The organism is Georgenia sp. AZ-5 (genome assembly GCF_043952095.1).
Lineage (GTDB): Bacteria > Actinomycetota > Actinomycetes > Actinomycetales > Actinomycetaceae > Georgenia.
In genome coordinates, this window is sequence record NZ_JBINOU010000001.1 from 1,630,244 (window position 1) to 1,686,923 (window position 56,680).

Below are 56,680 nucleotides of genomic sequence, written 5' to 3' on the forward strand. Positions count from 1 at the left end.
GCGGTGTTCCAGGCGGAGTCGACCAGCACGATGACGTCGGGGTCGCGCTCGGCCACGGCCTCCCACGCCAGGGACGTCCAGGTGTCGGCGACGTCCGCGGCGATGTTCTCCAGCCCCGCGGCCTCCAGGATCATCTGCGGCGCGCCGATGCCGGCCCCTACGTACGGGGTGTCGGAGCCGGAGGAGTACCACACCGCCGTCAGGCCGGCGCCCGAGGGCGTGACCGCGTCCAGCTCCGCCCGCTGCCGCGCCACGAGCTCGGCGGCCGCCTCCGGCTCGCCGAGCACCTCGCCCATCTCGGTGATCTCCTCGAAGACCAGGTCGAAGGTCAGCCGGTCGGGCTGGTGCTCGGGCGCCTTGCACGCCGACGGGGAGACGTAGGTGGCGATGCCCAGGTCCTCGTAGGTGCTCCGCTCGCCGGCGCCGTCGGGGGAGAGGTTCGACTCCCAGCCGGCGTAGACCAGGTCCGGCTCGAGCTCCAGCACGGCCTCGGCCGAGGGGTTCTTCTCGGCGAGGACGGGGACGTCCGCGACGGCGTCGGCCAGCTCCGCGGGGACCTCGCCGTCGGGGTAGGCGGTGCCCACCAGGCGGTCGCCGGCGCCCAGGGCGAGCACCATCTCGGTGGCCGAGGACTTGATGGTCACGATCCGCTCCGGGGGCGCCTCCAGCGTGGTCTCCACGCCGCAGGTGGCCACGGTGACGGGAAACCCGGGCTCCGCCGTCGTGCTGCTCGGGCTCGCGGGCGCGTCGTCGGCGGGGGCCCCGGCGGCGCCGCAGGCGGCGAGCGTGAGCGCGGCGCCGAGCACGGCGGCGAGGGACGGGTGGACGTGACGGGGCACGGGGCTCTCCAGGGGCCGGGAACGGGTGACCGGTGACGCAGTCACCGCGCTGCGCCCGGAACGGGGAAGGACCGCGGGCCCACGTCCAGGCCCGCCCTCCGGACCACTCCCGGCCCGGCGTCCGGGCCCCATGCTAGCCCCGCACCGGGCCGGCCCCGGCAACGGGAGTGCGCCGACGTCAGCGCCGCCCGTGGATCTCCAGGTCGACCCACACCAGCCGGTGGTCGGAGGTGGGGAACGGGTGGATGCCGGTCAGCTCGGAGCCCGGCTGGTCCGCCTCGGGCCAGAACACGCCGGCGTCCTCGACGTCGAGGCGCTTGGAGGGCAGGACGTAGTCCACGCGCAGGTTGCCGGGCTCCGTGTCGGCGAAGTCGGCGGTGTCCAGGCTGGGGTCACCGAGGTGCTGGAGGTTGGCGCCGCGCTGGGTGGCGTCCGCCTCGACGGCGCCCTCGGACGACGGCTCCGGGTCGCGCACGCGCCGGTGGGAGAGCAGCTGGTCGATCGCCCCGGGGACGGAGTCCCCGTCCACCGGGTCGGCGTTGTAGTCGCCCACGATGACGAACCGGGTGCCCGGGCGCAGCCCGCCGCGGCGGCCGGCGTCGTCGTAGATGTAGTCGTCGGCCCGCCGGTCCGCGACGTAGTTCGCCCAGAACCTTGTCTCGTCGTGGTTGCGGCGCCCGTTGCGGTCCTCGGGCCCGTCGAAGGTCGGCGGGGTGGGGTGCGCGGCGAGGATGTGCAGCGTGGTGCGGCCGACCCGGACCGGGACGTCCCAGTGCGACTTGCTGGACAGGCGGACCCGCTCGAGCTCCTCGGGCGAGTACCAGTCCGCGGGCTCCGGGGTGGCCGGGTCGTCGGGCAGGAGGGCGCCGGGCATGTCCTTCCACAGGAAGTTCTGGAAGGTCCGCACGTTCTCGGTGTCGATCGGGTACCGGGACAGCACCACCATGCCGTACTGGCCGGGGAACGCCCCGAAGCCCAGGGCGTCGTCGGGGCCGCCGACGGTGCCGTCGTTGTTGAGGTCCAGGCCCGAGGGGACGCCCGTGTTGACCGGGGCCGTGTACGCGTAGGGGTAGTCGACGGCGTCCCGGCCCTGCTGGGGGACCGCGAGGTAGTTCTCCCGGAAGAGGTCCACGGCGCGGCCCTCGGCGTCGTGGTCGAACTCGTTGAGCAGCACCACGTCGGGCGCGGCGATCTGGATGACCTCGGCGACGGCACGGGCCTGCGGGTCGTCCGGGGTGGACAGGTCGGCGACGAGCTCGCCCTCCGTGGCGCGGTTGAGCGACGCGTTGTAGGTGGCCACACGCAGCTCCGTGCGCTTGGGGGCGGTCTCCGTGCGCTCCGAGGCGGCCGACGACGGCGCCGCACCGGCAACGGCCGGTGCGGCCGTGCCCGCCGCCACGACGGCGGTCACCGCCAGGGCGCCGAGTGCCCGAGTCCGCCCACGCATGTGGCCAAGGTAACAACGCGCCCCCCGATAGGGAAGGGCCGCGGACAATATCGCACGTGGGGGCGCGCGGGCGCGTGGGCCCCGGGGCGCGGGGCGCGCCGCGCCGGGCCGTCACATCCCGGGGCACGCGCCGCCCTCGGCCTCCGCCGGCTGCGCCGTAGGCGTGCCCGTCCCGCTGCCGCGGTCGGCGCCGGCCGGCTGCGCGGCTGACGTGTCCCGACGCCCCGGCGGAGGCCCGCGGATCAGCCCTCGGCCAGGGCGCGGTCCCGGTCGATCGTCGCCTGGACGCCGCGGACGACGGCGGGGGTGAAGCCCGCCTCCTCCATCGCGACGACGCCGGCGATGGTAGTCCCGCCCGGGGACGTCACGGTGTCCACGAGGTCGGCGGGGGTGACGCCGTCGGCCGCGCGCTCGAGGACCATCCGGGCGCTGCCGAGGACCGTCTGCGCCGCGATGCGCACCGCCTTCGCCTTGGGCAGGCCGTTCTTCAGCCCGCCGCGGGCGAGAGCGTCGATGAAGGTGAACACGAACGCCGGGGCCGCCCCGGCGACGGCGGAGAAGGCCGCGAAGTCCCGCTCCGGCAGCACGATGGCCGCGCCGACCGCCTCGAAGAGGCCCACGACGGCGTCGACCTCCTCGTCGGTGGCCTCGGCGTTCCCGCACACCGCGGCCATGCCGGCGCGGATCTGGGAGTTGACGTTGGGCATCACCCGGACCACGGCCTGCCCCTCGGGGAGCATGCCCTCGAGCGTGGCCAGTGGCGTGCCCGCCGCCAGGGAGACCACCAGGGAGCCGTACTCGGCGAGCAGGTCCCGCAACGGCGCCAGGACCTCGGGGATGACGTGCGGCTTGACCGCGAGCACGACCACCCCGCCCGCGCCGACCTGCTCCACGAGCTCCTCGTTGGTCTCGAGCACGTCCACGCCGGCCTCGCGGGCCAGGGCCCGCGCCGAGTGGCCGTGCGCGCTCGTGACCACGATGTCCTCAGCGGCGACCGAGCCCGACGCCACGACGCCGCGCACGATCGCGCTCGCCATGTTGCCCGCCCCGATGAATCCGACCTTCATGGTGCTCCCCTCTGATGGCCCGGTCGTTCGTCAGTATGACGCCCGCGCGCAAGAATCGACGGCATGTCGACCCTTTCCAGCACGTCCGCCCCCCGCGCCCTCGTCACCGGTGCCTCCTCCGGCATCGGTGCGGCCACGGTCCGCCGTCTGCGAGCCGAGGGCTGGGCCGTCCTCGCCACCGCCCGGCGGGCCGACCGGCTCGAGGCGCTCGCCGCCGAGACCGGCTGCGAGACGTTCCCCGCCGACCTCACCGAGCCCGCGGACGTCGCCGCGCTCGCGGACCACGTCCGCGCCGGCGGCCCGCTGCGCTCCCTGGTGAACAACGCCGGCGGTGCGCTGGGGACCGACCCGGTCGAGCGCGGGAACGTCGACGAGTGGGCGCGGATGTACGAGGTCAACGTCCTCTCGACGCTGCGCCTGACGCAGGCCCTGCTGCCGCACCTGCGCGCCGACGGCGGCGGCGACGTCCTCGTCGTGACCTCCACCGCCGCGCACGGCACCTACCCCGGCGGGGGCGGCTACGTAGCCGCGAAGCACGCCGAGCGCATGATCCCGGCCACCCTGCGGCTGGAGCTCGTCGGCCAGCCCGTGCGGGTCATCGAGATCGCGCCGGGCATGGTGCGCACCGAGGAGTTCTCCCTGAACCGCTACCACGGCGACGCCGCGGCGGCCGCGCAGGTGTACGCGGGGGTGGCCGAGCCGCTGCTCGCCGAGGACGTCGCCGACGCGATCGTCTGGACGCTCACCCGGCCCGCGCACGTCAACGTCGACACCCTCGTGATCCGCCCACGGGCCCAGGCGTCGAACACGGTCGTGGCCCGGGAGGGCTGAACGCCGCCGGGTGGCGAAGCGCTGCCCCGCCACCCGGCGGCGGCCCGGGAGGGCTCAGTGGGCCGGGCGCCGTTTCCGGAGCCGAGGTAGGGGTTTCCGGCGAGGTAGGCGCCTACAGCCCACCACCTCGCCGGGAACCCCCTACCTCGCGGCCACCCACGCCGTCGAGCCCAGCACGCCGGCGGCGCTAGACTGCCCCGTACAGGCATCGACCCGGCCATCACCGGTGAGCCTCCGGAAGAACAGGACGCGCCAGCGCCCCCAGTAGAACCGGACGGGTAGGCCCGTCACAGCCGTCGCTCGAGAGGTCACGGCCGGCACGCGCCGGGCGGGGCAAGCGAGGTGGTACCGCGGCACCGCGCCGCGCGGGCCGGTGGCCCGCCGGTGGGCGTCGTCCTCGCGTGCAGCAGCCGTCACCGACCGAGGAGCACCATTGGCCGACCAGCCGCAGCGCTACCCCCTCCACCGCCCGGGCAGCGAGGTGGACGCCTCGCCGAGCTTCCCCGCGCTCGAGCGCGAGGTCCTGGCGTACTGGCAGGACGACGACACCTTCCAGGCGTCGATCGACAACCGGCCGGCCGGGGAGAACGGCGAGAACGAGTTCGTCTTCTACGACGGCCCACCCTTCGCCAACGGCCTGCCGCACTACGGCCACCTGCTCACCGGGTACGTCAAGGACGTCGTCGGCCGCTTCCAGACCCAGCTCGGCCGCCGCGTCGAGCGCCGCTTCGGGTGGGACACGCACGGCCTGCCCGCCGAGCTCGAGGCCGAGCGCATCCTCGGCATCAAGGACAAGTCCGAGATCGAGGAGATGGGCATCGAGGCCTTCAACAAGGCCTGCCGCGACTCGGTGCTGCGCTACACGGACGAGTGGCGCGACTACGTCACCCGCCAGGCCCGCTGGGTCGACTTCGACAACGACTACAAGACCCTCGACGTCACCTTCATGGAGTCGGTGATCTGGGCCTTCAAGCAGCTCTACGACAAGGGCCTGGCCTACGAGGGCTACCGCGTGCTGCCGTACTGCTGGCACGACCAGACGCCGCTGTCCAACCACGAGCTGCGCATGGACGACGACGTCTACCAGATGCGCCAGGACCCCTCGGTCACGGTCGGCGTGCGCCTGGAGACCGGCGAGCTGGCCCTGATCTGGACGACGACGCCCTGGACCCTGCCGTCCAACCTGGCCGTCGCCGTCGGGCCGGACATCGAGTACGTCACGGTGGCCCCCGCCGAGGGGCCGCTGGCGGGGGAGCGGGTCATCGTCGCCGCCGCGCGGCTGCACGCCTACGCTCGCGAGCTCGGCGAGGATCCTGAGGTGCTCGACCGCTTCGCCGGCGCCGCGCTGGCCGGGCGGCGCTACGCCCCGGTCTTCGACTACTTCGCCGGCCGCCCCGACGACGAGGCGCCGGGCCCCAACGCCTGGCAGCTCGTCGTCGCCGACTACGTCACGACCGAGGACGGCACCGGCCTGGTGCACCAGGCCCCGGCCTTCGGCGAGGACGACATGGCGGTGTGCCAGGCGAACGGCATCGGCACCGTGGTGCCCGTCGACGCCGGTGGCCGCTTCACCTCCGAGGTGCCCGACTACGCGGGGCAGCAGGTGTTCGAGGCGAACAAGGCGATCATCGCCGACCTCAAGCACGGCACCGGCCCGCTCGGCCGCCGCCCGGAGGGCGAGCGCGCCGTCCTGGTGCGCCAGGAGACCTACGACCACTCCTACCCGCACTGCTGGCGGTGCCGCACGCCGCTGATCTACAAGGCGGTGAGCAGCTGGTTCGTGCGGGTCACGGACTTCCGCGACCGCATGGTCGAGCTCAACCAGGACATCTCCTGGGTGCCCGACCACATCAAGGAGGGGCAGTTCGGGCACTGGCTCGCCGGGGCCCGGGACTGGTCCATCTCCCGCAACCGGTACTGGGGCACCCCCATCCCGGTGTGGGTCTCCGACGACCCGGCCTACCCGCGCACCGACGTCTACGGCTCCCTCGCCGAGCTCGAGGCCGACTTCGGCCGCCTGCCGCTGGGCCGCGACGGCGAGCCCAACCTGCACCGGCCGTTCATCGACGACCTCACCCGGCCCAACCCCGACGACCCCACCGGCAAGTCGACCATGCGCCGCATCCCCGACGTCCTGGACGTCTGGTTCGACTCCGGCTCGATGCCCTACGCCCAGGTGCACTACCCGTTCGAGAACCGCGACTGGTTCGAGCACCACTACCCGGGCGACTTCATCGTCGAGTACATCGGCCAGACCCGCGGCTGGTTCTACACCCTCCACGTGCTGGCCACCGCGCTGTTCGACCGGCCCGCCTTCCGCAGCTGCGTCTCGCACGGCATCGTGCTGGGCTCGGACGGGCGGAAGATGAGCAAGTCCCTGCGCAACTACCCGGACGTCAACGAGGTCTTCGAGCGCGACGGCTCCGACGCCATGCGGCTGTTCCTCATGGGCTCGCCCGTGGTGCGCGGCGGGAACCTCGTCGTCACCGAGGAGGGCATCCGCGAGAACGTCCGCCAGGTGCTGCTGCCGCTGTGGAACACCTGGTACTTCTTCGCCCTCTACGCCGGCACGCTCGACGGCGGGAAGGGCTACCTGGCCCGCCCGGTCGCCCTCGACGACGGCGACGAGGTCGCCTCCCTGCACGTGATGGACCGCTACCTGCTCGCCCGCACCCGCGACCTCGCCGCGACCGTGCGCGCGCAGCTGGAGGCCTACGACGTCCCCGGCGCCGTGCAGTCGCTGCGCGACCACCTGGACCTGCTGACCAACTGGTACGTGCGCACCTCCCGCGACCGGTTCTGGGCCGAGGACCACGGGGCGTTCAACACGCTGTACACCGCCCTGGAGGTGCTCGCCCGCGTGATGGCCCCGCTGGCGCCGCTGGTCGCCGAGGAGATCTGGCGCGGCCTGACCGGCGGGCGCAGCGTGCACCTGACCGACTGGCCGGAGCTGCCCGAGGCCGTGCGCGACGACGAGCTCGTCGCCGCCATGGACGCGGTGCGCGACGCCGTCTCCGCCACCCTGGGGCTGCGCAAGGCCAACGCCCGCCGGGTGCGCCAGCCCCTGCGCGCCCTCACCGTGGTGGTGGACGATCCCGCGGCGCTGGCGCCGTTCGCGGACCTGGTCGCCTCCGAGGTCAACGTCAAGTCCGTGGACCTGCGGGCCCTGGGCGACGGGGTGGCCGAGGAGTTCGGCGTCGTCACCAGGCTGACCGTCAACGCCCGCGCGGCGGGCCCGCGCCTGGGCAAGGACGTGCAGCGCGCCATCAGGGCCGCCCGTGAGGGCTTCTGGGAGCAGCGCGAGGGTGACGACGGCGTGAGCGTCGTCGTCGACGGCATCGAGCTGCTGCCCGAGGAGTTCACCCTGACCACCGAGGTCGCCGACCGCGAGGGCGGCTCCAGCGTGGCCGCGGTGCTGCCCGGCGGCGGGTTCGTGGTGCTCGACATCGCCGTGGACGACGAGCTGGCCGCCGAGGGCTACGCCCGCGACGTGGTGCGCGTGGTGCAGGACGAGCGCAAGGCGGCGGACCTGTACGTCGCCGACCGCATCCACCTCGACCTCGTGGTGCCCGCCGAGAAGGTGGCGTGGGTGGAGACCCACCGCGACCTCATCGCCCGCGAGACCCTGGCCCTCGAGCTGGAGGTCGTCGCGGGGGACGTGACCGACCCGCAGGCCACCGTGACGAAGCTGGAGAACGCATGAGCGAGCGCACCGACGGCGGCGAGCACGGCCGCCGCACCCCCGAGGAGGCCGAGCGCGAGGCCCAGCAGCGGATCGCCGACTTCATGGCCGCCGCCGACCTTGAAGACGCGGACGCACCCCAGGAGGCCGGCGGGGAGACGCCGGCCGAGGACGAGCACGACGCCGGGCTCCGCACGCTGCTGAGCTCGCCGCTCTTCGCCGGCCCGGACCCCGGGGTCGCCGACGAGGTGCTGCACGAGGAGGACGCCGGGCCGAGCGACGCCGACAAGCGGGCCGCCGCCGTCGCGCACGCCCAGGCCGAGGACGCGGTCGGCCGGATCTACCGCGACATCCTCACCCGTGCCCCCGAGCACGACGTCCAGCCGAGCCTGGACCGGGTGCGCGCGGTGCTGGAGCTGCTCGGCGACCCGCAGCGCTCCTACCCGGTGATCCACCTGACCGGCACCAACGGCAAGACCTCCACCGCCCGCATGATCGAGCGGCTCCTGCGCGAGAAGGGCCTGCGCACCGGCCGGTTCACCTCGCCGCACCTGCACTCCGTGCGGGAGCGCATCGCCCTGGACGGCGAGCCGATCAGCCCCGACGCCTTCGTCGCCACCTGGGAGGACGTCGCACCCTACGTCGCCATGGTCGACGAGCGGTCGCAGGCGGAGGGCGGGCCCCGGCTGAGCTTCTTCGAGGTGTTCACCGTCATGGCCTACGCCGCCTTCGCCGACGCGCCGGTGGACGTCGCCGTGGTGGAGGTCGGGATGGGCGGGCGCTGGGACGCGACCAACGTCGTCGACGGCACGGTCGCGGTGCTCACGCGCATCGACCGCGACCACGAGCGGTGGCTGGGCCACACGCTCGAGGAGATCGCCGGCGAGAAGGTCGGCATCATCAAGGACCGCGCCACCGTGGTCTCCGCCGACCAGGAGGAGGAGGTCGACGCGGTCGTGCTGTCGGCCGCCGCCCAGCGCGGCGCCCGGCTGCTGCGCGACGGGCAGGAGCTCGCCGTCGTCGAGCGCCAGCTCGGCGTGGGCGGGCAGATGCTCACCCTGTCCACCCCGGCGGGGGTCTACCAGGACGTGTTCGTGCCGCTGCACGGCGAGCACCAGGCGCACAACGCGCTGCTGGCGCTGGCGGCGGTGGAGACGTTCTTCGGCGGCGGCGCGCTCGACGGCGGCGTGGTGGAGCAGGCGTTCGCGAACGTGGACTCGCCCGCCCGCCTGGAGCTCGTCCGGCGCAGCCCCACCGTGCTGGTCGACGCCGCCCACAACCCCGCGGGCGTAGAGGCCCTGCGCGCCGCGGTGGAGGAGGTCTTCGCCTTCTCCCACCTCGTCGGCGTGGTCGGCGTGATGGCCGACAAGGACGCCGAGGGCATCCTGGCGGGGCTGGAGCCGATGCTGTCCGACGTGGTCGTCACCCGTGCCACCACGGACCGGGCCATGGACGTCGAGGAGCTCGCCGAGATCGCCGTCGACGTCTTCGGCGAGGAGCGCGTGCACGTCGCCGAGCGGCTCGACGACGCCCTCGACAAGGCGGCCACGCTCGCCGAGGCGGACCCGGAGGAGGTCGTGACGACCACCGGCGTGCTGGTCGCCGGCTCGGTGCTGCTGGCGGCTGAGGCGCGGTCGCTGCTGGGGAAGACCACCGCCTGAGCCTTCCGGGGCGACGGGCGCCCGCCCCTCCCGCGGGTGGTGTTGCCTGGTCGGTTCCCGGCTGGAAACGTGGCTCCGGACAGGACGAGGCGAGAGGATGTGGCCGTGGTCCGTGCGACGGACCTTCCCGGCTACCGAAGGAGCACGTCGGTGAAGAAGCTCATCAACAATCCCCAGAACGTCGTCCTCGAGTCGCTGCGGGGCTTCGGCCGCGCCCACCCCTCGCTCGTGCGGATCAACGAGGACCCGCTGTTCGTCTGCCGTGCCGAGGGCGCCGTGCGCGGCAAGGTCGGCCTGGTGTCCGGCGGCGGGTCCGGGCACGAGCCCCTGCACGCCGGCTACGTCGGCCTCGGCATGCTGGACGCCGCCGTGCCCGGCGCCGTGTTCACCTCGCCCACGCCCGAGCCGATCCTCGAGGCGACCAAGGCCGCCGACGGCGGCGCCGGCGTGCTGCACATCGTGAAGAACTACACCGGCGACGTGCTGAACTTCGAGACCGCGGCGGAGCTGGCCGAGGCCGAGGACATCACCGTGCGCGCCGTCGTCGTCAACGACGACGTCGCCGTGGAGGACTCCCTGTACACCGCCGGGCGCCGCGGGGTGGGCGGGACGGTGCTGGTGGAGAAGATCGCCGGCGCCGCGGCCGAGCGCGGGGACGACCTCGACGCCGTCGCCGGCGTGGCCGAGAGGGTCATCGGCAACGTGCGGTCCATGGGGGTGGCGCTGACGGCGTGCACCGTCCCGCACGCCGGCAAGCCCTCGTTCGACCTCGCCGAGGACGAGATCGAGATCGGCATCGGCATCCACGGCGAGCCCGGCCGGCACCGCATCCCCATGGCGGGCGCGGACGAGATCACCGAGCGGCTGCTCACCCCCGTGCTGGAGGACCTCGAGGTCGACCGCGGGGAGAATGTGCTGCTGTTCGTCAACGGCATGGGAGGGACGCCGCTGTCCGAGCTGTACCTGGTGTTCAACCACGCCTGGGACGTGCTCGACCAGCGGGGGCTGAACGTGACCCGCTCGCTGGTGGGCAGCTACATCACCTCCCTGGAGATGCAGGGCGCGTCCATCACCGTGCTCCGGCTGGACGACGAGCTCGCCGGGCTCTGGGACGCCCCGGTCGACACGCCCGCGCTGCGGCGCGGCATCTGAGAAGGAGGACGCATGAACGCTGCCACCCTGGGGACCGACTGGGCCCTGGACTGGGTCGCACGGGCCGCGAAGGTCGTCTCCGACCACCGCATCGACCTCATCGAGCTCGACCGCGCGATCGGGGACGGGGACCACGGCGAGAACATGGACCGTGGGTTCACCGCGGTGACCGGCAGGCTCTCCGGCGCCACGCCGGAGAACCCCGGCGACGTGCTCAAGCTCGTGGCCACCACGCTGATGTCGACGGTCGGCGGCGCCGCCGGCCCGCTGTACGGCACGGCGTTCCTGCGCGGGGCCAAGGCGGCCGACGGCGAGGTCGACGCCGCCGGGGTGGCGGACGTCCTGGAGGCGGCGCTGGAGGGCATCAAGGCCCGCGGCAAGGCCGAGCCGGGGGAGAAGACCATGGTGGACGCGTGGACGCCGGCGGCCGAGGCCGCCCGTGCCGCGGCCGAGCAGGGCCGCAGCCCCGCCGAGGCCCTGCGCGCGGCGGCCGACGCCGCGGCCGCCGGGTCCGACGCGACCATCCCCATGGTGGCCACCAAGGGCCGGGCGAGCTACCTCGGCGAGCGGTCGGCGGGGCACCGGGACCCGGGCGCCGAGTCCTCCGCGCTGCTCATCGCGGCGGCGGCCGACGCAGCCGAGTCCCGGTGAGCGAGGGGAGCGGGCGGCCCGGAGGCCCACGGGTCGGGCTCGTCCTCGTCTCCCACTCGGCCCGCCTGGCCGAGGGGCTCGTCGAGGTGGCGGCGCAGATGGCCCCGGATGTCGCCCTCCGCGCGGCGGGGGGCACCGACGACGGGCGGGTGGGCACCAGCTTCGAGAAGGTGGAGGCGGCCGTCACCGGCCTGCTCGAGGGGCCGGACGTCTCGGGCGTGGTCGTGCTCACCGACCTGGGCTCGGCCACCATGACCGCGGAGTCCGTGCTGGAGATGCTCGACGACGACGCGCGCGGGCGGGTGCTGCTCGCTGACGGCCCGCTCGTCGAGGGCGGCGTCGCCGCGGCCGTCGCCGCGCAGGGCGGCGCCGCCGTCGCCGACGTCGCGCGGTCGGTCGAGGAGGCGGTGCGCAGCTTCGCCGCCGCGCGGGCCGGGGGCGGCACGCCGCCGTCCCCGGCCGCCGGGGAGGCGGGGGAGGCCGGCGGCGCCGGCGCGGAACACGAGCTGACCACGACGCTCACGCTGCGCAACAAGGTCGGGCTGCACGCCCGGCCCGCGGCCCTGCTGGCGCGGCTCATCGCCGGCCTCGACGCCGAGGTGACCGTCAACGACGTCGACGGCGACAGCGTGCTGGCGCTGATGGGGCTCGGCCTGGAGCAGGGCGACCAGATGCACGTGCGGGCCCGCGGGCCGCAGGCCGCGCACGCCCTGGACGAGGTGACGCGCGCGGTCGAGGAGGGCTTCGGCGAGGAGCTGGGGGACCCCGCCGGGCAGCGGGCGTAGCGCCGGCGCGGCGCCCGCCGCGGTCCCCCGGGCGGGCGGCCCGGCCGGCCGCCCTGGCGCCCCGCGGGCATGGGGCCGGGCCGGCGCCCGGTAGCCTGGGGCCCGTGAGCAACCCGTCCCCGGCCGTGCCAGGCCCGCCCCGGCCGCCCGGCTCGGCGCGCCGCCAGTTCGCCGCGACGGTTCTCGTCAGCGAGGTGCTCATCGTCCTGTTCGCCTCGCTCGCCGCCTTCGCGCTCGACCTCGCAGCACCGGCCCAGGTGTGGGGCGTCGGGGCCGTCGTCATGGTGGCCTGCGCCGTGGCGGCCGGGCTGCTGCGCACCCGGGCGGGCTACGTCATCGGGTCGGCCGTCCAGCTGCTGCTGCTCGCCGCCGGGTTCGTGCTGGCGATGATGTTCGTCGTCGGCCTGATCTTCACCGTGCTGTGGGTCGTCTCGCTGCAGGTGGGCGGGCGGATCGACGCCGAGCGCCGGGAGCGGCACGCCGCAGAGGTGGAGCACTACCGCACGCACGGCGCGTCCTGACGGCACCGACGGTCTGAGAGCCGGCCTCGGGCGGCCCGGCCACGCGGGACGCGCGGCCGGGACGCCGGGCGGCGCGGCAGCGAGCCGGTAACGTGCCTGCACGTGACTACTACCCCGGACACCCCCGCAGCCGAGCGCACCCTCGTCCTCGTCAAGCCCGACGGCGTCGCGCGCAACCTCACCGGCGAGGTGCTCCGCCGGATCGAGGCCAAGGGCTACCGCCTCGTGGCCCTGGAGCTGCGCACCGCCGACCGCGAGCTCCTCGCCCAGCACTACGCCGAGCACGAGGGCAAGCCGTTCTTCGAGCCCCTCGTCGAGTTCATGAGGTCCGGCCCGCTCGTGGCCGCCGTCGTCCAGGGGGAGCGGGTCATCGAGGGCTTCCGCACCCTGGCCGGCGCCACCGACCCCACGAACGCGGCGCCCGGCACCGTCCGCGGAGACCTCGGCCGGGACTGGGGCACCACGGTCGTGATGAACCTCGTGCACGGCTCGGACTCGGCCGAGTCGGCCGCGCGCGAGATCGCGCTCTGGTTCCCCGCCCTCTGACGGGGCGCACGCGCCACCCGGCGCACGCGCCACCGGCGCACGCCCCCCAAGGGCGCGTCCGCCGGCGTCGTGGGTCCTTCCCGCCCGCCTCGCCCTCCGCCGGACGTGACGGGAACCACCCGCGCGGGGCGCCATACCGGCATCCGCCAGCGAGCGCAATAGGCTTCGCCCCGTGCATCTGAAGACGCTGACGCTGCGGGGGTTCAAGTCCTTCGCCTCGGCGACGACCCTGCACCTCGAGCCGGGCATCACCTGCGTGGTCGGCCCCAACGGCTCCGGCAAGTCCAACGTCGTCGACGCGCTCGCCTGGGTCATGGGCGAGCAGGGCGCCAAGACGCTGCGCGGCGGCTCGATGGCGGACGTCATCTTCGCCGGCACGTCCTCGCGCGCCCCGCTCGGCCGCGCCGAGGTCTCCCTCACCATCGACAACAGCGACGGCCTGCTGCCGATCGAGTACACCGAGGTGACGATCTCCCGCACGCTGTTCCGCTCCGGGGGCTCGGAGTACGCCATCAACGGCAGCCCGTGCCGCCTGCTGGACATCCAGGAGCTGCTCTCCGACACCGGCATGGGCAAGGAGATGCACGTCATCGTCGGGCAGGGCCGGCTCGACTCCGTCCTCCAGGCCAGCGCGGAGGACCGGCGCGGGTTCATCGAGGAGGCGGCCGGCGTCCTCAAGCACCGCCGCCGCAAGGAGAAGGCGCTGCGCAAGCTGGAGGCGATGCAGGCCAACCTCGCCCGCGTCACCGACCTCTCGGCCGAGATCCGGCGCCAGCTCGGCCCGCTCGCCAAGCAGGCCGACGTCGCGCGCCGCGCCCAGGTGGTGCGGGCGGACCTGCGCGACGCCCGCGCCCGGCTGCTCGCCGACGACCTGGTCCAGCTCACCGCCACCCTGGCCCAGGACGTTGCCGACGAGACCGCCCTGAGGGAACGGCACGCCGCGGTCGAGACCGCCCAGGACGCCGCCCGGGCCCGGCTCACGGCGCTGGAGCAGGCCGCGGCGGCCGCCGCCCCGCGCCTGGGCCAGGCCACCGACGTGTGGTACCAGCTCTCCGGGCTGCGCGAGCGGCTGCGCTCGCTCGCCAACGTGGCGGCCGAGCGGTGCCGCCTCCTCGGCACGCCCACGGCCGAGCCCGCCGGCGGCCGGGACCCGGACGAGCTCGACGCCCGCGCCGCCGCGGCCCGCGAGCAGGAGGAGGCCTTCGCGGCCCAGCTGGCCCAGGCCCGCGCCACGCTCGAGGCCGCCGTGGCCGCCCGCACCGAGGCCGAGGAGGCCGAGCGCGACGCCGAGCGCGCGCTGGCGGCCGTGCACCGCGGCGTCGCGGACCGCCGCGAGGGGCTCGCCCGGCTGACCGGCCAGGTCGGCGCGCGCCGCTCCCGCCTCGAGGCCGCGGAGGGCGAGCTCGGCCGGCTGCGCGAGAGCCTGGCGGCCGCCGAGCAGCGGGCCACCGCCGCCCAGAAGGAGTTCGACACCCTCGAGCAGCAGGTCGCCGGCGTCGAGGAGGGCGAGGAGGGCCTGGACGAGGCCCACGAGGCGGCCGTCGCGGAGCTGGAGGAGGCCGAGGGCGCCGTCGCCGCGCTGGTCGAGGAGGAGCGCGCCGCCGAGGCCGAGCGCACCACCTGGGCGGCCCGCCGCGACACCCTCCAGCTGTCGCTGCGCCGCAAGGACGGCACCGGCGCGCTGCTGGACTCCGGCCTGCCCGGGCTGCTCGGCCCGCTGCCCGAGCACCTCGCCGTCGAGGCCGGCTGGGAGAACGCCGTCGCCGCGGCCCTGGGCCCGTCGGCGGAGGCGGCCGTCGTGGAGTCCGTGGACGTCGCCGTCGACGCCGTGCGCAAGGTCCGCGACGACGACGCCGGGCAGGTGCGTCTCGTGCTCGCCGGCGCCACCGGTGCCCCGGGCGGCGAGGCGCCGCCCGGGGCCACCTGGGCGACCGACGTCGTCACCGCGGACGCGGCCCTGCGCGGCACGGTCGAGACGCTGCTGGCCGGCGTCGTGCTGGTGGAGGACCTCGCGGACGCCCGGCGCGCGGTCGCCGCCGCGCCGCACCTGACCGCCGTCACCCGCGCCGGCGACGTGCTCTCGGCGACCACCGCGCACGGCGGCGCGCCCGGCGCGCCCAGCGTGCTGGAGCTGCACGCCGCCCACGAGGAGGCGGCCTCGGGGGTCGCGGCCGCGACCGCCCGGGCCGAGCAGGCCCGCTTCGCGCTCGGCCCGGCGCGCGAGCGGGTCGCCGCCGCGCAGGAGCGGGCCCGGGCGACCCTGGAGGACCTCCACGCCTCCGACGCCCGCCTGGCCGCCGTCGCCGAGAAGCTCGGCCGCCTCGGCTCCACGCTGCGCGGGGCGGAGGCGGAGGCCGAACGGACCCGGCCCGCGATCGAGCGCGTCGAGGCCGAGATCGCGGAGCACACCTCCGAGCTCGCCGCGCTGGCGGAGCGGCTCGGGGTCGCCCAGCGCGAGCCGGCGCAGGCGGAGGAGGACCTCGCCGGGGCCACCGAGGCCCGGGACCGGGCCACCGAGGCCGCCCGCGCCGCCCGCACCGCCGAGACCGACGCGCGGCTGGCCCTGCGCACCGTCGAGGAGCAGGCCAAGGCCCTGGCCGGGCGCGCCGCGTCCCTCGCCGCCGCCGCCCGCGCCGAGCGGGAGGCCAGGCGCCGCGCCGCCGAGCGGGAGGCCCGCCGCGCCGCCCAGGCGGAGGTCGCCGCCGAGGTCCGCGACGGCGCCGCCCGTGCGCTCGCCGCGATCGACGGCTCCGTGGCCACGGCCGCCGCCGAGCGGGAGGCCGCGGAGAACGAGCGCGCCGAGCGGGAGGCCGCGCTGGCGGCCGTGCGCGGCGAGCTGGAGCAGGTCGGCCAGGAGCTGGCGAAGCTCACCGACGCCGCCCACCGCGACGAGGTCGCCCGCGCCGAGCAGCGCCTGCGCATCACCCAGCTCGAGGAGCGCGCCGTCGCCGAGCTGGGGCTGGACCCCCGGGTGCTCGTCGACGAGTTCGGCCCGGACCGCCCGGTGCCCTCCACTGCGCCCGTGCCAGACGCGCCCGACGGTGGGGTGTCGCCGTCACCGAAGCCCTACGTGCGCGAGGAGCAGGAGAAGCGGCTGCGCGCCGCCGAGCGCGACCTCGCCCGCCTGGGCAAGGTCAACCCGCTGGCGCTGGAGGAGCACGCGGCGCTGGCCGAGCGGCACAAGTTCCTGACCGACCAGCTCGCCGACCTGAAGAAGTCCCGCGCCGACCTCATGCAGATCGTGCGCGAGGTGGACGAGCGGGTCGAGCGGGTCTTCTCCGAGGCGTTCGCGGACACCGCCCGCCAGTTCCAGGACGTGTTCCCCCGGCTGTTCCCCGGCGGCGAGGGCCGGCTCGTGCTGACCGACCCCGACGACATGCTCAGCACCGGCATCGAGATCGAGGCCCGGCCCGCCGGCAAGAAGGTCAAGCGCCTGTCGCTGCTCTCCGGCGGGGAGCGGTCCCTGACCGCCGTCGCCCTCCTGGTGTCCATCTTCAAGGCGAGGCCGAGCCCGTTCTACGTGATGGACGAGGTCGAGGCGGCGCTCGACGACGTCAACCTGGGCCGGCTGCTGGAGATCTTCACCGAGCTGCGCGCCAGCTCCCAGCTCATCGTCATCACGCACCAGAAGCGGACCATGGAGATCGCCGACGCGCTCTACGGCGTCACGATGCGCGGCGACGGGGTGACCACGGTGATCTCCCAGCGGCTCGCCCGCGAGCCCGAGCCGGTCGCCTGACGGACCGCCCGTGGGCGTGAGCAACCTCACGGCCCCCGCGGCGCGCCCGGGTCCCGCCTCGGCGCGCGACGCACAGCCCCCCGGCGATACTGGTGCCATGACGGGGGCTGTGATGGGGATGCTCGTGGCCATGCTCTGCGCGCTCGCCGTGCTCGCGGTCCTGGCGGTCGAGCGGCGGCCGGAGGGCGGCTGGTCCGCCTGGCTGCGGGAGAGCCTGCGCGCGTGGCGCTCCGACGACGGCGACGCGCTCCGGGCCGGCTCGGGCAGGGCGCGCGACGTGCCCCTGGAGGACCTCTTCAGCCTCGGCGAGCCGGACGAGCCCGCCTACGCCCGTCCCGAGGAGCTGCGCCAGCGGTTCGAGCAGGCCCGGGAGCAGGCCCGCACCGCCGTCCGACGCTGACATCCGGAGCAGGCAGCCGACCGCCGGCTCAGCACACCCCGGCCGACCGGTCGCGGCCGACCGCCGCCGGGTCGCGGCGCGGCCGGTCAGCGGGTGTCAGCGCCGTGGGCCACACTGGGACGCGTGACCGACCTAGCCTGGATCATCGTCTCTGTCCTCGCCCTCGCCGCGGTGGTGGCCGTGGTGGGGGCGTTCGCGCTCGTCAGCGGCCGACGCCGGTCGCAGGGTCCGTCGGCGACCCTGCCGCCCGTCGAGGTCAGCCCCTACGAGGTCGACCAGCCGCCGGCGGCCGGCGCGACCGCGGTGGCCGAGGCCGAGCCGGCCCCCACGCCCGTCCCGACCCTCGAGCGGCCCGAGCCCGTCGAGGGGCGCCTGCAGCGGCTGCGTGCCCGTCTCGCCCGCTCCGGCGCCCTCGGGCAGACGCTGCTGTCGATCCTCTCGCGCGGCGACCTCTCCGAGAGCGACTGGGAGGAGATCGAGGACACCCTCCTGCTCGCCGACGTCGGCATGGGCCCGACGACCGAGCTGATGGACAAGCTGCGCACCGAGACCAAGGTGCTCGGAACCACCGACCCGCAGACCGTGCGTGAGGTGCTGCGCCGCGAGCTGCTCGAGCTCGTCGACCCCACCATGGACCGCCGGCTGCACGTGGAGCCGGTGGTCGGCGACGACGGCAACCCGCACCCGGCGACGGTGCTCGTCGTCGGGGTCAACGGGACCGGCAAGACCACCACGGTCGGCAAGCTGGCCCGCGTGCTGGTCGCCGAGGGGCACGACGTCGTCCTGGGCGCCGCCGACACCTTCCGCGCCGCGGCGGCCGACCAGCTCACCACCTGGGGCGAGCGCGTGGGTGTGCCCGTGGTGCGCGCCGACCGGGACGGCGCCGACCCCGCCGCCGTCGCGTTCGACGCGGTCAAGGAGGGCCACGAGGCCGGCGCCGACGTCGTCGTGGTCGACACCGCCGGGCGCCTGCAGAACAAGGCCGGCCTCATGGACGAGCTCGGCAAGATCAAGCGCGTGATGTCCCGGCAGGCCCCGGTCCGGGAGGTCCTGCTCGTCCTCGACGCCACCACCGGGCAGAACGGCATGCGCCAGGCCCAGGTGTTCGCCGAGGCCGTCGACGTCACCGGCATCGTCCTGACCAAGCTGGACGGGACCGCCAAGGGCGGCATCGTCGTCGCCGTGCAGCGCGAGCTCGGCGTGCCCGTGAAGTTCGTCGGTCTGGGGGAGGGGCCCGACGACCTGGCGCCGTTCGAGCCGGAGGAGTTCGTCGACGCCCTGCTCTCCTGACGGACTTCCGGACGCCTGCCGCGTCTCGCATCGTGAGCGGAACCGGGTGGCGCAACATGAACTTCACACGTGGCCGGCACCCGTCACCTGCACGAAACATTCGGGTGCAGCAGGTGAAACATCCGGCTAGGAATCTGGTTCCCGGTCAGCCGTCCGTGCTGGCAAGGGAGGAACCATGGAGGAGCTCAGCTACGGGGCAACGGCGTGGATGCTGATGTCGGCATCCCTCGTGCTCCTGATGACGCCCGCGCTGGCGTTGTTCTACGGCGGCATGTCGCGGTCGAAGTCCGTTCTCAACATGATGATGATGTCGTTCGGCGCGATGGCCCTCATCGCGGTCATCTACGTGCTGTGGGGCTGGTCGACGTCCTACGGCAGCGACATCGGCGGCATCGTCGGCAACCCGTTGGACCAGTTCGGGCTCTCCGGGACGCTGTACGACGCCGAGGGCGGGTTCGCCCTCGACGCCTACGGGGTGCCGGTGGTCGTGGGCGTCGCTTTCCAGATGACGTTCGCGATCATCACCACCGCCCTGATCTCCGGCGCGATCGCCGACCGCACGAAGTTCTCCACCTGGATGGTCTTCGTCGCCCTGTGGGTCACCCTCGCCTTCTTCCCCATGGCGCACATGGTGTGGAGCCCGGGCACCGGCCTGCTGAGCGTCGACGGGCCGTTCTCCGGGATCGCCAACCCGATCGACTTCGCCGGCGGCACCGTGGTCCACATCAACGCCGGTGTCGCGGGCCTGGTCCTCGCCCTGATCATCGGCAGGCGCAAGGGCTTCGGCTCGGTCCCGATGAAGCCGCACAACCTGCCGCTGACGATGCTCGGCGCCGCCCTGCTGTGGTTCGGCTGGTTCGGCTTCAACGCCGGGTCCGCCTTCACCGCGGACGGCCTGGCGGGGCTGGCCTGGGTGAACACCACCGCGGCCACGGGCGCGGCCGTGCTGGGCTGGCTCGTCACGGAGAAGATCCGCGACGGTCACGCCACCTCCCTCGGCGCCGCCTCGGGCGTCGTCGCCGGCCTGGTCGCGATCACCCCGGCCGCCGGTGCGCTGAACCCCGTCGGGTCGATCGTCCTCGGCCTCGTCGCCGGCGTGCTGTGCGCGCTCGCCGTCGGCCTGAAGTACCGCCTGGGCTACGACGACTCGCTCGACGTCGTCGGCGTCCACCTGGTCGGGGGTCTTGTCGGCACCGTCGGCATCGGCTTCCTGGCCACCGAGACCGGTCTCTTCTTCGGCGGCGGCGTCAGCCAGCTGGCCGTGCAGGTGATCATCGCCGTCATCGCGATGCTGTTCTCCGCCGTCGTCACGGCCGTCATCGGGCTGGCCCTGAAGGCCACCATGGGCTGGCGGGTCGCCGAGGACGTCGAGGTTGCCGGGATCGACCAGGCCGAGCACGGTGAGAGCGCGTACGAGGGGCTGACCACCGGTAGGTTCGCCACGGAAGCGAATGTCGGCGCGGCTCGCGCCACGACGGAGGCAAAGGCATGAAGCTCGTGACAGCAATCGTCCAGCCGCACCGGCTCGACGACGTCAAGAAGGCCCTGGAGGCGGCGGGCGTCCACGGCATGACCGTCTCGGAGGCCAACGGCTACGGCCGCCAGCACGGCCACACCGAGGTCTACCGCGGCGCGGAGTACACCATCGACCTGGTGCCGAAGGTCCGTGTGGAGGTCGTCGTGGCCGACGCCGACGCCGACGCCGTCGTGGACGCCGTGGTGGGCGCCGCCCACTCCGGCCGCATCGGCGACGGCAAGGTCTGGACGGTCCCGGTCGACGAGGTCATCCGGGTGCGGACCGGGGAGCGCGGGCCCGACGCCCTGTGACCCCGCCTCCCGGACGCACGACGGAGGAGCCATGACGGGCCTGGCGCACACCCCCACCACGGTGGCGGTGCTGCGCCAGGCCCGTCTCGCGCTCCCGGGCCCCGGCACCCGTGGCGGTCGCCGCTACCGCAGCGCCCTGGCGGACCTCACGGACGCCGCGCTGCGCGCCCTGTGGGACGACGCGGCCCGCCGCACCGGCCTGGATCTCTCCCGGGGCGTCGCCCTGACCGCGGTGGGCAGCCTCGGGCGCCGCGACGGCGGGCCGCTGTCGGACCTGGACCTGCTGCTGGTGCACGACGGCCACTCCCTGGCCCCCGCCCGCCTCGCCGCCCTGGCCGACGCGCTGTGGTACCCCGTCTGGGACGCCCGGCTCGACCTCGACCACTCCGTCCGCAGCCTGGACCAGTGCCGCCAGGTCGCCTCCGCCGACCTCCCGGCCGCCGTGGGCCTGCTCGACGTGCGGCCCCTGGCCGGGGACGAGGCGCTCGCCGCGGCGGCGTCCCAGGCGGTGCTCGCCGACTGGCGCGCCGCCGCACGCCGGCGCCTGCCCGAGCTGCTGGAGTCCGTGGCCGACCGAGCGGAGCGGGCCGGGGAGCTGGCCTACCTGATCGAGCCTGACCTGAAGGAGGCCCGCGGGGGCCTGCGCGACGCCGTCGTCGTCCGGGCCCTCACCGCCTCCTGGCTCACCGACCGCCCGCACGGCGACCTCGACCGGGCCTACGCCCACCTGCTCGACGTGCGCGACGCCCTGAGCCTGAGCACGGGCCGGCGCAGCAACAAGCTGCTGCTCGCCGACCAGGACGACGTCGCCCGCCGGCTCGGACTGGGCCGGGCGGGCAGCGGCGTCGTCGTCGCGACGACGTCGCGCGGCGCGCCCGTCTCCGACGCCGCCGACGACCTCCTCGCCTCCGTCGCGGGCGCGGCCCGGGTGATCTCCGCGGCGCTGGACGGCACCGTGCGCCGCGCCCGCCGCGCCGTCGCCAAGCCGCGGTTCTTCCGCCCCCGCGTGGTCCGCGGCCGCGCCCAGCCGCCGCACCTGACCTCGATGGGGGAGGGCCTGGCCGAGCACGACGGCGAGCTGGTCCTCGCCGGCGGCGCCGACCCCGGACGTGACCCGCTCCTGGCGTTGCGGGCCGCCGCGACGGCGGCCCGCGCGGACCTGCCCCTCTCCCCGGTGACGCTCACCAGCCTCGCCGCCGCCGCCGCGCCGCCGGACCCCTGGCCGGGCGAGGCCCTGGCGCTCCTCCTCGAGCTGCTCGCCCAGGGCCCCGCGCAGGTGCCCGTGTGGGAGGCGCTGGACCTGGCCGGCGTGGTGACCCGGTGGTTCCCGGAGTGGGAGCAGGTGCGCAACCGGCCCCAGCGCAACGCGATCCACCGGTTCACCGTGGACCGGCACATGGTGGAGACCGCGGCCCAGGTGGCCGCGACCGCAGCGCCTGTGCCGGCAGGGGCGGTGCCGGCCATGGCGGGGATCGCCGGCGGGTTCGGCACCAGCGCGGGCGGGGAGTCGGCCGGACGTGTGGCGGACGAGCCGGCCGGCGCCGGCCTGGCGGGACCGGTGCCGCCGGCGGCCGCGACGCGCGCGGCACCGTCGGCGGGGGAGGGGCGCGAGGACCTGCTGCTGCTCGCGGCGCTCTTCCACGACATCGGCAAGGTCCCCGGCGGCGGGCACCACGCGGACCTCGGCGCCCGGCTGGTCGCGCCGATCATGGACCGCCTCGGCCTGCCGCCCGCCGACCGGGACACCGTCGTGCTGCTCGTGCGCGAGCATCTGCTGCTGCCGGCGGTGGCCACGCGGGAGGACATCGCCGACCCGCGGGTGCTGGACCGGGTGGCGGACGCCGTCGGGCGCCGTGGGGACGTGCTCGCGATGCTGCGGCGCCTGACCGAGGCCGACGCCCGCGCCGCCGGACCCCAGGCGTGGACGGGGTGGCGGGCGCAGCTGGTGGAGACCCTTACCACTCGGGTCGCGGCCCGCCTGGCATTACCCTGATCCTCAGTCCTTTCCCTGACGACCTGAGGTAGTGCCTTGTTCGCCAACCTGTCCGACCGGCTCACCGCCTCCTTCAAGCAGCTCCGCGGCAAGGGGCGGCTCTCCGACGCCGACATCGACGCGACCGTCTCCGAGATCCGGCGCGCGCTGCTCGACGCCGACGTGGCCCTGCCGGTGGTGCGCGCGTTCGCCGCGAACGTGCGCGAGCGCGCCAAGTCCGCCGAGGTCTCCCAGGCGCTCAACCCGGCGCAGCAGGTCATCAAGATCGTCAACGCCGAGCTGGTCGAGATTCTCGGCGGCGAGGCCCGTGACCTGCACTTCGCCAAGCAGCCACCGATGGTGATCATGCTCGCCGGCCTCCAGGGCGCCGGCAAGACCACCCTGGCCGCCAAGCTCGGCCGGTGGCTGCGCGAGCAGGGCCACACCCCGCTGCTCGTGGCCGCCGACCTCCAGCGGCCCAACGCCGTCACCCAGCTGCAGGTCGTCGGCGAGCAGGCCGGCGTGCCGGTGTGGGCCCCGGAGCCGGGCAACGGCGTCGGCGACCCGGTCGCCGTCGCGCGCTCGGGCGTGCAGCACGCTCGCGACAAGCAGTACTCGGTCGTCGTCGTCGACACCGCGGGGCGCCTGGGCATCGACGCCGAGATGATGCAGCAGGCCGCGGACATCCGCGACGCCGTCGACCCCGACGAGATCCTGTTCGTGCTCGACGCGATGATCGGTCAGGACGCGGTGACCACGGCCAACGCGTTCGCCGAGGGCGTCGGCTTCACCGGCGTCGTCCTCACCAAGCTCGACGGCGACGCCCGCGGTGGCGCCGCGCTGTCCGTGCGCGGGGTGACCGGGAAGCCGGTGCTGTTCGCGTCCACCGGCGAGAAGCTGTCGGACTTCGAGCGCTTCCACGCCGACCGAATGGCCTCGCGCATCCTCGACATGGGCGACATCCTCACGCTCATCGAGCAGGCCGAGCGGGCGTTCGACGCCGAGCAGGCCGAGGAGATGGCCGCGAAGATCGCCGGCGACGGCGAGTTCACGCTCCAGGACTTCCTCGTCCAGCTCAACCAGATCAAGAAGATGGGCTCGATGAAGAAGATGCTCGGCATGCTGCCGGGCATGGGCCAGATGCGCGAGCAGCTGGAGAACTTCGACGAGCGCGAGGTGGACCGCGTCGAGGCGGTCGTGCACTCGATGACCCCGGCCGAGCGGGACAACCCCAAGATCCTCAACGGCTCGCGGCGCCAGCGCATCGCCCGCGGCTCGGGCACCACCGTCGCCGAGGTCAACTCGCTGGTGGAGCGCTTCGAGCAGGCCAAGACGATGATGCGGCAGATGACCCGCGGCGCCGGCCGCGGCGTGCCCGGTATGGGGATGCTGCCCGGCGGCGGGAAGAAGTCCAAGGGCCGCATGCAGGCCCCGCCCAAGAGTCAGCAGAAGGGCAAGAAGGGCAAGTCCGGCAACCCGGCCAAGCGTGCCCAGCAGGAGCGGGAGGCAGCGACGAAGGCGGCGCAGCAGCCCGCCGCCGGCTCCGCGTTCGGCCTCGGCAAGCCGCAGCAGCCCCAGCAGGTGCCCGACCTCGAGGAGCTGCAGAAGTACCTGCGCTGACCCCGCAGCCTCCCACGCCCGAGACGTCACGCTCTCCCGCGCCCGGGATGTCACGCTCTCCCGCGCCCGCCTGTCAACTTCTCCTCGAGACGTCAGCTTCTCGCCGACATGAACACCCCCGAAGGACCTCTCGTACCCGCGCGGGAGAACCACCATGGCCCACCTGACCCCGGAGCTCGTCGCCGCCGCACGCGCCCGGCGCGCGGCTGAGGCCTACCGAGACGCGGGGGACGACGACCTGCCTCGTGGCGTTCCCCTGCGGGCCGATCGAGCGGGTTCCCCGCCGGCAGGCCCGCCCTTGGCGGGTGAGGCGGAGGCCCGCGCCTGGGCGATCGAGCTGGCCAGCTGAGGCGGCTGAGAACGGAACGCCGTAGCGGGACCGCGTCCGCTCACCCTGGCGATTCCTACGGAGCAGCGCCGGTGTCAGGGCGCCCGGGCAGCTGACATTTCGACGAGGAGATGACAGGTCGAGGAGGAGATGACATCTCGCGCGCAACGGGGCGCGGGCGGGCGTGAGAACGTACCGCCATGGAGGAGCTGCTGCACCTGTGCGGGACCGTCGTGGTCGACGACGCCATCGAGCTGCCTGAGGTCTGGGTGGCCGACGGGCGTCTCACCCTCACCGCGCCGCCCAGGGCCGAGCGGGCCCGGCAGATCAGCGGCTGGGTCCTGCCCGGGCTGGTCGACGTCCACTGTCACATCGGCCTGGGCCCCGCGGGAGAGGTGGACGAGGAGGAGGCGCTGCTCCAGGCGAAGGCCGACCGGGACGCCGGCACGCTCCTGGTGCGCGACGCCGGCTCGCCCATGGACAACCGGTGGGTTCAGGCCCGCCCCGACCTCCCGCGGCTGATCCGCGCCGGCCACCACCTGGCGAGGCCCAGGCGTTACCTGCGCGACTACGGGCTCGAGCTCGACGACGTCGCCCAGCTCCCGGACGCCGTCGCCGAGCAGGCCCGCTTCGGCGACGGGTGGGTCAAGATCGTCGCCGACTGGATCGACCGCTCCGCGGGTGCCGACGCGGACCTGCGCCCGCTCTGGCCGGCTGACGTCCTGCGGGACGCGATCGCCGCGGCCCACGACAACGGTGCCCGCGTCACCGCCCACACCTTCGCCCGGGAGACGATCGACCCCCTGCTCGACGCCGGCATCGACGGCATCGAGCACGGCACCGGCATGGACGCCGACCACATGGCGGAGGCCGCCCGCCGGGGCATCCCCGTCACGCCCACGCTGCTGCAGGTCGGCTACTTCAGCGCCTTCGCCGAGCAGGCCGGCGCCAAGTACCCGGTGTACGCGACCCGGATGCGCCGGATGCACGAGCGGCGCTACGAGCAGGTCCGCGCGTTCCACGACGCCGGGGTCCCGCTGCTCATGGGCTCCGACGCCGGCGGCACCATCGCGCACGGCTCGCTGCCCGCCGAGGTGGCCGAGGTGGCCCGCGCCGGGGTCCCCGCGCGCGACGTCGTCGCCGCCGCCGGCTGGCGAGCCCGGGAGATCCTCGGCGTCCCCGGCATCGCCGAGGGCGCGAGCGCCGACGTCGTCGTCTACGACGCCGACCCGCGCCAGGACGTCGCCGTGCTCGCCCGCCCGGCGGCGGTCGTCCTGCGCGGGCGCCTCGTGCAGCGCGACGACGGCACTCGCGGCCTGGCTGTTCCGTTGGTCCTGACCCGGCCGGGCCGAGTGCCGCCACCAGGGCGCCGCCCGGGCCGGCGGGCGTGACGAGCCACACGCCGCCGCCGGGGCGCCGCCCGGTTTCGGCCCGGGCCACGGATCTGGCAGAATGACCCGCTGTACTCGGCCCGGCCGGCCCCTCTCACCGCCCGGCGCCGCGTCCTGCGACCAACCGAGACGCCGTAACCCACCGGGGTCCTGCGAGGTCCACCCCATCACGAAACCAGGAGTGACCACCTAGTGGCAGTCAAGATCCGTCTCAAGCGCATGGGCAAGATCCGCGCGCCGTACTACCGCGTCGTCGTCATGGACTCGCGCACCAAGCGCGACGGCCGTGCGATCGAGGAGATCGGCAAGTACCACCCCACCGAGGAGCCGTCGCTCATCGACATCGACTCGGAGCGGGCGCAGTACTGGCTCTCCGTGGGCGCGCAGCCGACCGAGCAGGTGGCGGTGCTCCTCAAGGTCACCGGCGACTGGCAGAAGTTCAAGGGCCTGCCCGGTGCCGAGGGCACCCTGCGCACCAAGGACTCCTCCGCCGAGGCGCAGGCCCAGGCCAAGGCCGCCGCCGTCAAGGCCGCCGAGGACGAGGCCGAGAAGCGCAAGGCCCGCGCCGCCGAGGCCAAGGCCGCCCCGGCCGAGGAGCCCGCCGGTGACACCGAGGCTCCCGCCGAGGAAGCCTGATCCGGCGTGCTGGCTGACGCTCTCGAGCACCTCGTGCGCGGCATCGTCGACCACCCGGACGACGTGCGGGTCTCGGCCCGCAGCCTGCGCCGCGGGGAGCTGCTGGAGGTCCGCGTCCACCCGGCCGACCTCGGCCGCGTGATCGGCCGCTCCGGCCGCACCGCCCGCGCGCTGCGCACGGTGATCGGCGCGCTCTCCACGTCCGGCCCCGTGCGGGTCGACGTGGTGGACACCGACCGCCGCTGAGCTCAGCACCCACAGGCCCGGCCCGCCACGCGGGCCGGGCCTGCTGCCACCCGGGCAACCCCGTCACCCTCACGTCCACGAGCACAAGGAGCCGGCGTGCTGCTCACCGTCGCCATCATCACCTCGCCCCACGGACTCAAGGGCGAGGTGCGCCTGGACCTGCGCACCGACGACCCGGCCCGCCGCCTCGCCGTCGGCAACGTGCTCGAGACGGAGCCGGCCGACGCGGGCCCGCTGACCGTGGTCCGCACCCGGCAGACGGGGGACTCGACGTTCGTCGTCTTCGAGGAGGCGCGCGACCGCAACGCGGCCGAGGCGCTGCGCGGCGTGCGGCTCGTCGTGGAGACCGACGAGGACGAGGACGGCGGCGACGCGGACGAGGGCTGGTACGCGCACCAGCTCGTCGGGCTGCGCGCCGTCCACGTCGACGGCCGGGAGCTCGGCACCGTCGCCGACCTCGAGCACCTGCCCGCCCAGGACGTCCTGGTGATCAACGAGCCCGACGGCGCCGAGGCACGCGTGCCCTTCGTCGCCGACCTCGTTCCCGAGGTGGACACAGACGCGGGCACCATCACGCTCGACCCGCCCCGTGGCCTGTTCGCCGCGGACCCGGCGGACGAGGACGAGGAGGCGGGCGAGCCGTCCGACGGCGCCGCCCACGGAAGCGACGCGGGCAGCAGGGCCTGACGTGCGCATCGACGTCGTCTCGATCTTCCCCGGCTACCTGGACGCCCTGGACCTCTCCCTGGTCGGCAAGGCGCGCCGCGACGGGCTGCTGGACCTGCACGTGCACGACCTGCGGCGGTGGACCGCGGACCGGCACCGCACCGTGGACGACACCCCGTTCGGGGGCGGCGCCGGCATGGTCATGCGACCCGACGTGTGGGGCCTGGCGCTCGACGAGGTCCTCGACGCGCCGCTGCCCGCCGGCCGCCCCGCGCGACGCGTCCTCCTGATCCCCACGCCCTCGGGCGAACGGTTCACCCAGGCCATGGCCGAGGACCTGGCCTCCGCCGACCAGCTCGTGCTCGCGTGCGGACGCTACGAGGGCATCGACGCCCGGGTCGCCGAGCACTACCGGCGCTCGGGCACGGTGGAGGTCCGCGAGCTCTCGCTGGGCGACTACGTGCTCAACGGCGGCGAGGTGGCCGCCCTCGTCGTGGTCGAGGCCGTGGCCCGGCTGCTCCCCGGCGTGATCGGCAACCCCGACTCGCTCGTGGAGGAGTCGCACGGCGCAGCCGGCCTGCTCGAGTACCCCGTGTACACCAAGCCGCCGGTGTGGGCGGGGCTGGAGGTGCCCGAGGTCCTCACCTCCGGCCACCACGGCAAGGTCGCCCGCTGGCGGCGCGACCAGGCGCTGGCGCGCACCGCCGAGCGCCGGCCGGACATGGTCGCCGCCCTCGACCCCGCCCGGCTCGACCGCGCCGACCGGGCGGTGCTGGCCGCCCACGGCTGGTACGTGCCCGCCGGCGGGGCGCCCGCCCGCGTGCGGGTGCGCCGCGCCGTCGCCGACGACGCCGCGGCCCTGGCGGGCCTGGCCGCGGCGACGTTCCCGCTCGCGTGCCCGCCCCACATGGCGGCCGAGGACGTGCGGGCGTTCATCGCCGACCACCTGTCCGTCGAGCACTTCGCGGCGTACCTCGCCGACGACGCCCACTACGCGGTCCTGGTGGCGGAGCCCGTGACGGGCGGCGCGGGCGGGCCCGCCCTGGTCGGCTACACGCTCCTCGTCCTGCCGCTGGACCCGGCGGAGCCGCCCTACGCCGACGACGTCGCCGTTCTCGTCCGGCAGCGGCCCGCGGCCGAGCTGAGCAAGTGCTACGTGCTGCCCGCCTACCAGGGCACCGGCGTGGCCGGCGCCCTGCTGGAGGCCACCATCGCCGCCGCGGAGTCCGCCGACGTGGCCGGGGAGCCGGTCGCCGCGCTGTGGCTGGGGACCAACCGGGCGAACAGGCGGGCTCAGCGCAGCTACGCCCGGCACGGCTTCACCGTCGCCGGCACCCGGCGGTTCCGGGTGGGGAAGGCGCTGGAGGAGGACGTCGTGATGGTCCGCCCGCTGCGCGGGGTGGCCGAGACCACAGCACCGCCCGCCGCCGCACGTTAGCCGGGGCCCGCGCGCTGTGGCAGACTAGGACGGCCGTGCGCCGCGACGCATGCCCGACCGACCTGCCGCAGGGGGCCGGAGGACGCCCGCGGACGCCGAGCACCCCATGACCGACGTGGCGGCCCCCCGCCCCGACCTGCGCGCGTGACCTGTGGCACGAGCGGGAAGAGATCACACCATGCAGACCCTGGACATCGTCGACAACGCGTCGCTGCGCGACGACATCCCCGCCTTCCGGTCCGGCGACACCCTCAAGGTGAACGTCAAGGTCGTGGAGGGCAACCGCTCCCGCATCCAGGTCTTCCAGGGCGTCGTGATCGCCCGCTCCGGCTCCGGGGTGCGCGAGACCTTCAAGATCCGCAAGGTCAGCTTTGGCGTGGGCGTCGAGCGCACCTTCCCGGTGCACTCCCCGTCCATCGACTCGATCGAGGTCGTCACCCGCGGTGACGTGCGTCGCGCCAAGCTGTACTACCTGCGCGAGCTGCGCGGCAAGAAGGCCAAGATCAAGGAGAAGCGCGAGACGCGCTGACCGACCTGCGGTCGTCCCGTCTGCCCGGCACACTACGGTGTGCCGGGCAGCGTCGCCTCCGGGGAAGTTATCGTCATCCAGTGGCCCTCGCACCGTCCGGTGCCGGCCCTGTCCGGCACCTGCAACAGAGGGGAGCGTGAGGTTTGAGCACCGGAGCGTCCGACCCCGCCGCACCGATCCCGCGCCGTGAGCGGGCCGAGACCCGCCCAGACCCGCTCGCGCACGACGTGATGCCGTCGAGCTTCCCGCCCGGCGCGCCGCGCGCGATGCCGCCGCGGCCCGAGGTCCCGGCCGCCGGCGAGGACGGCCCGCCGCAGCCGGCGAAGAAGCAGCGGCGCGGCGGGTGGCTCCGGGAGGGACTGACCGTGATGGTCTCCGCCCTCGTGCTCTCGATCCTCATCAAGACGTTCCTGGCACAGGCCTTCTGGATCCCTTCCGGGTCCATGGAGGACACCCTCGCCGTGGGCGACCGCGTGATGGTCAACAAGCTCGTGCCCGGCCCCTTCGAGCTCCAACGCGGCGACATCGTGGTGTTCGTCGACCCCGGCGGGTGGCTGGGCGAGCTACCGGAGGACACCCGTCCGGAGTGGCAGCAGACGGTCACCGAGGTGCTCACCTTCATCGGCCTGCTGCCCCAGGACGCCGGCCACCACCTCATCAAGCGCATCATCGGGCTGCCGGGGGACCAGGTCGCCTGCTGCGCCGAGGACGGCCGGCTGACCGTCAACGGCGAGCCGATCGAAGAGCCGTACCTCAAGGACGGCACCGCCCCGAGCGAGGCGACCTTCACCGTCACCGTGCCGGAGGGGCACGTGTGGCTCATGGGCGACAACCGGTCCAACTCAGAGGACTCCCGCGCCCACCTCGGCGACCCCGGCGGCGGGATGGTGCCCATCGACAGCGTCGTCGGGCGCGCCTTCGTGGTGCTGTGGCCCGCGGACCACTTCACGATCCTGAACACCCCGGAGGAGACTTTCGCCGAGGTCCCCGAGGAGCCTGCGGAGGTTCTGGAGCCGGCACGATGACCCAGGAGGCCACGACGCGGCGTGCCAGCCGGCGCCGCAGCGCAACCGGGCGGCGCCCCGCGCCGGCGCGCCGGCCGCGGCCCTCGCGCGTCCTGGAGACCCGGCTCGCCGCCGACCTCGGGGCCCCGGCGCTCGTGGCGGGCATGGACGAGGTCGGCCGCGGCGCGCTGGCCGGTCCCGTCACCGTGGGTGTCGCCGTCGTGGGGCCGTCGACCTCCCGGCGCATGCCCAAGGGCCTGGCCGACTCCAAGCTGCTCACCCCGAGGGCGCGCGAGGACCTCGTCCCGCCGGTGCGGGCCTGGTGCACGGGCAGCGCGGTGGGGCACGCCTCCCCGGAGGAGATCGACGAGCTCGGGATCATCGCGGCGCTCCGCCTCGCCGGGCGCCGCGCCCTGGCCGCGCTCGCCGCGGACGGTCTCGTCCCCGGCGTGGTGATCCTCGACGGCGTGCACGACTGGTTGAGCGAGCCGGCGCAGGGTCAGCTCTTCGCGCCGGAGCCGCCGGAGGTGCTCGTCCCCGGCACAGGAGCCCCGCCGCCGCCGATGCCGCCCGTGCGCACGCAGGTCAAGGCCGACCAGAGTTGCGCCGTCGTCGCGGCGGCCAGCGTGCTCGCCAAGGTCGAGCGGGACGCCATCATGGTCGGCCTCGCGGCCGAGCAGCCCGCCTACGGGTGGGCCGGCAACAAGGGCTACAGCGCCCCCGAGCACATCGAGGCGCTGCGCGAGCACGGCCCCTGCGCCCTGCACCGCCGCTCCTGGCGCCTGCCGGGCCTGGACGACGGCGTGGAGGCCTGCCTCGCCGACGCGGCCGACCTCGCCGGGCTGGGCGAGCTGGGCCCGGACGAGGACGCGGAGCTGGCGGGCCTCGGCGACGACCTCGAGGCGGACCTGGACGTCGACGAGGCCGAGGACCCCGCGCTCGACGCCGGGCGGCCGGGCGGCGCCCAGTGGTTCGTCGAGCCGACCCTCGCGTTCGCCGACGCCGCCGAGGACGGCCCCGGCGAGGCCTCCGCGGACGTGCTGGTGCGAAGGGCATGATGATCCGGTGAGTGCTGAGGACCTGGAGAACTACGAGACCGAGCTCGAGCTCGACCTGTACCGCGAGTACCGCGACGTCGTGGGCCTGTTCTCCTACGTCGTGGAGACGGAGCGGCGGTTCTACCTCGCCAACAACGTCGACGTCCAGGTGCGCTCCACCGGCGGCGAGGTGTTCTTCGAGCTGACCCTCACCGACGCCTGGGTGTGGGACGTGTACCGGTCCGCCCGGTTCGTGAAGTCGGTGCGCGTGGTCACGTTCAAGGACGTCAACATCGAGGAGCTGGCCAAGCGCGAGCTCGAGCTGCCCTGACGCCGCCCGGCGCGGGCGCTCACGCCAGAGCGGGCGAGCCGGCGGGCCACGCCTGAGCCCCGGGCGCGCGACTGGCGCTCCGCCCGTCGGGCCGGGACGCGTCCACACCGCACCGACCTGACGCCGCGTCCACAGCCCACCCCGCGCCCTCCGCGCGTCGGGCGCACCTCACGCCAGGCTCGGCGCGGGGGTGGTGCACGTGAGGGCCAAGGACGCTGTCGGGGCGTACGGCGAGCGGGTCGCGGCGCGGGCGCTGGCCGAGCGGGGGCTGGAGGTCATCGAGCGCAACTGGCGGTGCCGCCACGGCGAGATCGACCTCGTGGCCCTGGACCGCGCCACCGGCGAGGTCGTGTTCGTCGAGGTCAAGACGCGGCGGTCGGCGCGCTACGGTCACCCGGCCGAGGCCGTCACCCGCGCGAAGCTCGGGCGCCTGCGCCGGCTGGCGGGGATGTGGCTCAGCGAGCACGACGTGCGGGCGGGCGGCGCGCGGCTCGACGTCGTCGCCGTGCTCGTGCAGGCCGGCGGCGCCGCGCGCGTCGAGCACCTGCGGGGGGTGGGCTGAGTGCACCTGGGCCGCACCTGGACCGTCTGCCTCGTCGGGCTGGAGGGCCACCTGGTCGAGGTCGAGGCGCACCGCAGCTCGGGCCTGCCCGCCTTCACGCTGGTGGGGCTGCCCGACGCCGCGGTGAACGAGGCCCGCGAGCGGGTCCGGGCGGCCGTCAGCTCCGCGGGGCTGGCGTGGCCCGCCGCGCGGCTGACGGTCAACCTCTCCCCGGCGTCGCTGCCCAAGAGCGGCACCGGGCTGGACCTCGCCCTCGCCGTCGCCGTCCTCGTCGCGGACGGCCTGCCCGCCGCCGACGCCGCGGCCCGCACCGTCCACCTCGGCGAGCTCGGGCTCGACGGCCGGGTGCGGCCCGTCCGCGGCGTGCTCCCGGCCGTCGCGGCGGCGGTCGCCGCGGGGCGCGCGGACGTCGTCGTGCCCGCCGGCAACGCCGCGGAGGCGGCCCTGGTGCGCGGGGCGCGGGTCCGGGGCGTCACGCACCTCGCCGAGGTCGTGCGCGCCTACGGCGGGCGGGCCCAGGTGCCCGAGGGGCCGGCCGGCCCGGCCCGCCGGTCGCCGGCACCCGACCCTCCGGGCAGCGACCGCCCGCCGGACCTCGCCGACGTGCTGGGCCAGGACGACGCCCGGTTCGCGCTCGAGGTCGCGGCGGCGGGCGGGCACCACCTGTACCTGCTCGGCGCGCCCGGGGCGGGCAAGACGATGCTCGCCGCCCGGCTGCCGGGGCTGCTCCCGGACCTGTCGGACGCCGAGGCGGTGGAGGTCACCGCGGTGCACTCCGTCGCGGGCACGTTCGACCCGGGAGGCGGCCTGCTGCGGCGGCCGCCCTTCGAGGACCCCCACCACACGGCCACCCCGGCCGCGGTGATCGGCGGCGGGTCGGGGATCCCGCGGCCCGGCGCGGCCAGCCGCGCGCACCGCGGGGTGCTCTTCCTCGACGAGGCGCCAGAGTTCTCGCCGCGGGTGCTGCAGACGCTGCGGGAGCCGCTCGAGAGCGGCGAGCTCGTCCTGCACCGCGCGGCCGGGTCGGCGCGCTACCCCGCCCGGTTCCAGCTGGTGCTCGCGGCCAACCCCTGCCCGTGCGGCAAGGCGGTGGGCAAGGGCCTGAGCTGCACCTGCACACCGCTCGAGCGTCGGCGTTACCTCGGCAGGCTCGGTGGCCCGCTGCTGGACCGGATCGACATCCAGGTCGACGTCGCACCGGTCACGCGGGCGGCGCTGGCGGTCGCGGGCGCGGCCGAGGGCACCGACGCCGTGGCGGCGCGCGTGGCCGCGGCGCGCGACAGGCAGCAGGCGAGGCTGGCGCCCACCCCGTGGCGGAGCAACGCGGAGGTCCCCGGCGCGTGGCTCCGCGGGCCCGACGGCGGGCTGCCGCCGGCGGTCCGCGGGACGCTGGAGCGGGCTCTGGACCGAGGGTCGCTGAGCATGCGCGGCATGGACCGCGTGCTGCGCCTGGCGTGGACGCTGGCCGACCTCGCCGGGAGCGAGCGCCCCGGCACCGACGACGTGGGCGTCGCGCTCGCGCTGCGCACCCACGGGGGGACCGATGGCTGACCTGCCGTTCGACGCCACGGACCCGCGCCTGGCCGCGGCCGCGTGGAGCCGGATCGTGGAGCCGGGCGACCCGGCCGCCGGCACGCTGGTCGCCCACGTCGGCGCGGTGGACGCGCTGGACTGGCTCGTCCGGACCGTCCGGGAGGGCCGGGCGGCGACCGGCGGCTCGCGACCGTGGGAGCAGGCGGTCGGCCGGTGGGCACCGCGGCTCGACAACCTCGACGTCCGCCGCGAGCTCGACGTGCTCGCCCGGCTGGGCGGCGCGCTGGTGGTGCCCGGCGACCCGGAGTGGCCGGCCAGGCTGGACGACCTGGGGGAGCGGCGCCCGTTCGCGCTGTGGGTGCGCGGCGGCCTGGCCCAGGTCGGCGCGCCGGCCCCGGCGCCCGGCGGGGCGCCGCCCGCGCCGCCGGCGCCGGTCGCCCCGGGTGCGGCCGTCGCGGTCGTCGGCTCGCGCGCCGCCACCGCGTACGGCCAGCGGGTCGCGGCCGAGCTGGCCGCCGGGCTGGTCGCCGAGGGGGTGAGCGTGGTCTCCGGCGGCGCGTACGGCATCGACGCGGCCGCCCACCGCGGCGCCCTCGCCGCCGGCGGGCACACCGTCGCCGTCCTCGCCGGCGGCGTCGACCGGCTGTACCCGGCCGGCAACACCGCCCTGCTGGAGGCCGTCCTCGCCGCCGGCGCCGTCGTCGCCGAGGTGCCGCCCGGGTGCGCCCCGAGCCGGTCGCGCTTCCTCGCCAGGAACCGGCTCATCGCGGCGCTCGGAGCCGCCACCGTGGTCGTCGAGGCGGCGTGGCGCTCCGGTGCGCTCAGCACGGCCGCGCACGCCGCCGGGCTCTCGCGCCCGGTGGGAGCGGTGCCCGGGCCGGTGACCTCGATGGCGTCGGCCGGCTGCCACCGGCTGCTGCGCGAGCAGGGCGCCGTGTGCGTCACGGACGCGGCCGAGGTGCTCGAGCTGGTCGGCCCCGCTGGTGAGCACCTGCCCGAGGACCCGCCCGTCCAGACCGGGCTGCTCGACGGGCTCGACCCGCGCGCCGCACGGGTGCTCGACGCGCTGCCGGTCCGCGCCGCGGCGCCCGTCGCGAACGTGGCCCGGACGGCGGGGCTGGCCGTCGCCGAGGTGCGTGCCGTCCTGGGACTGCTGGAGCTCCAGGGCCGGGCGGAGCGGTCGGGCAGCGGCTGGCGACGGCGCGCCGCGACGGCTGCCGCCCCCTCCCGCGGGGCCCGTCGTACGGTGAGGACGTGAACGATGCCGGAGCCGGCCGGGCGGCAAGCGAAGAGAGCCTGCTCGAGGCCTTCTCGCGCTTCCTGAGCCTCCAGCGCGGGCTGAGCGTGCACACCGTGCGCGCCTACGTCGCCGACGTCACCCAGCTCCTCGACCACCTCGCCGGGCGGCAGCCCGCCGACGATGTCCCCGCGCTGGCCGGCCTGGACCTGGCGACGCTGCGCGCGTGGCTCGCCGACCAGCAGCGCCGTGGGATGTCCCGCGCCACCCTGGCCCGCCGCTCCGCTGCCGTGCGCACGTTCTGCACCTGGGCCTACCGCGGCGGCCATCTCGCCGAGGACGTCGGCCTGCGGCTGCGCAGCCCTCGACCGGACCGTCACCTGCCCGCGGTCCTGGCGGTGGACGACGCCGCCCGGCTGCTGGAGACGGCGCGGCAGCGGGCGGACGACGACGATCCCGTCCACCTGCGGGACTGGGCCGCCCTGGAGCTGCTGTACGCCACCGGCACGCGCATCAGCGAGCTCGTCGGCGTCGACGTGCCCGACGTCGACCTCCGCGAGCGGACCGTCCGGGTGACCGGCAAGGGCGACAAGGAGCGCGTGGTGCCCTTGGGCGTGCCTGCCGCCGGCGCCCTCGAGACGTGGCTGGCGCGCGGGCGGCCGGCGCTGGCCGGCCCGGCCTCGGGGCGGGCGATGTTCCTCGGCGCTCGCGGGGGACGGGTGGACCCCCGCACGCTGCGGGGCGTGCTGCACCGGCTCACCGCCGTCGCCGGCGTCCACGACCTCGCGCCGCACGGCCTGCGGCACACCGCCGCCACCCACCTGCTCGCCGGGGGCTCGGACCTGCGCACCGTGCAGGAGGTGCTCGGGCACGCCTCGCTCGCCACCACCCAGCGCTACACCCACGTCACCCCCGAACGGCTGCTCGCCGCCTACAACCAGGCCCACCCGCGCGCCTGACCGTCGATCCGCGACCGGGTCGTCGAGCGCGCCGGGTCCCAGCGGCCGCGGGCGGCGGCCACCGGGCCGCCGCGGCCCGGAATTCCCGGGTCAGGGGAGGCCGACGTCGTCGGGCAGCAGGCGCACCACCACCTCCGCGCCGACCAGGGAGAGCGGGTCGAGGTACGCGTCCCGGCCCGTGCGGGCCCCCCAGTGCAGGCAGCCCGGCTTCCACGGCGGGCAGTGCCCCGCGCCCAGGTGGCCCAGGACGTCCCCGGCCGCCACCCGCTGGCCGGCCACGACGGCGGGGACGACCGGCTCGTAGGTGGTGCGCACGCCGTCCTCGTGCTGCACCGAGACGACCGGGCGGTCCACCACCGTCCCCGCGAAGACGACGACGCCGCCGGCAGCGGCCAGCACCGGGGCGCCGACCGGATGAGCCACGTCCACGCCGCGGTGCCCGGCGTCCCACGGTCGCCCCGGCGGGTCGAAGGCCCGGACCACCTCCGCCGGGGCACCGGTGGGCCACGAGTACTCGGGCGCGGCCACCGTACTGGCCGCGACCTCACCGGCCCGCGCGCCCGAGGTGCCACCCGCCGCGCCCTCGTTGCTCGCCACGGCGCGCGCCCCGTTCGCCGGTGCCGCACCCGCGCCGCCCCCCGACGCCTCCGGCCCCGCCGCGGCGGCTGCGCCGTCGACGGCGGTGCCGCCGCCTGGGAGCGGGCCGGGGGCGGCGGCGAGCACCCCCAGGGACAGCGCGCCGGCCGCCGCGAGGCCGGCCACGAGCGGGAGACGGGAGCCGAGGAGAGCCATGGGGCCACCATCCCGCCGGCCGCCCCGCGGCCCCGCCGTGCGCGCCGCGGGCTGTGGACCGGGTGCCCGAGGGCGGCCGCTGTGCGTAGTGAGGCGCCTCCCACCCGCCCGCGGGCCGGGGCCCCAGACGATCGGCTACCATATTCACCGCAGCCGGCCTCGGTCGGCTGACATCGCGTGCCCGCACGTCGCCGCACCACCGAGCCCCCGCGGCCTCCGGTCCGGCGAGGCGAGGGAGCAGCGGTCCCGCCCCCGGGCGGGTGCTCCCTCACCGCGGGCACCAGGGTCCTCGGCCACCCGGCCGCGGACGGACAACCGGAAACCGGGCTACGGGCGCCGCGCGCTCGCAGGCCCCTCGCGTGCGGGTGACCGCACAGATAAGGACGTGCCATGGCCGTCGTCACCATGCGCCAGCTCCTCGAGAGCGGCGTGCACTTCGGGCACCAGACCCGCCGTTGGAACCCGAAGATGAAGCGCTTCATCTTCACCGAGCGCAACGGCATCTACATCATCGACCTGCAGCAGTCGCTGAAGGACATCGACCGCGCCTTCGAGTTCGTCAAGGAGACGGTCGCCCACGGCGGCAACATCCTGTTCGTCGGCACGAAGAAGCAGGCCCAGGAGGCCATCGCCGAGCAGGCACAGCGCGTGGGCATGCCGTACGTGAACGAGCGGTGGCTGGGCGGCATGCTCACCAACTTCGGCACCGTGCACAAGCGCCTGCAGCGCCTCAAGGAGCTCGAGCAGGTCGACTTCGACGACGTCGCCTCCTCCGCCTTCACCAAGAAGGAGCTGCTCATGCAGCGCCGCGAGCGGGACAAGCTCGCCCGCACCCTCGGCGGCATCCGCGACATGGCGAAGGTCCCGTCCGCCGTGTGGATCGTGGACACCAAGAAGGAGCACCTCGCCGTCGCCGAGGCCCGCAAGCTCAACATCCCGGTCGTCGCCATCCTCGACACCAACTGCGACCCGGACGAGGTCGACTACCCGATCCCGGGCAACGACGACGCCATCCGCGCCGTCTCGCTGCTGACCCGCGTGATCGCGGACGCGGTCGCCGAGGGCCTCGTGGCCCGCCACGGCGGCGGCGCCGGCGCCACCCCGGCCGAGGAGCCCCTGGCCGAGTGGGAGCGCGAGCTCCTCGAGGCCCACGAGGCCGACACGAGCACCAAGACCTCCGTGGTCGCCGCCGAGGCCAAGGACGACGAGCTCGCCGCCGCGCAGCAGACCGCCGGTGCGCTGCACGACGCCCAGCAGGTCGCCGAGGCCGCCGAGGCCGAGGGCGAGGCCGGCGGCCCCGACGTCGCGGGCCCGGACACCACCCAGGTCGCCGACAACTCCGTCGCCGCCGAGGACGCCAAGTCCGCCGAAGAGCAGGCCTGAGACCCACCGGAAGATCTGGAGAGGATCACCACATGGCGAACTACACCGCCGCCGACATCAAGGCTCTGCGCGAGAAGACCGGCGCGGGCATGCTGGACGTCAAGAAGGCTCTTGACGAGGCCCAGGGCGACCAGGACAAGGCGTTGGAGATCATCCGCGTCAAGGGCCTGAAGGGCGTCGCCAAGCGCGAGGGCCGCACCGTCGCCGAGGGTCTCATCGCCGCGGAGGTCACGTCCGACGGCGACGGCGAGACCGGTGTGATGGTCGAGGTCAACTCCGAGACCGACTTCGTCGCGAAGAACCAGACCTTCATCGACTTCGCGAACAGCGTGCTCGCCGCGGCCGTCTCCTCCAAGGCGGCGGACGTCGACACCCTGCTGGGCGCGGAGGCCGACGGGCAGACCGTCCAGGCCAAGGTCGACAACGTGGCCGCGACCATCGGCGAGAAGATCGCCGTGCGCCGCGTCGCCCGCGTCAGCGGCGAGAAGGTCTCGGTCTACCTGCACCGCACCGCCAGGGACCTCCCGCCGTCGGTGGGCGTCCTCGTGGCCACGGACGCCGCGGGCGCCGAGGTCGCGCGCGACGTCGCGATGCACATCGCCGCGTTCTCCCCGAGGTACCTCTCCCGGGACGACGTCCCGGCCGACGTGGTGGAGAACGAGCGCCGCATCGCCGAGGAGACCTCGCGCAACGAGGGCAAGCCGGAGGCCGCGCTCCCGAAGATCGTCGAGGGCCGCATGAACGGCTTCTACAAGGAGAACTGCCTGCTGGACCAGGCGTTCGCCAAGGACCCGAAGAAGTCGGTCGGCAAGGTCGTGGAGGAGGCCGGCGGCACCGTCCTCGGCTTCGTCCGCTTCCGCGTCGGCGCCTGACGCACCATCCCGGTGGCCCCGGCCCTCGCGAGGGCCGGGGCCACCGGCGCACGACCCCAGGCCGTGCGCGCGCCGCGGGGCGGCCAAGGCTTCGCGGCGTCACCGCAGCACCGCACCACCGACAGCACGCCCGCCCTCGCAGGAGGTCCTGACTTGTCCGAGCAGACCAGCGGCAGCGCCGCACCGGCCCGCCGCGTTCTCCTCAAGCTCTCCGGCGAGGTGTTCGGGGGAGGCCGGGTCGGCCTCGACCCCGACGTCGTCTCCGACGTCGCCCGCCAGATCGCCGCGGCCGCGGCCGACGGCGTCCAGGTCGCCATCGTCGTCGGCGGCGGGAACTTCTTCCGCGGCGCGGAGCTGTCCCAGCGGGGCATCGACCGCTCGAGGGCCGACTACATGGGCATGCTGGGCACCGTGATGAACGCCCTGGCCCTGCAGGACTTCCTCGAGCAGGCGGGGGTCCGCACCCGCGTGCAGACCGCCATCGCGATGGGACAGGTCGCGGAGCCGTACATCCCGCTGCGTGCCATCCGGCACCTGGAGAAGGGACGCGTCGTGATCTTCGGCGCCGGCGCCGGGATGCCGTTCTTCTCCACCGACACCGTCTCCGCCCAGCGCGCGCTGGAGACGCACTGCGCGGAGGTGCTCGTCGGCAAGAACGGCGTCGACGGCGTCTACACCGCCGACCCCAGGACCGACCCCACCGCCACCAAGCTGGACCACATCACCTACGCCGAGGCCATCCAGCAGGGCCTGAAGGTCGTCGACGCCGCCGCCTTCAGCCTGTGCATGGACAACGGCCTGACGATGCGCGTGTTCGGCATGCAGGAGCCCGGCAACGTCACCCGCGCCCTGCGAGGTGAGAGGATCGGAACGCTCGTGACCACGAGCCAGCACACAACGAAGGAGTGACGCCGTGATCGACGACGCCCTGCTCGAGGCCGAGGAGAAGATGGACAAGGCGGTGGAGCGGGCCCGCGAGGAGCTCAGCCACATCCGCACCGGACGCGCCAACGCCGGCATGTTCAACCCCATCCCCGTGGACTACTACGGCGCGCCCACGCCGCTGCAGCAGCTCGCCTCCCTGACCATCCCCGAGGCGCGCACCGTCCTCCTCCAGCCCTACGACCGCTCGGCGACCCCGGCCATCATCAAGGCGCTGCGCGAGTCGGACCTCGGCGTCAACCCCACCGACGACGGCAACGTCATCCGCGTGGTCCTGCCCGCCCTGACCGAGGAGCGGCGCAAGGAGTACGTCAAGCTCGCCCGCACCAAGGGCGAGGACGCCCGCATCGCGGTCCGGGCCGTGCGCCGCAAGGCCAAGGAGGAGCTGGACCGCATCAAGAAGGACGGCGACGCCGGCGAGGACGAGGTCGACCGCGCCGAGAAGGAGCTCGAGGGGCTGACCAAGCGGCACGTCGAGACGATCGACACCGTCCTGGAGCACAAGGAGCGCGAGCTGCTCGAGGTCTGAGCGGTAACTGGACCATGAGCGAGCAAGGAGCCGACCACCTCACCGCCGCCCTGCGCCGCCTGAACGAGGCGAGGCGCCGCGCCCGCACGGAGCTGGTGACCCCACCGCCGCCGCGGCCGCGGGATCCGCTGCCGCCCACCGGGCGCGCCGGGCGCAACCTGCCCGCCGCCACCGGCGTGGGGCTCGGGCTCCTCGCCGTCGTCGCGCTGAGCCTGTTCACCCGCCGCGAGGCCTTCGTGTTCCTCGTGGTGGTGGCCTGCTTCGTCGGGCTGTGGGAGGTCGCCCGGGCGGTGGCCCAGCGCGGGATCCGCATCCCGCTGCTGCCGCTGTGGGTCGGCACGGTGGGCATCCTCGTCTCGGCGTGGAGAGCCGGCGCGGAGGCGATGCTCATGGCCTTCACGCTCACCGCCGGCGGGGTGTTCCTCTGGCGGGTCCTCGACGGCGGGGGCCGGGGCGCGGTGCGGGACGCGGCCGCGGCCATCTTCGCCGCCGCCTACGTGCCCTACCTCGCCGGGTTCGCGCTGCTCATGCTGCGCCAGCCGGACGGCGCGTGGCTGGTCGTCACCTTCATCGTCGTCACGATCGCCAACGACGTGGGCGGCTACGCCGCCGGGGTCCTGTTCGGCAAGCACCCCATGGCGCCCTCGATCAGCCCGAAGAAGTCCTGGGAGGGCTTCGCCGGTTCGCTGCTGCTCTCGGCCGCCCTCGGGGCGCTGCTGGTGGCGCTGCTGCTGGGCCAGGCGTGGTGGCTCGGTGCCGGCCTGGGGGCCGCGGCGGTCGCCGCGGCGACCACCGGGGACCTCGCCGAGTCCCTCCTCAAGCGCGACCTCGGGCTGAAGGACATGGGCTCGCTGCTGGCCGGGCACGGCGGCATCATGGATCGCCTCGACTCGCTGCTGGTCTCCGCCCCCGTGTGCTACGTCATCCTCGCGGGGGCTACCGGACAGCCCGTCCTCTGAGAGGATGGTCCGCGTCATGACGCAGCAGACCCCAGCCCCCGTCCAGGTCAGGCCCTCCCACCAGGTGGAGCCGGGCGGCCGGCCGACCTTGACCTTCACCGCGAGGCGCCGCGGCAAGCCGCCCCGCCACCTCGCCGACCTCACCACCGCCGAGCGGTCCGAGGTCGCCAAGGAGCTGGGCCTGCCCGCCTTCCGCGCGGACCAGCTCTCCCGGCACTACTTCGCCCACCTGACCCGCGACCCCGCGGACATGACGGACCTGCCGGCCGCGGCACGCGACCAGCTCACGGCGACGCTGGTGCCCGAGCTCGTCACCAAGGTCCGCGACATGACGGCGGACAGGGGCGCCACGGTGAAGTCGCTGTGGCGGCTGTACGACGGCGCCATGGTGGAGTCGGTGCTCATGCGGTACACCAACCGCACCACGCTGTGCGTGTCCTCCCAGGCGGGCTGCGGCATGGCGTGCCCGTTCTGCGCCACCGGGCAGCAGGGCCTGACCCGCAACCTCTCCACCGCCGAGATCGTCGAGCAGGTCCGCCTCGCCGCCAAGGCCTCGCGCGACGGCGAGCTCGCGGGCGGGCCCACCCACCTGCGCAACGTCGTCTTCATGGGCATGGGGGAGCCGCTGGCGAACTACCGTGCGGTGGTGGGCGCCGTGCGCCGGATGGTCGACCCCGCGCCCGCCGGGCTGGGGCTGTCCGCCCGCAACGTCACGGTCTCCACCGTGGGCCTGGTGCCGGCCATCGACAAGCTCGCCAAGGAGGGGCTGCCCGTCACCCTCGCGGTGTCCCTGCACGCCCCCGACGACGAGCTGCGCGACGAGCTCATCCCCATCAACTCGCGCTGGAAGGTCGGCGAGCTGCTCGACGCCGCCCGCCGCTACTTCGAGGCCACCGGCCGGCGCGTGAGCATCGAGTACGCGCTGATCAAGGACATGAACGACCACGCGTGGCGCGCCCAGCTCCTCGCGGACGAGCTCAACGCCCGCGGCCGCGGCTGGGTGCACGTCAACCCCATCCCGCTGAACCCCACACCGGGCTCCATCTGGACCGCCAGCGAGCGGGACGTGGAGCAAACCTTCGTCGACACGCTGCGAAACGCCGGGATCCCGACGACCGTGCGCGACACTCGGGGGAGCGACATCGACGGCGCGTGCGGCCAGCTCGCCGCCGAGGTCCTGGTGGAGAAGAAGGTTCCGGCGAAGGAGCAGCAGCAGGGATGAGCACGATGTTCCCCCCGGCGGGCAGGACCCGGACGGGATACGACCGCCAGCAGGTCGAGGAGTTCTTCGCCCGCGCCCGGGCCGCGTACGAGCAGGGCCCGGCGCCCACGGGCGCCGCGGGCACGGCCGGCGGGTCCGGCGCCTTCGACGAGAAGGACGTGCGGGCCGCGGCCTTCGACCTGGTCCGTGACGGCTACGCCACCGCCGCGGTCGACGCCGCCCTGGACCGGCTCGAGGCCGCCTTCGTCCAGCGCCGCCGCACCACGTTCGTCGCCCGGCAGGGCGAGGCGGCGTGGATGGAGCACATCGCCGAGCTCGCCACCACGCTCTACCCCCGGCTGCTGCGCCCCGCCGGGCAGCGCTTCCGCGCCCCGGACCGGGGCCGCGGCTACGACCGGGAGGCCGTCGACGCGCTGCTCGAGCGCCTCGTGGCGTACTTCGACGACGGCGGCGAGCTGACCGCCGCCGAGGTGCGCGCGACGACCTTCCCCGCCGCCCGTGCCTCCCGCGCCTACCACGAGGGCACCGTCGACGCCTTCCTCGACCGCGCGGTCGAGGTGCTCGTCGCGGTCGAGTGAGCGGCGCGGCGCCGCCCGGCCCGGGCGGGACCATGACGGACCACGGCGACCTCGGCTCGCGGCCGGCCGTCCGCGGCGGCGCCGACGCCGTCGCGGCCGGACCCGCCGGTGCGCCGGCGGCCGCGGCCGGGCGCAGCGCGGGGCCGACGGACCTGGTGCTGCTCGGCTCGACCGGGTCGATCGGCACCCAGGCGCTGGAGGTCGTCGACGCCGCGCCCGCGGGGACGTACCGCGTGCGGGCGCTGTCCGCCGGCGGCGGCCACCTCGAGCTGCTCGCCGCGCAGGCGGTCACTCACGACGTCGAGGCCGTCGCCGTGGCGACCGAGGACCCCGACGACGTCGCCCGGCTCCGCGCCCTCCTCGCGGACGAGCTCGCCCGCGCCGGGCGCGACGGCCGCGGCCCCGACATCCTCGCCGGCCCGGACGCCGCCACCCAGGTCGCCGGCGCGCTCTCCTCCCGCGCCCCCGGCGCCGGCCGCGCCGTCGTCCTCAACGGCATCACCGGCTCGGTCGGCCTGGCCCCCACGCTGGCGGCGCTGCGCTCGGGCGCGACCCTGGCGCTGGCCAACAAGGAGTCACTGGTCGTCGGCGGCGCGCTGGTGCGCCAGGCACAGAGCCGGCCCGGCCAGGTGGTGCCGGTCGACTCGGAGCACTCCGCCATCGCGCAGGCGCTGCGCTCGGGCCGCCACGAGAAGGGCATGACCAGCCCCGTGGTCACCGGCCGCACCGAGGTCGCCCGGATCGTCCTCACCGCATCCGGCGGGCCCTTCCGCGGCCGCCGCCGGGACGACCTCGCCGGCGTCACCCCGGCGCAGGCGCTCGCGCACCCGACGTGGTCGATGGGCCCGGTGGTGACCGTCAACTCCTCGACCCTGGTGAACAAGGGCCTCGAGCTCATCGAGGCACACCTGCTGTTCGACGTGGCCGCCGAGGACATCGTCGTGGTGGTGCACCCGCAGTCGGTGGTCCACTCGATGGTGGAGTTCCTCGACGGCTCCACGATCGCCCAGGCCTCCCCGCCGGACATGCGGCTGCCCATCGCGCTCGGCCTGACCTGGCCCGAGCGGGCGCCCGGACCGGCGCGGCCCTGCCGCTGGGACGAGGCCGCGGCGTGGACCTTCGAGCCCCTCGACGAGGACGTGTTCCCGGCCGTGCGGCTCGCCCGGCAGGCCGCCGCAGCGTCGGCCACCCACCCGGCGGTGCTCAACGCGGCCAACGAGCAGTGCGTCGCGGCGTTCCTCGACGGACGGCTGCCCTACCTGGGGATCGTCGAGGTCGTCGAGGAGGTGCTCGGCGCCCACGACGGCCGTGGCGAGCCCGACCTGGCCGACGTCCTGGGCACCGAGGACTGGGCCCGCGCCCGGGCCGAGGAGCTGATCGCCCGCCGGGCGTGAGCTCGCCGGAACGGGGCGCGCGTGAGGCCGTGCTGCCGGTGCGAGTCCCTGCGGGAGCCGGCTGGCGGCAGCCGTCGCAGGCGGCGCCGGCGGGCGTGCGGCCCGGGAACCACGCCCCGCCGCCGGCCGTTGAACCGCCGACGGTGCGGCCCGGCCAGGAGAGGGATGATGGTCGCGTCCGGCTAGCCCGCCCTGACCCGCGCACGACCCCGCCCGCCCGGGCCAGGCCACCCGTCCGGCCGACCCCAGCCCCCCGTCCGCCCTACGACCACCGGAAGGAGCCCCGCCATGGACTTCGTCATCGGCGTCCTCATCCTCGTGGTGGGTCTCCTGCTCTCCATCGCGCTGCACGAGATCGGCCACCTGGTCCCCGCCAAGAAGTTCGGCGTCAAGGTGCCGCAGTACATGGTCGGCTTCGGCAAGACGCTGTGGTCCCGGACCGTGCGCGGCACCGAGTACGGGATCAAGGCGCTCCCGCTCGGCGGTTACGTCCGGCTGGTGGGGATGTACCCGCCGGCGCGGGCGGGCCGGCGCCGGCAGGTCCGCGGCGACGGGCGGCTGACCCTCGTGGAGGAGGCACGCGCGGCGGCGCTCGAGGAGATCGGGCCGGGGGAGGAGCACCGCGCCTTCTACAACCTCTCCGCGCCCCGCAAGCTCGTCGTCATGCTCGGCGGGCCGGTGATGAACCTGCTCATCGCCACCGTCCTGATGGCCGTGATGGTCACCGGGCTGGGCCTGGCCCAGCACACGAGCACCATCGCCAACGTGCAGCAGTGCGTCCCCGCCGAGCCCGGCCAGGAGTGCACCCCCGCCGACCCCGCGGCGCCCGGCGCCGTGGCCGGCCTGCGTCCCGGCGACCAGGTCCTCCGGTGGGGCTCCGCCGAGGTCGAGAGCTGGGAGGACGTCTCCGCCGCCATCGCCGGCGGCGGCACCGGGACCGTGCCGGTCGTCGTCGAGCGGGACGGCGAACGTCGCACCGTCCGGGTCACCCCGCAGCTCACCGAGCGGCCGGTGGTGGACGATGAGGGCGCGCCCGTCCTCGACGCCGACGGCGACCCGGTCACCGAGACCCGGCCCTACGTCGGCATCGGCCCGACGTTCGAGCTGGTCCGACAGCCCCTCACAGACGTCCCCAGCCTGGTGTGGAACCTGTTCACCGGCACCGTCGAGGTGGTGCTCACCCTGCCGCAGCGGCTGGTGGACGTGGCCGAGGCGGCCTTCGGCACGGCCGAGCGCGACCCCGGCGTGGTGGGCGTGGTCGGCGTCGGGCGCTTCGCGGGCGAGATCGCGTCCGTCGACAGCACCCAGTACAGACTGACCGAGCGCAGCGCCGACATGATCTCCCTGCTGGTCTCGCTCAACATGGCGCTGTTCGTGTTCAACCTCGTCCCGCTGCTCCCGCTCGACGGCGGTCACGTCGCCGGCGCGCTGTGGGAGGGGGCCCGCCGCCAGGTGGCGCGGCTGCGCGGCCGGGCGGACCCGGGACCCGTGGACACCGCACGGATGCTGCCGCTGACCTACGTCGTCGTCGCGTTCATGGTGGGCATGAGCCTGCTGCTGGCCTACGCCGACATCGTCAACCCGATCACCCTCACCGGCTGATCGCGGGGGCCCGGCCCGCCCCTCCCTCGCCCCGCGGCCCGGGCGGCGGCTCGGCTCCGCCGGCGCCCCCGCCGCGCGGGCGGGCGGCCCCGCCCGGCCCACCCCTCCCTCGCCCCCGCGGCCCGGGGGGGCGGCTCGGCTCCGCCGGCGCCCCCGCCGCCCGGGCGGGCGTTGGTCACACGTGGCCCCCGGCAGTAGAGGTGGCCCCGGCGCCTGATGCGATACTGGGCCGGTGAGCGTACCTATCTCGCTGGGAATGCCGACCGTCCACGAAGCCCCGCCCGTCCTCGCGCCGCGCCGCAAGACGCGGAAGATCCGGGTCGGGTCCGTCGAGGTCGGCGGCGACGCCCCCGTCTCCGTGCAGTCGATGACGACGACGAAGACGCACGACATCAACGCCACGCTCCAGCAGATCGCCGAGCTCACCGCGGCCGGCTGCGACATCGTCCGGGTCGCGTGCCCCACGGACAAGGACGCCGAGGCGCTCCCGATCATCGCGATGAAGTCCCAGATCCCCGTCATCGCGGACATCCACTTCCAGCCGAAGTACGTCTTCGCCGCCATCGAGGCCGGGTGCGGCGCCGTGCGCGTCAACCCGGGCAACATCCGCAAGTTCGACGACCAGGTCAAGGAGATCGCCCAGGCGGCCAAGGACGCCGGCGTCTCCCTGCGCATCGGCGTCAACGCGGGCTCGCTCGACAAGCGCCTGCTGGAGAAGTACGGCAAGGCCACGCCCGAGGCGCTGGTCGAGTCCGCCGTCTGGGAGGCCTCGCTCTTCGAGGAGCACGAGTTCCACGACTTCAAGATCTCTGTCAAGCACAACGACCCGGTCGTGATGGTCCGCGCCTACGAGATGCTCGCCGAGAAGGGCGACTGGCCGCTGCACCTCGGCGTGACCGAGGCGGGCCCGGCGTTCCAGGGCACGATCAAGTCCGCCACCGCCTTCGGCGCCCTGCTGAGCAAGGGCATCGGCGATACCATCCGCGTCTCCCTCTCCGCCCCGCCGGTGGAGGAGGTCAAGGTCGGGTCGCAGATCCTGGAGTCGCTCAACCTGCGCCCCCGCAAGCTCGAGATCGTCTCCTGCCCCTCCTGCGGCCGCGCCCAGGTGGACGTCTACGAGCTCGCCGACTCCGTCACCGCCGGCCTGGAGGGCGTGACCGTGCCGCTGCGCGTGGCCGTCATGGGCTGCGTCGTCAACGGCCCGGGGGAGGCCCGCGAGGCCGACCTCGGGGTCGCCTCCGGCAACGGCAAGGGGCAGATCTTCGTCAAGGGCGAGGTCATCAAGACCGTCCCCGAGGATCAGATCGTCGAGACCCTCATCGCCGAGGCCCAGCGCATCGCCGCCGAGATGGGCGAGCCCGACGGCGCGGTCCCGGCCGGTTCGCCGGTCGTCACCGTCCGCTGAGGTTCCGCCGTGCCGCTGTGGCGCCGGTCGACCCTTGCGGTCCGCCCGCTCGTCGCCGAGGACCGGGAGGCGGCCCTGGAGGTCTGCCGCCGCGACGCCGTCGGGTCCGTCCTCGCCGGCGTGCAGGCGGAACGGCTGGGCTCGGCGGGGCCGCCCGGCGCTGAGCTGCTCGGCATCTTCGATCCCGACGACGCCGACGCCCGCCCGGCGGCGCTGTGCTGGGCCGGGGCGAACCTCGTCCCGGTGCAGGTCTACGGCACCCTGCTGGACGACCTCGTGGAGTACGTGCGGCGCCGCGGGCGGCGCTGCTCCTCGATCGTGGGCCCGGCCGACCAGGTGCTGCCGCTGTGGGAGCGCCTGGCGCCGGCGTGGTCCCGCCCGCGCGAGGTGCGCCGCGACCAGCCGTCGATGGTCATCGACACCGACCCGGCCGTGGAGCCCGACCCCCGCGTCCGCCTCGCCACCCCGGACGAGGTCGCGCTGGTGCTCCCGGCCTCCGTCGCGATGTTCACCGAGGAGGTCGGCTACGACCCCACGCTGGTCGGCGCCTCCTACGCCGCGCGGGTCGCGGAGCTGGTGGGCACCGAGCGCACGTACGTCCGCGTCGAGGACGACGGCGAGGGCCCCCGGGTGATCTTCAAGGCCGACGTCGGCGCGCTCGCGCTCGGCGTCGCCCAGATCCAGGGCGTGTGGGTGCACCCCGAGCTGCGCGGGCGCGGGCTCGCCACCGCCGGCATGGCCGCCGTCGTCGCCGACGTGCGCGCCCGCCTCGCCCCCGTGGCGTCCCTCTACGTCAACGACTACAACACCCCGGCGCTGCGGGCCTACCGGCGGGTGGGCTTCCGCCAGGTCGGCAGCTACGCCACGGTGCTGTTCTAGCGGGCGCGCGGTCGACGAGCCGATGCTGCGGTCCGGCGGTGAGGCCGCCCGCCACGGCGTGCTTCGGTGCCGGCCCCTCGTGAACGACGCGCCGTCGCCGGTCTCGCGGGCAGGTGGCAGGGTGGCCGCATGACGATCGAGGTGCGACCCGCGACGGTGTTCGCCGACGTGCGGACGATGCTCGGGCCCAAGCGGCCCGACGCGAACGTGTGCTGGTGCCTGAGCTACCGCCTCTCCTCCAAGGAGAATCTTGCCCTTCGCGGGCCCGAGCGTGGCGATCTCGTGCAGCGGCTCGTGCGGCAGGACCCGCCTCCCGGCGTGCTCGCCTACGACGGCGGCGAGGTCGTCGGGTGGGCCGCGGTCCACCCGCGTGCCGACACGAGCTTCGCCCGCAACCGCAAGATCCCGCATGTCGGGGATGTCGAGGCGTGGTCGGTGTGGTGCTTCCGGGTGCGGCCCGGACATCGCGGCAAAGGCATCTCGCACCACCTGCTCCAGGGCGCGGTCGCGTTCGCCCGTCGATACGGTGCGCTCGCGATCGAGGGCTACCCGGTCGACAACCAGGGCAAGAAGGTCGATCTCACGATGGCGTACGTCGGGACCCGCAGCTTGTTCGAGCGAGCCGGGTTCAGGAAGGTGGCAGACACCCGGTCGGTGCTGAACGGCTTCCCGCGCGTGCTGATGCGTCTCGACCTGCGCTGAACCGCCAACCGCGGGCCGTCACCGGGCCACGAGGTGCCTGACATCGCTACCCTTCGGCCGTGGCCGCCCCTGTCCCGCCGGTTCGCGACCGAGCCGGTCTTCCGCCGACGGCCGGGCGTGCCCAGGACGGCACACCTGACAGGTCACATGTGTTGCTGCTGCTGTCAGCGCAGAAGCTTCGACATCCGCCGGTCGGCGAGGATCTTCCCGCCGGTCTGGCAGGTCGGGCAATACTGCAGGGCGGAGTCGGCGAAGGAGACCTCGCGGACGGTGTCCCCGCACACCGGGCAGGGCAGCCCGGCCCGGCCGTGCACCCGCATGCTGCGGCGCTTGGCGTCCTTGAGCTCGGCCGCCGGTTTGCCCGCGGCCTCGGCGACGGCGGCCGCGAGCACCTCGTCCATCGCCTGCAGCAGGCGGGCGACCTCCGCCTCGTCGAGCGAGCGGGTGAGGGCGAAGGGGCTGACCCGCGCCGCGTGGAGGATCTCGTCGGAGTAGGCGTTGCCGATCCCGGCGATCACCGACTGGTCCCGCAGCAATCCCTTGATCTGCTGGTTCCTTGCGGCGAGCAGGGCCGTGAGGCCCTCGAGCGTCAGCTGCGCCGGCTCGACGCCGAGCGTCGCGATCGCGGGGACGTCACCGGGGGAGCGCACGACGTGGACGGCGAGGCGCTTGCGGGTGCCGGCCTCGGTCAGGTCGAACCCGGCGCCGTCGTCCAGCCTCGCGCGCAGGGCGATGGGTGAGCGCCCCGGCCGCAGGTGCGCGGCGGGGGCGGCGTCGTACCAGCGCAGCCATCCCGCCTTGGCCAGGTGGAACACCAGGTGCAGCTCCCCGTCGGCGTCCGTGGCGACGTCCAGCCACTTGCCGTGCCGGGCCACGCCGGTGACCGCGGCACCCACGAGCGCCGTCGGGGCGGGGGAGAAGGTCTTCAGCGCGCTGATCGCGCCGACCTCCACGGCGGCCAGGGTGCGGCCCACCGCCCGCTCGCGCAGGAACTGGACCAGGCCCTCGACCTCCGGCATCTCCGGCATGGCACCATCCTGGCGCGGCGGGCCCGCCCGCGCCGCCCGCCTCTCCGGGCGGCCGAGATGCGGACTTACGCGAGCGGATTTATGGTGGGGAAAAGTAGTTGGACCGATCAGACCATCCGGAGGTGGAGAGATGACAGACACCGCATATCGCGGCGCCGTGCTGACCGACTACCGCGTCCTGGCGGAGTTCCAGGAGTACGCACACGCCCAGGAGCTCGTCGACCGGCTCTCCGACCGCGGCTTCCCCGTGGAGAACGTCCGCATCGTCGGGACGGGGATCCGCTCGGTGGAGCAGGTGACCGGGCGCCGCACCAAGGGCAGGGCCGCGGCGGGCGGCGCGGCGGCCGGTGCCTGGTTCGGCCTGTTCATCGGCCTGCTGTTCTCGCTGTTCGTGATCGCCGGGCCGTGGAGCTGGCTCTCGATGGTCGTCACGAGCGCCGTCATCGGTGCCGTGTTCGGCGCCGTCTTCGGGTTCCTCGGCCACTGGTCCACCGGGGGCCGCCGGGACTTCTCCAGCGCGAGCGCCTTCCAGGCCACGCAGTACCAGGTGGAGGTCGCCGCCGGTTACCGCGAGGAGGCCGCCCGCGCCGCGGCAGCGCGCTGACCCCCCGCAAGCGCTGACGCCGCGCGGCCGCGTCGACGACCCACGGCGGGGCCCGTCGACGCGGCCGTGCTGACCCGTGCGGGCGACGGCGGCTTCGCCGCCCCTCACGGGCCCGGCCCGGCGGCCCTCGCCCAGCCCACCGACGCGGCGCACTAGGCTTGCCCGCGTGCTGATGAAGATGTCGTCCCTTTTCGTGCGGACCCTGCGTGAGGACCCGGCCGACGCCGAGGTCGCCAGCCACAAGCTCCTCGTGCGGGCGGGCTACATCCGCCGCGCGGCGCCCGGGATCTACTCCTGGCTGCCGCTGGGGCTGAAGGTGCTCGCCAAGGTGGAGCGGATCGTGCGCGAGGAGATGGACGCCATCGGCGCCCAGGAGGTGCACTTCCCGGCGCTGCTGCCCAAGGAGCCCTACGAGGCCACCGGCCGCTGGGTCGAGTACGGGCCGAACATCTTCCGGCTCAAGGACCGCAAGCAGGCCGACTACCTCCTGGCGCCGACCCACGAGGAGATGTTCACCCTCTTGGTCAAGGACCTGTACTCCTCGTACAAGGACCTGCCGCTCGCGCTGTACCAGATCCAGACCAAGTACCGCGACGAGGCACGGCCGCGAGCGGGGCTGATCCGCGGGCGCGAGTTCATCATGAAGGACGCCTACTCCTTCGACGTCGACGACGAGGGCCTCGAGCGGTCCTACAACCTCCAGCGGGAGGCCTACCAGCGCATCTTCAACCGGCTCGGGCTCGAGTTCGTCATCGTCAAGGCCATGAGCGGGGCGATGGGCGGTTCCCGGAGCGAGGAGTTCCTCCACCCGACGGCGATCGGGGAGGACACGTTCGTGCGCTCGCCGGGCGGCTACGCAGCGAACGTCGAGGCCGTGACCACCCCGGCGCCCGAGCCCGTCAGCCCCGACGGGCTGCCCGCGGCCGAGGTGCTGGACACCCCCGACTCGCCGACCATCGAGACCCTCGTGGAGGCCGCCAACCGCCTCCACCCCCGCCCCGACCGGCCGTGGACCGCGGCGGACACCCTCAAGAACGTGGTGCTGGCCCTCACGCACCCCGACGGCGCCCGCGAGGTCGTCGTCGTCGGGCTGCCCGGCGACCGCGAGGTCGACCTCAAGCGGCTGCAGGCGGGCGTGGAGCCCGCCGAGGTGGAGCCGGCCACCGAGGAGGACCTGAAGAAGCACCCCGAGCTGGTCAAGGGCTACATCGGCCCCGGCGTCCTGGGCCCGAACGGCGCCCCGCGTGCCGACGGCGAGGACGGCAGCCGGACCGACGGCGCCGTGCGCTACCTGCTCGACCCGCGCGTCGCCCGCGGCACGGCCTGGATCACCGGCGCGGACGAGGACGGCAAGCACGTGTTCGGGCTCGTCGCCGGCCGGGACTTCACCGCCGACGGCACCATCGAGGCGGCCGAGGTCCGGGAGGGCGACCCCGCCCCGGACGGATCCGGCCCGCTGGAGCTGGCCCGCGGCATCGAGATCGGTCACATCTTCGCCCTGGGGCGCAAGTACGCCGCCGCGCTCGACCTGAAGGTGCTCGACGCCAACGGCAAGGCCGTGACCGTCACGATGGGGTCCTACGGCATCGGCGTCACCCGGGCGCTCGCCGCCCTGGCCGAGGCCAACCACGACGACAAGGGCCTGGTCTGGCCGATGCAGGTCGCGCCGGCCCATGTGCACGTCCTCGCCACCGGCAAGGGCCAGGAGATCTTCGACGCCGCCGAGCGGCTGGCCCGCGAGCTGGAGGCGGCCGGGCTCGAGGTGCTCTACGACGACCGCCCGAAGGTCTCCGCCGGCGTGAAGTTCGCCGACGCCGAGCTCCTCGGCGTGCCGCTGTCGGTGGTGGTCGGGCGCGGGCTGGCGGACGGCGTCGTGGAGGTGCGTCGCCGCGCCACGGGCGAGCGCGAGGAGATCGCCCCCGAGCTTGCCGTCGCGCGGGTGCGCGAGCTGGTCGACGAGGCGCTCACCGAGGCACCCGCGTAGGCATCGGGCTCGGCCCGGGTCGCCGCGGCTCGCCGCGTCGACGGGCTGCCGCCGTGCGCCCGGGTTCTGACACGCCGCCCATTGGCGAATGTGACGTTCTTGCACGTATGAGCCGGCTCATACCTGCAAGAACGTCGCAATGGGCGGAACCGCGCCGGCGGTGCGTGAGGTGCGGAGTGCGCGGTGGGCGGGGTGCGGCGTCCTGGGTGCGAAAGCGAGGTGCTCCCGAGCGTCTCCATATGTACCCCCTTCCCGGCCGCGGAAACGTGGGCGTAGGCCGTCGTCCCCATCGGCCGGTGTCCACAGTCAGCACCGCGGCACCGCCCCGGCGCGCCGCATCCGCTGCAGACTCGCGCCGTGAGTCGCAAGGCTGTCGCTCACGCGGCCCTGTCACGCGGCCCCTTCACGAGGGCGACAGCGCTGCGTCACATCACGCCGGGCCAACTGCGCAGCGGTGCTTATCGGCGCGTGACCCAGGGCGTCTACATCGCGCGCGGCGAGTGCGACCACGGCGACATGATCCGTGCGGCGCGGCTGATCGCACCGGGGCCCGCGGTTCTCCGGGGGCGGAGCGCCCTGTGGGCGCTCGGCGTGCGCCTCGCCGACCCCACGGACCCCGTCGAGATCGCCGTGCCGAGGGATCGACGCATCAGGCGGCACGAGTTCTTGCGGGTCACGACCGAGTCGGTGCACGAGGCGGAGATGGCGAAGACGCCCTTCGGGTGGGCGACGAGCCCCTCGCGTACGGCGTTCGACCTGGCCCGCCTCGGCGGCCCGCTGCAGAGCGCCCCCTTGCTGGACGCTCTGGTCCGCGCCACTGGCGTCAGCCGTTCCGAGGTCGAGGCGGTACGCGCGGCGAATGCGGGTGCCCGCTCGTCCGCCCGGGTGCCAGCGGCGCTCGATCTCGTCGACCCGGGAGCCGAGTCGCTCCCCGAGTCGAGGCTGCGGGTGCTCCTCGTCCTCGCGGGGCTGCCACGACCGAAGACCCAGGTGAAAATCTGCACGGCCTCGGGCGAGTTCGTCGCGAGGGTGGACCTCGGCTGGCCGGAGCGGCGCGTGGCCGTCGAGTACGACGGTGCGTACCACGACGATTCCGCCCAGGTCGCGCGCGACCGTGCGCGTCTGAACGCGCTACGGGCCGTGGGATGGGTGGTCCTCGTGGTCGACCGCGCACAGCTCGCACGGCCCGACGATGTGGTGGAGATGGTCGGGCGGGTGCTGGCGCGGGCCCGATCGCGACCCTGACGAGCCGATGGGACGGCGTCCGGGCAGGCGGGCGAGGTGGTGCGTTGTACGGCTGGTCGGGGGCGGGTGCTGGCGCGGCCCCGATCGCGACGCTGACGAGCCGATGGGACGGCGTCCGGGCAGGCGCGAGGTGGTGCGTTGTTCGCCTGGTTGGGGCGGGCGGTCGGGAGCTGAGTGGGCCGCTCAGCCCAGTCCAGGCAGCGCGGGCAGCTCTCCGCCCCACGCGCGCAGCTGGACGGCGGCGTGCTCGGCGGCCGCGAGGACCGACTCGCGCTCGCCGGCCGGGGTCCGGCCGATGTTGGCCACCCACAGCTCCAGCAGGCTCCGCTCGGCGCCGACCGCCACGGCCTGCTCCGCGGTGAGGTCACCGACGCCGAAACCGTCCGCTGCCACGTCGTCGTCAGGGCTCTCCGAGCTGTTCGCCGTCGCGTCGGCGTCAGGGATCCCCGAGCCGTCCGCGCCGGCGTGCGAGCCCATCGCCCCGTCGGCGCCCGGCTCCGCGTCCGGGCCCGCCGCCGCGTTCTGGGCGACCAAACCGAGGTCGTAGGCCGCGCTGCGCTCGTCCGGCGCGCCCGCGGCCAGCGCCGCGTCCACCAGCGCCTGCAGGTGCTCCGCACGTTCCCAGGCTCGTTCACGGGCAGCGCCGTCCGTGCGCGCCGCGACCGTCTCAACCGCGAAGCGGGCCGAGTCGAGCAGCCGCACCGTCGCCTCGCCGGGCCCGTGCGTCAGCAGCGCCTCCGGCGTGAGCGGAGCGCCGGCGGGCAGGTCGGCGGAGACACCGAGCGCGGCGGCCAGCCGGCGGGCGTCGTCGGCGCGGGAGAGCGAGACCGCGGCCAGGGCGGCGGCCAGGTCGTCGTCGGTCGACGTCAGCGCGGCCTCGCGCGCGCTCGCCGCGCCCTGGACAAGCAGCCCGAGAACGCCCTCCGGGGTCGCCGTCGCGGACGGCGTCTCCACGGGCTCCGGCGTCCGGGCCCCCTCCGGTGCCCCTCCGGGCCAGGGCTCCCACACCCCGCCCAGGGCGCCGGCGTGCGCCTCGGCGTTGCCCGCGACACGCGCGAGGACGCCCGCCACGTCCGCGCCGGCGTCGGTGATCCGGGCCACGTCCGCGATGGCGGCCGACAGGATCGCCTCCTCCTGGCGCTGCACCTCGACGGCGTCTGGCCGGGGCGGCTCCGCGGGCGGCGTGTCCAGCCGCACCGCGCCGCAGCCGGCGAGGGTCGCGGCCAGCACGGCGACGCCGGCCACGGCGCGCCACGGGCGCCGGACCGGCCGGGCGGTACGGGGGCGCGCGGGTAGGGCGAGAAGGGGCCTGGGCATCGCGGCCGATCCTCCCACGCCGGAGGCGGGGGATGCGCGCACGGGTAGTGTGTGGGGTTGACCTGACCAGCGCTCACGCCCCTAGGAGAAGCCCTCGATGAGCCCCGCCCGTCAATCCGAACTGCTCGACCGGCTGCGGTCCGCCGTCGAGCCGGTGGTCGGCGCCGCGGGCCTGTTCCTCGAGGACGCCACGGTGGCCGCGGCGGGGCGGCGCAAGGTCGTCCGGGTGGTCGTCGACCTCCCCGACGGGCCGGGCGGGGTGGACTCCGACCGGCTCTCGGACGTCTCCCGGGAGATCTCCACGGTGCTCGACGACGCCGACCTCCTCGAGGGCGCCTACACCCTGGAGGTCTCCACACCCGGCACCGACCGCCCGCTGACCGAGCCGCGGCACTACCGGCGCGCCCTGGGCCGGCTCGTCGCGGTCCGCACCGCCGCCGGCCGGGACACCACCGGGCGGCTGGAGGAGGCCGACGACGCCGGGGTGGTGCTGGAGTCCGACGGCCGGCGCGAGCGCCTGGGCTACACCGAGATCTCCCGCGCCCGCGTCGAGATCGAGCTCAACCGCCCCGACGAGGACTGAGGAGGACCGCATGGACATCGACATGACAGCTCTCCGCCTGGTCGAGAGCGAGCGGGGCATCAACTTCGACGTGCTCGTGCGCGCCATCGAGGAGGCCCTCCTGCTGGCCTACCGCCGCACCCCCGGCGCGGTGGACAAGGCCCGGGTCGAGCTCGACCGCAAGACCGGCCGCGTCACGGTGTGGGCCACCGAGATCGACGAGGAGGGCAACGAGGCGGGGGAGTTCGACGACACCCCGTCCGGGTTCGGGCGCATCGCCACCGCGACCGCACGCTCGGTCATCGTCCAGCGGCTGCGCGACGCCGAGGACGAGCAGGTGATGGGCAACTACCGCGACAAGGCCGGCGAGCTCATCAGCGGCATCGTCCAGCAGGGCCGCGACCCGCGCGTGGTCCTCGTCGACATCGGCGACCTGGAGGCCGTGCTCCCGGCCCACGAGCAGGTCCCGACCGAGCGGTACACGCACGGAGACCGGTTGCGCGCCTACGTGCTGGAGGTCACGCGCGGGGGCAAGGGCCCGCAGGTCACCCTCTCGCGCACGCACCCGGCGTTCGTCCGGAAGCTCTTCGCCCTGGAGGTGCCCGAGGTCGCCGACGGCAGCGTCGAGATCGTCGCCATGGCCCGGGAGGCGGGGCACCGCACCAAGATGGCGGTCCGCGCCACGGTGCCGGGCCTGAACGCCAAGGGCGCCTGCATCGGCCCCATGGGCCAGCGCGTCCGCGCCGTGATGACC

At 75.0% G+C, this 56,680-nt stretch carries 52 protein-coding genes and 1 pseudogene (2 of these 53 cut by a window edge); 47 read left to right on the plus strand and 6 right to left on the minus strand.

Annotation, left to right across the window (positions count from 1 at the left end; translation table 11 throughout):
• The 3 genes from ACF0H8_RS07790 to proC all read right to left on the minus strand — a co-directional run.
• Positions 1–839, minus strand: the 5' portion of a protein-coding gene (locus tag ACF0H8_RS07790; protein ID WP_395288382.1) for a putative F420-0 ABC transporter substrate-binding protein. 172 nt of this gene lie to the left of the window's left edge; only the first 839 of its 1,011 coding nucleotides appear in the window; its start codon is at positions 837–839; the stop codon falls past the left edge of the window.
• A gap of 178 nt (positions 840–1,017) precedes the next feature.
• Positions 1,018–2,286 carry an endonuclease/exonuclease/phosphatase family protein gene (locus ACF0H8_RS07795; protein ID WP_395288383.1) on the minus strand — a complete coding sequence of 423 codons (1,269 nt, stop codon included), beginning with the start codon at positions 2,284–2,286 and terminating at the stop codon, positions 1,018–1,020.
• 242 nt (positions 2,287–2,528) lie between these two features.
• Complete coding sequence (proC, locus tag ACF0H8_RS07800) at positions 2,529–3,353, minus strand: pyrroline-5-carboxylate reductase (RefSeq protein WP_395288384.1); 825 nt, start codon at positions 3,351–3,353, stop codon at positions 2,529–2,531.
• Between the two features lie 63 nt (positions 3,354–3,416).
• Here proC and ACF0H8_RS07805 point away from each other — a divergent pair, with 63 nt between their 5' ends.
• The 30 genes and pseudogenes from ACF0H8_RS07805 (at position 3,417) to ACF0H8_RS07950 (ending at position 35,927) form a co-directional block, all read left to right on the plus strand.
• A complete protein-coding gene (locus tag ACF0H8_RS07805) occupies positions 3,417–4,184 on the plus strand; it encodes an SDR family oxidoreductase (RefSeq protein WP_395288385.1) in 768 nt (255 codons plus the stop codon).
• 433 nt (positions 4,185–4,617) lie between these two features.
• Positions 4,618–7,887 (plus strand): isoleucine--tRNA ligase, encoded by a 3,270-nt coding sequence (ileS, locus tag ACF0H8_RS07810; protein WP_395288386.1) that lies wholly within the window; start codon positions 4,618–4,620, stop codon positions 7,885–7,887.
• Positions 7,884–9,527, plus strand: coding sequence for a bifunctional folylpolyglutamate synthase/dihydrofolate synthase (locus ACF0H8_RS07815; protein ID WP_395288387.1), 1,644 nt, complete (start codon positions 7,884–7,886; stop codon positions 9,525–9,527). The genes ileS and ACF0H8_RS07815 overlap by 4 nt, the downstream gene beginning before the upstream one ends.
• Before the next feature lie 150 nt (positions 9,528–9,677).
• The gene (gene dhaK / locus ACF0H8_RS07820; RefSeq protein WP_395288388.1) at positions 9,678–10,679 is read left to right on the plus strand and encodes a dihydroxyacetone kinase subunit DhaK; all 1,002 of its coding nucleotides are present in this window, start codon (positions 9,678–9,680) and stop codon (positions 10,677–10,679) included.
• Between the two features lie 12 nt (positions 10,680–10,691).
• The gene (gene dhaL / locus ACF0H8_RS07825) at positions 10,692–11,330 is read left to right on the plus strand and encodes a dihydroxyacetone kinase subunit DhaL (protein ID WP_395288389.1); all 639 of its coding nucleotides are present in this window, start codon (positions 10,692–10,694) and stop codon (positions 11,328–11,330) included.
• On the plus strand, positions 11,327–12,115 hold the full coding sequence (gene dhaM, locus ACF0H8_RS07830; protein WP_395288390.1) for a dihydroxyacetone kinase phosphoryl donor subunit DhaM: 789 nt from the start codon (positions 11,327–11,329) through the stop codon (positions 12,113–12,115). The genes dhaL and dhaM overlap by 4 nt, the downstream gene beginning before the upstream one ends.
• Positions 12,116–12,219: 104 nt before the next feature.
• On the plus strand, positions 12,220–12,636 hold the full coding sequence (locus tag ACF0H8_RS07835; protein ID WP_395288391.1) for a DUF4233 domain-containing protein: 417 nt from the start codon (positions 12,220–12,222) through the stop codon (positions 12,634–12,636).
• A 102-nt stretch (positions 12,637–12,738) separates the two neighbouring features.
• Positions 12,739–13,182 (plus strand): nucleoside-diphosphate kinase, encoded by a 444-nt coding sequence (ndk, locus tag ACF0H8_RS07840; RefSeq protein WP_395288392.1) that lies wholly within the window; start codon positions 12,739–12,741, stop codon positions 13,180–13,182.
• Positions 13,183–13,354: 172 nt separating this feature from the next.
• Positions 13,355–16,921 carry a chromosome segregation protein SMC gene (smc, locus tag ACF0H8_RS07845; RefSeq protein ID WP_395288393.1) on the plus strand — a complete coding sequence of 1,189 codons (3,567 nt, stop codon included), beginning with the start codon at positions 13,355–13,357 and terminating at the stop codon, positions 16,919–16,921.
• Positions 16,922–17,018: 97 nt separating this feature from the next.
• Complete coding sequence (locus ACF0H8_RS07850) at positions 17,019–17,321, plus strand: hypothetical protein (RefSeq protein ID WP_395288394.1); 303 nt, start codon at positions 17,019–17,021, stop codon at positions 17,319–17,321.
• Positions 17,322–17,444: 123 nt separating this feature from the next.
• Complete coding sequence (gene ftsY, locus ACF0H8_RS07855; RefSeq protein WP_395288395.1) at positions 17,445–18,611, plus strand: signal recognition particle-docking protein FtsY; 1,167 nt, start codon at positions 17,445–17,447, stop codon at positions 18,609–18,611.
• Positions 18,612–18,786: 175 nt separating this feature from the next.
• Positions 18,787–20,103, plus strand: a complete 1,317-nt coding sequence (locus ACF0H8_RS07860) for an ammonium transporter (protein WP_395288396.1) — start codon at positions 18,787–18,789, stop codon at positions 20,101–20,103.
• Positions 20,100–20,438: a P-II family nitrogen regulator gene (locus ACF0H8_RS07865; RefSeq protein WP_395288397.1), complete on the plus strand. Its 339-nt coding sequence runs from the start codon at positions 20,100–20,102 to the stop codon at positions 20,436–20,438. The genes ACF0H8_RS07860 and ACF0H8_RS07865 overlap by 4 nt, the downstream gene beginning before the upstream one ends.
• A gap of 31 nt (positions 20,439–20,469) precedes the next feature.
• Entirely contained in the window at positions 20,470–22,431 is a 1,962-nt protein-coding gene (locus tag ACF0H8_RS07870) for an HD domain-containing protein (RefSeq protein ID WP_395288398.1), read from the plus strand.
• Between the two features lie 36 nt (positions 22,432–22,467).
• Entirely contained in the window at positions 22,468–24,030 is a 1,563-nt protein-coding gene (gene ffh, locus ACF0H8_RS07875; protein WP_395288399.1) for a signal recognition particle protein, read from the plus strand.
• A 154-nt stretch (positions 24,031–24,184) separates the two neighbouring features.
• On the plus strand, positions 24,185–24,379 hold the full coding sequence (locus tag ACF0H8_RS07880) for a hypothetical protein (protein WP_395288400.1): 195 nt from the start codon (positions 24,185–24,187) through the stop codon (positions 24,377–24,379).
• A 179-nt stretch (positions 24,380–24,558) separates the two neighbouring features.
• The gene (locus tag ACF0H8_RS07885; RefSeq protein ID WP_395288401.1) at positions 24,559–25,749 is read left to right on the plus strand and encodes an amidohydrolase family protein; all 1,191 of its coding nucleotides are present in this window, start codon (positions 24,559–24,561) and stop codon (positions 25,747–25,749) included.
• Between the two features lie 192 nt (positions 25,750–25,941).
• Complete coding sequence (gene rpsP / locus ACF0H8_RS07890) at positions 25,942–26,385, plus strand: 30S ribosomal protein S16 (RefSeq protein WP_395288402.1); 444 nt, start codon at positions 25,942–25,944, stop codon at positions 26,383–26,385.
• Positions 26,386–26,391: 6 nt separating this feature from the next.
• Entirely contained in the window at positions 26,392–26,631 is a 240-nt protein-coding gene (locus tag ACF0H8_RS07895) for an RNA-binding protein (RefSeq protein ID WP_395288403.1), read from the plus strand.
• A 96-nt stretch (positions 26,632–26,727) separates the two neighbouring features.
• Positions 26,728–27,318, plus strand: a complete 591-nt coding sequence (rimM, locus tag ACF0H8_RS07900; RefSeq protein WP_395288404.1) for a ribosome maturation factor RimM — start codon at positions 26,728–26,730, stop codon at positions 27,316–27,318.
• Position 27,319: 1 nt separating this feature from the next.
• Positions 27,320–28,102: pseudogene (gene trmD, locus ACF0H8_RS07905) on the plus strand (tRNA (guanosine(37)-N1)-methyltransferase TrmD); the annotation flags it as partial.
• A 102-nt stretch (positions 28,103–28,204) separates the two neighbouring features.
• The gene (locus ACF0H8_RS07910; protein ID WP_395290837.1) at positions 28,205–28,735 is read left to right on the plus strand and encodes a GNAT family N-acetyltransferase; all 531 of its coding nucleotides are present in this window, start codon (positions 28,205–28,207) and stop codon (positions 28,733–28,735) included.
• Positions 28,736–28,913: 178 nt separating this feature from the next.
• Positions 28,914–29,264, plus strand: a complete 351-nt coding sequence (rplS, locus tag ACF0H8_RS07915) for a 50S ribosomal protein L19 (protein ID WP_395288405.1) — start codon at positions 28,914–28,916, stop codon at positions 29,262–29,264.
• A 143-nt stretch (positions 29,265–29,407) separates the two neighbouring features.
• Positions 29,408–30,289 (plus strand): signal peptidase I, encoded by an 882-nt coding sequence (gene lepB, locus ACF0H8_RS07920; protein ID WP_395288406.1) that lies wholly within the window; start codon positions 29,408–29,410, stop codon positions 30,287–30,289.
• Entirely contained in the window at positions 30,286–31,326 is a 1,041-nt protein-coding gene (locus ACF0H8_RS07925) for a ribonuclease HII (RefSeq protein WP_395288407.1), read from the plus strand. The genes lepB and ACF0H8_RS07925 overlap by 4 nt, the downstream gene beginning before the upstream one ends.
• 7 nt (positions 31,327–31,333) lie before the next feature.
• Positions 31,334–31,636, plus strand: a complete 303-nt coding sequence (locus ACF0H8_RS07930) for a DUF2469 domain-containing protein (RefSeq protein WP_152203687.1) — start codon at positions 31,334–31,336, stop codon at positions 31,634–31,636.
• 199 nt (positions 31,637–31,835) lie between these two features.
• Positions 31,836–32,198, plus strand: coding sequence for a YraN family protein (locus tag ACF0H8_RS07935; protein WP_395288408.1), 363 nt, complete (start codon positions 31,836–31,838; stop codon positions 32,196–32,198).
• On the plus strand, positions 32,199–33,749 hold the full coding sequence (locus ACF0H8_RS07940) for a YifB family Mg chelatase-like AAA ATPase (RefSeq protein ID WP_395288409.1): 1,551 nt from the start codon (positions 32,199–32,201) through the stop codon (positions 33,747–33,749). It abuts the gene before it with no gap.
• Positions 33,742–34,989: a DNA-processing protein DprA gene (locus ACF0H8_RS07945; protein ID WP_395288410.1), complete on the plus strand. Its 1,248-nt coding sequence runs from the start codon at positions 33,742–33,744 to the stop codon at positions 34,987–34,989. Before ACF0H8_RS07940 ends, ACF0H8_RS07945 begins: the two co-directional genes overlap by 8 nt.
• Positions 34,986–35,927, plus strand: coding sequence for a tyrosine recombinase XerC (locus ACF0H8_RS07950; protein ID WP_395288411.1), 942 nt, complete (start codon positions 34,986–34,988; stop codon positions 35,925–35,927). The genes ACF0H8_RS07945 and ACF0H8_RS07950 overlap by 4 nt, the downstream gene beginning before the upstream one ends.
• Before the next feature lie 90 nt (positions 35,928–36,017).
• Here the strand turns inward: ACF0H8_RS07950 and ACF0H8_RS07955 are convergent, their stop codons facing one another.
• Positions 36,018–36,719 carry a M23 family metallopeptidase gene (locus ACF0H8_RS07955; protein WP_395288412.1) on the minus strand — a complete coding sequence of 234 codons (702 nt, stop codon included), beginning with the start codon at positions 36,717–36,719 and terminating at the stop codon, positions 36,018–36,020.
• Positions 36,720–37,109: 390 nt separating this feature from the next.
• Between ACF0H8_RS07955 and rpsB the strand changes: the two genes are divergently transcribed.
• The 12 genes from rpsB (at position 37,110) to ACF0H8_RS08015 (ending at position 49,186) form a co-directional block, all read left to right on the plus strand.
• A complete protein-coding gene (gene rpsB / locus ACF0H8_RS07960) occupies positions 37,110–38,102 on the plus strand; it encodes a 30S ribosomal protein S2 (protein ID WP_395288413.1) in 993 nt (330 codons plus the stop codon).
• Positions 38,103–38,134: 32 nt separating this feature from the next.
• Positions 38,135–38,974, plus strand: a complete 840-nt coding sequence (gene tsf / locus ACF0H8_RS07965; RefSeq protein ID WP_395288414.1) for a translation elongation factor Ts — start codon at positions 38,135–38,137, stop codon at positions 38,972–38,974.
• Positions 38,975–39,127: 153 nt separating this feature from the next.
• Complete coding sequence (gene pyrH / locus ACF0H8_RS07970; protein WP_395288415.1) at positions 39,128–39,883, plus strand: UMP kinase; 756 nt, start codon at positions 39,128–39,130, stop codon at positions 39,881–39,883.
• Between the two features lie 4 nt (positions 39,884–39,887).
• Positions 39,888–40,445 (plus strand): ribosome recycling factor, encoded by a 558-nt coding sequence (gene frr / locus ACF0H8_RS07975; protein WP_395288416.1) that lies wholly within the window; start codon positions 39,888–39,890, stop codon positions 40,443–40,445.
• Positions 40,446–40,459: 14 nt separating this feature from the next.
• On the plus strand, positions 40,460–41,404 hold the full coding sequence (locus tag ACF0H8_RS07980) for a phosphatidate cytidylyltransferase (protein WP_395288417.1): 945 nt from the start codon (positions 40,460–40,462) through the stop codon (positions 41,402–41,404).
• A 16-nt stretch (positions 41,405–41,420) separates the two neighbouring features.
• Positions 41,421–42,626 (plus strand): 23S rRNA (adenine(2503)-C(2))-methyltransferase RlmN, encoded by a 1,206-nt coding sequence (rlmN, locus tag ACF0H8_RS07985; RefSeq protein ID WP_395288418.1) that lies wholly within the window; start codon positions 41,421–41,423, stop codon positions 42,624–42,626.
• Entirely contained in the window at positions 42,623–43,204 is a 582-nt protein-coding gene (locus tag ACF0H8_RS07990; protein ID WP_395288419.1) for a DivIVA domain-containing protein, read from the plus strand. The genes rlmN and ACF0H8_RS07990 overlap by 4 nt, the downstream gene beginning before the upstream one ends.
• A 32-nt stretch (positions 43,205–43,236) precedes the next feature.
• Entirely contained in the window at positions 43,237–44,598 is a 1,362-nt protein-coding gene (gene dxr / locus ACF0H8_RS07995; RefSeq protein ID WP_395288420.1) for a 1-deoxy-D-xylulose-5-phosphate reductoisomerase, read from the plus strand.
• A 288-nt stretch (positions 44,599–44,886) separates the two neighbouring features.
• The gene (locus ACF0H8_RS08000; RefSeq protein ID WP_395288421.1) at positions 44,887–46,200 is read left to right on the plus strand and encodes a M50 family metallopeptidase; all 1,314 of its coding nucleotides are present in this window, start codon (positions 44,887–44,889) and stop codon (positions 46,198–46,200) included.
• Positions 46,201–46,456: 256 nt separating this feature from the next.
• Entirely contained in the window at positions 46,457–47,605 is a 1,149-nt protein-coding gene (ispG, locus tag ACF0H8_RS08005) for a flavodoxin-dependent (E)-4-hydroxy-3-methylbut-2-enyl-diphosphate synthase (protein ID WP_395290838.1), read from the plus strand.
• 9 nt (positions 47,606–47,614) lie between these two features.
• Positions 47,615–48,484 carry a GNAT family N-acetyltransferase gene (locus ACF0H8_RS08010; protein WP_395288422.1) on the plus strand — a complete coding sequence of 290 codons (870 nt, stop codon included), beginning with the start codon at positions 47,615–47,617 and terminating at the stop codon, positions 48,482–48,484.
• A 129-nt stretch (positions 48,485–48,613) separates the two neighbouring features.
• Positions 48,614–49,186, plus strand: coding sequence for a GNAT family N-acetyltransferase (locus ACF0H8_RS08015; RefSeq protein ID WP_395288423.1), 573 nt, complete (start codon positions 48,614–48,616; stop codon positions 49,184–49,186).
• A gap of 164 nt (positions 49,187–49,350) precedes the next feature.
• On the opposite strand, the gene ACF0H8_RS08020 is transcribed toward ACF0H8_RS08015, so the two are convergent.
• On the minus strand, positions 49,351–50,214 hold the full coding sequence (locus ACF0H8_RS08020) for a DNA-formamidopyrimidine glycosylase family protein (protein WP_395288424.1): 864 nt from the start codon (positions 50,212–50,214) through the stop codon (positions 49,351–49,353).
• A 130-nt stretch (positions 50,215–50,344) separates the two neighbouring features.
• On the opposite strand from ACF0H8_RS08020, the gene ACF0H8_RS08025 reads away from it, so the two are divergent.
• The 3 genes from ACF0H8_RS08025 (at position 50,345) to ACF0H8_RS08035 (ending at position 54,047) form a co-directional block, all read left to right on the plus strand.
• A complete protein-coding gene (locus tag ACF0H8_RS08025; RefSeq protein WP_395288425.1) occupies positions 50,345–50,818 on the plus strand; it encodes a general stress protein in 474 nt (157 codons plus the stop codon).
• 178 nt (positions 50,819–50,996) lie between these two features.
• Positions 50,997–52,802 (plus strand): proline--tRNA ligase, encoded by a 1,806-nt coding sequence (locus ACF0H8_RS08030; protein WP_395290839.1) that lies wholly within the window; start codon positions 50,997–50,999, stop codon positions 52,800–52,802.
• A gap of 468 nt (positions 52,803–53,270) precedes the next feature.
• The gene (locus ACF0H8_RS08035; RefSeq protein ID WP_395288426.1) at positions 53,271–54,047 is read left to right on the plus strand and encodes an endonuclease domain-containing protein; all 777 of its coding nucleotides are present in this window, start codon (positions 53,271–53,273) and stop codon (positions 54,045–54,047) included.
• 183 nt (positions 54,048–54,230) lie between these two features.
• On the opposite strand, the gene ACF0H8_RS08040 is transcribed toward ACF0H8_RS08035, so the two are convergent.
• Positions 54,231–55,364 carry a hypothetical protein gene (locus ACF0H8_RS08040; protein ID WP_395288427.1) on the minus strand — a complete coding sequence of 378 codons (1,134 nt, stop codon included), beginning with the start codon at positions 55,362–55,364 and terminating at the stop codon, positions 54,231–54,233.
• Between the two features lie 97 nt (positions 55,365–55,461).
• Between ACF0H8_RS08040 and rimP the strand changes: the two genes are divergently transcribed.
• Both rimP and nusA read left to right on the plus strand, forming a co-directional pair.
• Positions 55,462–55,947 carry a ribosome maturation factor RimP gene (gene rimP / locus ACF0H8_RS08045; RefSeq protein WP_395288428.1) on the plus strand — a complete coding sequence of 162 codons (486 nt, stop codon included), beginning with the start codon at positions 55,462–55,464 and terminating at the stop codon, positions 55,945–55,947.
• 10 nt (positions 55,948–55,957) lie between these two features.
• Positions 55,958–56,680, plus strand: the 5' portion of a protein-coding gene (nusA, locus tag ACF0H8_RS08050; protein WP_395288429.1) for a transcription termination factor NusA. 333 nt of this gene lie beyond the right edge of the window; only the first 723 of its 1,056 coding nucleotides appear in the window; its start codon is at positions 55,958–55,960; the stop codon falls past the right edge of the window.

Excerpts from the sequence above, each read along its gene's own strand:
- ACF0H8_RS07885 (WP_395288401.1), top strand. The coding sequence starts at position 24,559 with ATGGAGGAGCTGCTGCACCTGTGCGGGACCGTCGTGGTCGACGACGCC.
- rplS (WP_395288405.1), top strand. The coding sequence starts at position 28,914 with ATGCAGACCCTGGACATCGTCGACAACGCGTCGCTGCGCGACGACATC.
- rlmN (WP_395288418.1), top strand. The coding sequence starts at position 41,421 with ATGACGCAGCAGACCCCAGCCCCCGTCCAGGTCAGGCCCTCCCACCAG.
- ACF0H8_RS07865 (WP_395288397.1), top strand. The coding sequence starts at position 20,100 with ATGAAGCTCGTGACAGCAATCGTCCAGCCGCACCGGCTCGACGACGTC.
- ACF0H8_RS07795 (WP_395288383.1), bottom strand. The coding sequence starts at position 2,286 with ATGCGTGGGCGGACTCGGGCACTCGGCGCCCTGGCGGTGACCGCCGTC.
- ACF0H8_RS08020 (WP_395288424.1), bottom strand. The coding sequence starts at position 50,214 with ATGCCGGAGATGCCGGAGGTCGAGGGCCTGGTCCAGTTCCTGCGCGAG.
- ACF0H8_RS07980 (WP_395288417.1), top strand. The coding sequence starts at position 40,460 with ATGAGCGAGCAAGGAGCCGACCACCTCACCGCCGCCCTGCGCCGCCTG.
- ACF0H8_RS08040 (WP_395288427.1), bottom strand. The coding sequence starts at position 55,364 with ATGCCCAGGCCCCTTCTCGCCCTACCCGCGCGCCCCCGTACCGCCCGG.
- proC (WP_395288384.1), bottom strand. The coding sequence starts at position 3,353 with ATGAAGGTCGGATTCATCGGGGCGGGCAACATGGCGAGCGCGATCGTG.
- ACF0H8_RS08000 (WP_395288421.1), top strand. The coding sequence starts at position 44,887 with ATGGACTTCGTCATCGGCGTCCTCATCCTCGTGGTGGGTCTCCTGCTC.
- tsf (WP_395288414.1), top strand. The coding sequence starts at position 38,135 with ATGGCGAACTACACCGCCGCCGACATCAAGGCTCTGCGCGAGAAGACC.
- ispG (WP_395290838.1), top strand. The coding sequence starts at position 46,457 with ATGCCGACCGTCCACGAAGCCCCGCCCGTCCTCGCGCCGCGCCGCAAG.
- ACF0H8_RS07990 (WP_395288419.1), top strand. The coding sequence starts at position 42,623 with ATGAGCACGATGTTCCCCCCGGCGGGCAGGACCCGGACGGGATACGAC.
- ACF0H8_RS07815 (WP_395288387.1), top strand. The coding sequence starts at position 7,884 with ATGAGCGAGCGCACCGACGGCGGCGAGCACGGCCGCCGCACCCCCGAG.
- ACF0H8_RS08015 (WP_395288423.1), top strand. The coding sequence starts at position 48,614 with ATGACGATCGAGGTGCGACCCGCGACGGTGTTCGCCGACGTGCGGACG.
- rimP (WP_395288428.1), top strand. The coding sequence starts at position 55,462 with ATGAGCCCCGCCCGTCAATCCGAACTGCTCGACCGGCTGCGGTCCGCC.
- ACF0H8_RS07850 (WP_395288394.1), top strand. The coding sequence starts at position 17,019 with ATGACGGGGGCTGTGATGGGGATGCTCGTGGCCATGCTCTGCGCGCTC.
- dhaL (WP_395288389.1), top strand. The coding sequence starts at position 10,692 with ATGAACGCTGCCACCCTGGGGACCGACTGGGCCCTGGACTGGGTCGCA.
- ACF0H8_RS07860 (WP_395288396.1), top strand. The coding sequence starts at position 18,787 with ATGGAGGAGCTCAGCTACGGGGCAACGGCGTGGATGCTGATGTCGGCA.
- ACF0H8_RS07925 (WP_395288407.1), top strand. The coding sequence starts at position 30,286 with ATGACCCAGGAGGCCACGACGCGGCGTGCCAGCCGGCGCCGCAGCGCA.
- ACF0H8_RS08030 (WP_395290839.1), top strand. The coding sequence starts at position 50,997 with ATGTCGTCCCTTTTCGTGCGGACCCTGCGTGAGGACCCGGCCGACGCC.
- ACF0H8_RS07945 (WP_395288410.1), top strand. The coding sequence starts at position 33,742 with ATGGCTGACCTGCCGTTCGACGCCACGGACCCGCGCCTGGCCGCGGCC.
- ACF0H8_RS07870 (WP_395288398.1), top strand. The coding sequence starts at position 20,470 with ATGACGGGCCTGGCGCACACCCCCACCACGGTGGCGGTGCTGCGCCAG.
- ACF0H8_RS07805 (WP_395288385.1), top strand. The coding sequence starts at position 3,417 with ATGTCGACCCTTTCCAGCACGTCCGCCCCCCGCGCCCTCGTCACCGGT.
- ACF0H8_RS07880 (WP_395288400.1), top strand. The coding sequence starts at position 24,185 with ATGGCCCACCTGACCCCGGAGCTCGTCGCCGCCGCACGCGCCCGGCGC.
- rpsB (WP_395288413.1), top strand. The coding sequence starts at position 37,110 with ATGGCCGTCGTCACCATGCGCCAGCTCCTCGAGAGCGGCGTGCACTTC.
- ACF0H8_RS08025 (WP_395288425.1), top strand. The coding sequence starts at position 50,345 with ATGACAGACACCGCATATCGCGGCGCCGTGCTGACCGACTACCGCGTC.
- ACF0H8_RS07910 (WP_395290837.1), top strand. The coding sequence starts at position 28,205 with ATGGCGGCCGAGGACGTGCGGGCGTTCATCGCCGACCACCTGTCCGTC.
- dxr (WP_395288420.1), top strand. The coding sequence starts at position 43,237 with ATGACGGACCACGGCGACCTCGGCTCGCGGCCGGCCGTCCGCGGCGGC.
- ACF0H8_RS07955 (WP_395288412.1), bottom strand. The coding sequence starts at position 36,719 with ATGGCTCTCCTCGGCTCCCGTCTCCCGCTCGTGGCCGGCCTCGCGGCG.